This window comes from Nesterenkonia suensis (genome assembly GCF_054782935.1).
The window spans coordinates 1-57671 of sequence record NZ_BAAGRN010000001.1; the positions used below are offsets into that span (position 1 = coordinate 1).

General features: G+C 69.1%; 44 protein-coding genes (1 of these 44 running past the window's edge). 27 read left to right on the forward strand and 17 right to left on the reverse strand.

What is annotated here, in order from left to right:
* Positions 1-1751 (forward strand): SH3 domain-containing protein (locus tag ACYVKI_RS00005; protein WP_460688294.1); only part of this gene is annotated, 1751 nt, incomplete at its 5' end.
* Between the two features lie 346 nt (positions 1752-2097).
* The gene (locus ACYVKI_RS00010) at positions 2098-2433 is read left to right on the forward strand and encodes a MazG nucleotide pyrophosphohydrolase domain-containing protein (protein ID WP_460688295.1); all 336 of its coding nucleotides are present in this window, start codon (positions 2098-2100) and stop codon (positions 2431-2433) included.
* A gap of 114 nt (positions 2434-2547) precedes the next feature.
* Here ACYVKI_RS00010 and ACYVKI_RS00015 read toward each other — a convergent pair whose 3' ends face one another.
* Both ACYVKI_RS00015 and hisD read right to left on the reverse strand, forming a co-directional pair.
* Positions 2548-3300, reverse strand: a complete 753-nt coding sequence (locus ACYVKI_RS00015) for a phosphotransferase enzyme family protein (protein ID WP_460688296.1) — start codon at positions 3298-3300, stop codon at positions 2548-2550.
* Positions 3301-3419: 119 nt separating this feature from the next.
* Positions 3420-4727 carry a histidinol dehydrogenase gene (gene hisD / locus ACYVKI_RS00020; protein ID WP_460688297.1) on the reverse strand — a complete coding sequence of 436 codons (1308 nt, stop codon included), beginning with the start codon at positions 4725-4727 and terminating at the stop codon, positions 3420-3422.
* A gap of 254 nt (positions 4728-4981) precedes the next feature.
* On the opposite strand from hisD, the gene ACYVKI_RS00025 reads away from it, so the two are divergent.
* The 5 genes from ACYVKI_RS00025 (at position 4982) to ACYVKI_RS00045 (ending at position 11071) form a co-directional block, all read left to right on the forward strand.
* The gene (locus ACYVKI_RS00025) at positions 4982-6586 is read left to right on the forward strand and encodes a mechanosensitive ion channel family protein (RefSeq protein ID WP_460688298.1); all 1605 of its coding nucleotides are present in this window, start codon (positions 4982-4984) and stop codon (positions 6584-6586) included.
* A gap of 181 nt (positions 6587-6767) precedes the next feature.
* Positions 6768-8012 carry a quaternary amine ABC transporter ATP-binding protein gene (locus ACYVKI_RS00030; protein ID WP_460688299.1) on the forward strand — a complete coding sequence of 415 codons (1245 nt, stop codon included), beginning with the start codon at positions 6768-6770 and terminating at the stop codon, positions 8010-8012.
* Positions 8009-8935, forward strand: a complete 927-nt coding sequence (locus ACYVKI_RS00035) for an ABC transporter permease (protein ID WP_460688300.1) — start codon at positions 8009-8011, stop codon at positions 8933-8935. The genes ACYVKI_RS00030 and ACYVKI_RS00035 overlap by 4 nt, the downstream gene beginning before the upstream one ends.
* 87 nt (positions 8936-9022) lie before the next feature.
* Positions 9023-9931 (forward strand): glycine betaine ABC transporter substrate-binding protein, encoded by a 909-nt coding sequence (locus tag ACYVKI_RS00040; RefSeq protein ID WP_460688301.1) that lies wholly within the window; start codon positions 9023-9025, stop codon positions 9929-9931.
* Positions 9932-10198: 267 nt separating this feature from the next.
* Positions 10199-11071 (forward strand): AMIN-like domain-containing (lipo)protein, encoded by an 873-nt coding sequence (locus tag ACYVKI_RS00045; protein ID WP_460688302.1) that lies wholly within the window; start codon positions 10199-10201, stop codon positions 11069-11071.
* 77 nt (positions 11072-11148) lie between these two features.
* On the opposite strand, the gene ACYVKI_RS00050 is transcribed toward ACYVKI_RS00045, so the two are convergent.
* Entirely contained in the window at positions 11149-12300 is a 1152-nt protein-coding gene (locus ACYVKI_RS00050) for an SDR family NAD(P)-dependent oxidoreductase (RefSeq protein ID WP_460688303.1), read from the reverse strand.
* Positions 12301-12479: 179 nt separating this feature from the next.
* On the opposite strand from ACYVKI_RS00050, the gene ACYVKI_RS00055 reads away from it, so the two are divergent.
* The gene (locus tag ACYVKI_RS00055) at positions 12480-12887 is read left to right on the forward strand and encodes a hypothetical protein (protein ID WP_460688304.1); all 408 of its coding nucleotides are present in this window, start codon (positions 12480-12482) and stop codon (positions 12885-12887) included.
* Positions 12888-12930: 43 nt separating this feature from the next.
* Here ACYVKI_RS00055 and ACYVKI_RS00060 read toward each other — a convergent pair whose 3' ends face one another.
* Positions 12931-14151 (reverse strand): cation:proton antiporter, encoded by a 1221-nt coding sequence (locus ACYVKI_RS00060; RefSeq protein ID WP_460688305.1) that lies wholly within the window; start codon positions 14149-14151, stop codon positions 12931-12933.
* A gap of 21 nt (positions 14152-14172) precedes the next feature.
* Positions 14173-15072 carry an MBL fold metallo-hydrolase gene (locus ACYVKI_RS00065; RefSeq protein ID WP_460688306.1) on the reverse strand — a complete coding sequence of 300 codons (900 nt, stop codon included), beginning with the start codon at positions 15070-15072 and terminating at the stop codon, positions 14173-14175.
* Positions 15073-15151: 79 nt separating this feature from the next.
* Here ACYVKI_RS00065 and ACYVKI_RS00070 point away from each other — a divergent pair, with 79 nt between their 5' ends.
* From ACYVKI_RS00070 to glf, 8 genes are all read left to right on the forward strand, one after another.
* Positions 15152-16309, forward strand: a complete 1158-nt coding sequence (locus ACYVKI_RS00070) for a glutathione S-transferase family protein (RefSeq protein ID WP_460688307.1) — start codon at positions 15152-15154, stop codon at positions 16307-16309.
* A gap of 229 nt (positions 16310-16538) precedes the next feature.
* Complete coding sequence (locus ACYVKI_RS00075) at positions 16539-18932, forward strand: glycoside hydrolase family 3 protein (RefSeq protein ID WP_460688308.1); 2394 nt, start codon at positions 16539-16541, stop codon at positions 18930-18932.
* 93 nt (positions 18933-19025) lie between these two features.
* Positions 19026-19418 (forward strand): hypothetical protein, encoded by a 393-nt coding sequence (locus ACYVKI_RS00080; RefSeq protein WP_460688309.1) that lies wholly within the window; start codon positions 19026-19028, stop codon positions 19416-19418.
* Between the two features lie 222 nt (positions 19419-19640).
* Positions 19641-22634 carry a glycoside hydrolase family 3 N-terminal domain-containing protein gene (locus ACYVKI_RS00085; RefSeq protein WP_460688310.1) on the forward strand — a complete coding sequence of 998 codons (2994 nt, stop codon included), beginning with the start codon at positions 19641-19643 and terminating at the stop codon, positions 22632-22634.
* Positions 22631-25132 carry a glycoside hydrolase family 3 C-terminal domain-containing protein gene (locus tag ACYVKI_RS00090; RefSeq protein ID WP_460688311.1) on the forward strand — a complete coding sequence of 834 codons (2502 nt, stop codon included), beginning with the start codon at positions 22631-22633 and terminating at the stop codon, positions 25130-25132. Before ACYVKI_RS00085 ends, ACYVKI_RS00090 begins: the two co-directional genes overlap by 4 nt.
* Position 25133: 1 nt before the next feature.
* Positions 25134-25853 (forward strand): hypothetical protein, encoded by a 720-nt coding sequence (locus tag ACYVKI_RS00095; protein WP_460688312.1) that lies wholly within the window; start codon positions 25134-25136, stop codon positions 25851-25853.
* Positions 25850-26893: a glycosyltransferase family 2 protein gene (locus ACYVKI_RS00100; RefSeq protein WP_460688313.1), complete on the forward strand. Its 1044-nt coding sequence runs from the start codon at positions 25850-25852 to the stop codon at positions 26891-26893. Before ACYVKI_RS00095 ends, ACYVKI_RS00100 begins: the two co-directional genes overlap by 4 nt.
* Positions 26894-26906: 13 nt before the next feature.
* Positions 26907-28109, forward strand: a complete 1203-nt coding sequence (glf, locus tag ACYVKI_RS00105; RefSeq protein WP_460688314.1) for a UDP-galactopyranose mutase — start codon at positions 26907-26909, stop codon at positions 28107-28109.
* Here glf and ACYVKI_RS00110 read toward each other — a convergent pair.
* Both ACYVKI_RS00110 and ACYVKI_RS00115 read right to left on the reverse strand, forming a co-directional pair.
* Positions 28075-29376, reverse strand: a complete 1302-nt coding sequence (locus ACYVKI_RS00110) for an ATP-binding protein (RefSeq protein WP_460688315.1) — start codon at positions 29374-29376, stop codon at positions 28075-28077. The two genes, glf and ACYVKI_RS00110, sit on opposite strands and share 35 nt — an antisense overlap.
* Entirely contained in the window at positions 29373-30092 is a 720-nt protein-coding gene (locus tag ACYVKI_RS00115) for a LytR/AlgR family response regulator transcription factor (protein WP_460688316.1), read from the reverse strand. Before ACYVKI_RS00115 ends, ACYVKI_RS00110 begins: the two co-directional genes overlap by 4 nt.
* Before the next feature lie 244 nt (positions 30093-30336).
* On the opposite strand from ACYVKI_RS00115, the gene ACYVKI_RS00120 reads away from it, so the two are divergent.
* Positions 30337-31128, forward strand: a complete 792-nt coding sequence (locus ACYVKI_RS00120; protein WP_460688317.1) for an SGNH/GDSL hydrolase family protein — start codon at positions 30337-30339, stop codon at positions 31126-31128.
* Between the two features lie 83 nt (positions 31129-31211).
* Here the strand turns inward: ACYVKI_RS00120 and ACYVKI_RS00125 are convergent, their stop codons facing one another.
* The gene (locus ACYVKI_RS00125) at positions 31212-32474 is read right to left on the reverse strand and encodes an aspartate aminotransferase family protein (RefSeq protein WP_460688318.1); all 1263 of its coding nucleotides are present in this window, start codon (positions 32472-32474) and stop codon (positions 31212-31214) included.
* A 205-nt stretch (positions 32475-32679) separates the two neighbouring features.
* Between ACYVKI_RS00125 and ACYVKI_RS00130 the strand changes: the two genes are divergently transcribed.
* The 5 genes from ACYVKI_RS00130 (at position 32680) to ACYVKI_RS00150 (ending at position 38804) form a co-directional block, all read left to right on the forward strand.
* The gene (locus tag ACYVKI_RS00130; protein WP_460688319.1) at positions 32680-34170 is read left to right on the forward strand and encodes an NAD-dependent succinate-semialdehyde dehydrogenase; all 1491 of its coding nucleotides are present in this window, start codon (positions 32680-32682) and stop codon (positions 34168-34170) included.
* A gap of 325 nt (positions 34171-34495) precedes the next feature.
* A complete protein-coding gene (gene dnaK, locus ACYVKI_RS00135) occupies positions 34496-36355 on the forward strand; it encodes a molecular chaperone DnaK (RefSeq protein ID WP_460688320.1) in 1860 nt (619 codons plus the stop codon).
* A gap of 13 nt (positions 36356-36368) precedes the next feature.
* Complete coding sequence (locus tag ACYVKI_RS00140) at positions 36369-37118, forward strand: nucleotide exchange factor GrpE (protein WP_460688321.1); 750 nt, start codon at positions 36369-36371, stop codon at positions 37116-37118.
* 163 nt (positions 37119-37281) lie between these two features.
* Entirely contained in the window at positions 37282-38232 is a 951-nt protein-coding gene (locus ACYVKI_RS00145; RefSeq protein ID WP_460688322.1) for a DnaJ C-terminal domain-containing protein, read from the forward strand.
* Positions 38233-38375: 143 nt separating this feature from the next.
* Positions 38376-38804, forward strand: coding sequence for a heat shock protein transcriptional repressor HspR (locus tag ACYVKI_RS00150; RefSeq protein ID WP_460688323.1), 429 nt, complete (start codon positions 38376-38378; stop codon positions 38802-38804).
* A 221-nt stretch (positions 38805-39025) separates the two neighbouring features.
* Here the strand turns inward: ACYVKI_RS00150 and ACYVKI_RS00155 are convergent, their stop codons facing one another.
* Both ACYVKI_RS00155 and trmB read right to left on the reverse strand, forming a co-directional pair.
* Positions 39026-41203, reverse strand: coding sequence for a BCCT family transporter (locus ACYVKI_RS00155; RefSeq protein ID WP_460688324.1), 2178 nt, complete (start codon positions 41201-41203; stop codon positions 39026-39028).
* 81 nt (positions 41204-41284) lie between these two features.
* Positions 41285-42154 (reverse strand): tRNA (guanosine(46)-N7)-methyltransferase TrmB, encoded by an 870-nt coding sequence (gene trmB, locus ACYVKI_RS00160; protein WP_460688325.1) that lies wholly within the window; start codon positions 42152-42154, stop codon positions 41285-41287.
* A gap of 255 nt (positions 42155-42409) precedes the next feature.
* Here trmB and ACYVKI_RS00165 point away from each other — a divergent pair, with 255 nt between their 5' ends.
* From ACYVKI_RS00165 to ACYVKI_RS00180, 4 genes are read left to right on the forward strand one after another with little or no spacing between them, the layout of a single operon-like run.
* Positions 42410-43348 carry a TetR family transcriptional regulator gene (locus ACYVKI_RS00165; RefSeq protein WP_460688326.1) on the forward strand — a complete coding sequence of 313 codons (939 nt, stop codon included), beginning with the start codon at positions 42410-42412 and terminating at the stop codon, positions 43346-43348.
* A 41-nt stretch (positions 43349-43389) separates the two neighbouring features.
* The gene (locus ACYVKI_RS00170; protein ID WP_460688327.1) at positions 43390-44298 is read left to right on the forward strand and encodes a beta-keto acid cleavage family enzyme; all 909 of its coding nucleotides are present in this window, start codon (positions 43390-43392) and stop codon (positions 44296-44298) included.
* Between the two features lie 2 nt (positions 44299-44300).
* Positions 44301-45281, forward strand: a complete 981-nt coding sequence (locus ACYVKI_RS00175) for a 3-hydroxyacyl-CoA dehydrogenase NAD-binding domain-containing protein (RefSeq protein ID WP_460688328.1) — start codon at positions 44301-44303, stop codon at positions 45279-45281.
* Positions 45278-45724 carry a thioesterase family protein gene (locus ACYVKI_RS00180; RefSeq protein ID WP_460688329.1) on the forward strand — a complete coding sequence of 149 codons (447 nt, stop codon included), beginning with the start codon at positions 45278-45280 and terminating at the stop codon, positions 45722-45724. Before ACYVKI_RS00175 ends, ACYVKI_RS00180 begins: the two co-directional genes overlap by 4 nt.
* A 37-nt stretch (positions 45725-45761) precedes the next feature.
* Here ACYVKI_RS00180 and ACYVKI_RS00185 read toward each other — a convergent pair whose 3' ends face one another.
* The 5 genes from ACYVKI_RS00185 to nirB form a co-directional block, all read right to left on the reverse strand.
* Complete coding sequence (locus tag ACYVKI_RS00185) at positions 45762-47723, reverse strand: penicillin-binding transpeptidase domain-containing protein (RefSeq protein WP_460688330.1); 1962 nt, start codon at positions 47721-47723, stop codon at positions 45762-45764.
* Between the two features lie 111 nt (positions 47724-47834).
* A complete protein-coding gene (locus ACYVKI_RS00190) occupies positions 47835-48566 on the reverse strand; it encodes an HAD-IA family hydrolase (RefSeq protein ID WP_460688331.1) in 732 nt (243 codons plus the stop codon).
* Between the two features lie 72 nt (positions 48567-48638).
* Positions 48639-49823: a uroporphyrinogen-III synthase gene (locus ACYVKI_RS00195; protein WP_460688332.1), complete on the reverse strand. Its 1185-nt coding sequence runs from the start codon at positions 49821-49823 to the stop codon at positions 48639-48641.
* A 20-nt stretch (positions 49824-49843) separates the two neighbouring features.
* Entirely contained in the window at positions 49844-50695 is an 852-nt protein-coding gene (gene cobA, locus ACYVKI_RS00200) for a uroporphyrinogen-III C-methyltransferase (protein WP_460688333.1), read from the reverse strand.
* Positions 50692-53448: a nitrite reductase large subunit NirB gene (gene nirB / locus ACYVKI_RS00205; protein ID WP_460688334.1), complete on the reverse strand. Its 2757-nt coding sequence runs from the start codon at positions 53446-53448 to the stop codon at positions 50692-50694. The genes cobA and nirB overlap by 4 nt, the downstream gene beginning before the upstream one ends.
* 216 nt (positions 53449-53664) lie before the next feature.
* Here nirB and nirD point away from each other — a divergent pair, with 216 nt between their 5' ends.
* On the forward strand, positions 53665-54060 hold the full coding sequence (gene nirD / locus ACYVKI_RS00210; RefSeq protein ID WP_460688335.1) for a nitrite reductase small subunit NirD: 396 nt from the start codon (positions 53665-53667) through the stop codon (positions 54058-54060).
* 175 nt (positions 54061-54235) lie between these two features.
* Here the strand turns inward: nirD and ACYVKI_RS00215 are convergent, their stop codons facing one another.
* Positions 54236-55891 carry an FAD-dependent oxidoreductase gene (locus ACYVKI_RS00215; RefSeq protein WP_460688336.1) on the reverse strand — a complete coding sequence of 552 codons (1656 nt, stop codon included), beginning with the start codon at positions 55889-55891 and terminating at the stop codon, positions 54236-54238.
* Positions 55888-57671, reverse strand: partial view of a molybdopterin oxidoreductase family protein gene (locus tag ACYVKI_RS00220; protein WP_460688337.1) — the 3' portion only. Its footprint extends 457 nt past the window's final position; 1784 of the gene's 2241 nt are visible here — the last part of the coding sequence; its start codon lies off the right edge, out of view — the gene reads right to left on this strand; the stop codon is at positions 55888-55890. The genes ACYVKI_RS00215 and ACYVKI_RS00220 overlap by 4 nt, the downstream gene beginning before the upstream one ends.

Here is a 57671-nt window from a genome sequence, read left to right on the forward strand (position 1 = left end):
AGGTCGAGGTGACCGGGACGAAGAATGGCTGGTATGCGATCCGTCATGGCGGGCGGACTTTGTATGTGGGGCCGAGTTTCGTGGAGCGGGTCTCGGGTTCGGATTCTGGGTCCTCGGATTCTGGGTCGTCGAGTTCTGGGTCGTCGAGTTCGAACACGGACAGCCGCACAGCGGCGGCGACGACCTGGGTCAACATGCGGTCCGGCGCGGGAAACAGCTATGGGGTCGTCCGTGTGCTGAACCCGCAGCAGTCGGTTCGAGTGACATCCGGGCCTCGCAACGGCGGGTGGTATCAGGTGTCCGTGGGCGACCGCACCGGATGGGTCTTCGGCACATTCCTGAACTTCGAGTCCGGCGGTGAAGTCCACCACGCGGACATGGAGAACATCGAGCCCACCGAAGTGGTCACTGCTCGGGAGACCACCCTCCGGGCGAAGCACGACGACGACGGCGCCGAGCTGGCCACCGTGCCCCAGGGTGCCGAGCTCACCGCGACCTCGCTGGTCGAGGGCTGGTACTTCGTGCACTACGACGGCCAGGGCGGTTGGATCGATGCTGACCACACCGAGCTCGTGGATGTCGCAACTGATACTGACGTCGAAGACTCCACACCCGCCGAAAAGCCCACCGAGAAGCCCGAACAGGCTGAAACTGAAGACACACAGGCGGACGAAGAAGTCCGCGACGATGTGGACGAAGACGACGTTGATGCAGGAGAGCCGGTTGAGGAGACTGGCTCCGACGAGGAGGACGCTGAGGGGGACGATGCCGAGTCCGCCTCGGTCGCCCACAAGTTGGACAGCTACCTGGCAGCCACCCGTGCCCTGGTCCGCCAGATGGCTGATCTGGAAGAACGAAACGTTGATGAGCTCTTCGAGGATCTCCTCGCGGACGACTCCTTGACCGATGCCTCCGGAGTTCTCGACCATGAGGCTCTCCAAGATCGGGTGGAGGAGCTCACCCCGGAGCCGGAACCTGAGCCGGAGCCTGAGCCGGAGCCTGAGCCGGAGCCTGAGCCGGAGCCGGAGCCTGAGCCTGAGCCGGAGCCTGAGCCTGAGCCTGAGCCGGAGCCTGAGCCGGAGCCTGAGCCGGAGCCGGAGCCTGAGCCTGAGCCGGAGCCTGAGCCCGAGCCTGAGCCTGAGCCCGAGCCGGAGCCTGAGCCCGAGCCGGAGCCTGAGCCTGAGCCTGAGCCGGAGCCTGAGCCGGAGCCTGAGCCCGAGCCTGAGCCGGAGGACTCCACTCCGCCTCCGTCGTACAATCCGGTCTGGGATCGACTCGCCATGTGCGAAGCTACCGGCGACTGGAGCATCAACACCGGCAACGGCTACTACGGCGGGCTCCAGTTCTCGCAGCAGTCCTGGGAATGGGTCGGCGGCACCGGCATGCCGCATCAGGCATCCAAGTACGAGCAGATCGCTCGCGCCTACGAGCTCTGGCAGCGCCAGGGCTGGGACGCCTGGCCAGGATGCAAGGCCAAGCTGGGCCTCTCGGGCGACCCTGGCGGTGTCGAGAACTACGAGATGGGCAGCAATGCGACCACTGTCTTCAGCTCGATCCACATCTGGAACGCCAGCTTCAGCGTCCCACTGCGCGAGGAGGCGGACTCCTCCAGCGAGAAGCTCGCCCAGATTCCTCGAGGCGCCGACGTCGAACAGCTCGACACCGATGGGGACTGGATCCGCGTGCGGTACACCGACGACGGCGAGACGCTGACCGGCTGGGTGAATACCGGGTACCTCTCTCACGCCTGAGCGCGCTGACGGTGTACGCTGGGACCGCTGAGTTCTCAGCGACATCGTCTGCCCTTCGCGGCATCCCATTCACCGGCTGTGGCACTGCGCGTGCCGCAGCCGGAACATGGAATCCTGTGCGTCGCTGACCACAGGCCCGCACGACGGCGCCGGCACAGCTCTTCAGTTCGCGGGAAGAGCCGTGCCGGCGCCGTCGTTCCGGGCGCCATTCATCTGCATCCCCTGGCCACAGAACCCGGCAACTGCCCGATGACACACCGGTCAGGGGGCCGAAATGTCGTCATTCGTGGACACTGGATGTCACCTGCCGCCGTAGGCTGCAGACGAACCACCGGGAAGGGGCCGCATGCCGCAGGAGTCACGACCGCTGGAGGCGCTGGCCGACCAGCTCGAGCAGGTCTCGGCCGGCTACGCGGCGAAATTCGGGCTGCATCGAGACGGGGACTGGTTCATGCTCAAGCTCCAGGAGGAGCTGGGAGAGTTGACTTCCAGCTACGTCGCGCTCACCGGCCGTGCTCGACCTCGTAGACGCGACGACGCCGCCGATCGCCAGGCTTTCGAAGAGGAACTGGCTGATGTGCTCGCTCATGTCCTGTTGCTGGCCCGACATGCAGGGATCGACGCCGACCGCGCAGTGGACGACAAGTGGCTGCGGTGGTGGGGCGACTCTGCCGACGTCTGACGTGCCTCCCCACCCATCCAGTGGTCACGAATCGCGGCGTCTGCCCGATGGCACGCAGGTCGGGAGCCTGAGATGTCGTCATTCGTGACCACTCGATGCAGTGAGGACCTGTCCTCACCGGCGGGGCAGCAGCGCCTCACGCCAGTGCTGCTCGTGCGCGCGCACATACGCGGTCACCGCGGACCAATGCGCGCCGTGGCCGGTGAGGTACATGCTTCCCCACGGCTCGCGGCCACTTGCGTGGGACTCGCGCAGCAGCCGGTGCATGGCGGCGGTGCGGTCGCCCATCGCACGGGGGAGTGCGGCTCGGAGCGCGTGGTCCGCGCCGTACCCGTCGACGAACGCGGCGAGTCGGGCGGCCGCCGTCTCCGGATCCTCCGTAGGGTCATTCGCGGTGAAGGCCTGCGCCGAATACGCCAGGTCCCAGAGCCGACTGCTCGGTCCCGTGCCGTCCCAGTCGATGAACACGAAGCGCTCGCCGATGACCAGGTTCCAGGGGGCGAGGTCGTTGTGGCAGATCATCTCGCTCTCCGAGGCGGGAAGGACGGTCTCCCAGGACGCATTCTCGTCGGGAGGGTGCTGTGCGGCGACGTCGTGGATGAGTCGCACCAACGCGCCCACCCGGTGCAGCTCGTCACAGGTGAGTCGACGACCCTCGGCCGTGGGACCAGGGACGAACTCCAGGATCTGGCGGCCTCGCCTGTCCCGACCCAACACCCGGGGCGCGTCGACGCCACGGTCCCGCAGATGCGTCAGGAAGGCGTGGACGCTTGGCGTCGTGGAGCTCCACGGCTTGCGGACCGTGTCACCGATCCGGACGACGGCGTCGCTGACGTTGCCGCCGGTCAGCGGCTGTTCGTGCTCCACGGCTCCAGGCTAGCGCGTCGTCCCGCCCATCCAGTGGCCATGAATCCCGGCATCTGCGCGATGACACGCCGGTCAGGAACCCGAGATGCCGGGATTCGTGACCACTCGACGCGGAGGCGTCAGCGGAAGCGGACCTCCACGGCCTCGCCGTGGGCGGGTAGGCCCTCGGCTGCGGCCAGCGCGGAGACGTGACCGGCCACCTGACCCAACCCGTCCCTGCCGTAGTGGATGACCTGCTGGGAGCGCAGGAAGCTGGTCACGTTCAGCCCCGAGCTGTAGGCCGAGGCGCCGCCAGTGGGCAGCACGTGGTTGGAACCGGCACAGTAGTCGCCCAGCGACACCGGGGTGTAGGCGCCCAGGAACACTGCCCCGGCATTGTGGATGCGGTCGCACAGGGCAACGTCGTCACTGGTCATGATCTCCAGGTGCTCCGCCCCGTAGGCGTTGGCGACCTCGACCGCTTCGTCCAGCGAGTCGACCACCAGCACCGCCGACTGCGAACCAGTCAGCGACTGCTTCACCCGGTCAGCGTGCGGCGTGCGCGCGGCCTGCTCCTCGACGGCGGTCATCACCCGTTCGGCGAAGGGCATTGAGTCGGTGACCAGCACGGCGGCGGCGAGTTCGTCATGCTCCGCCTGGGAGATCAGGTCCGCGGCCACCAGAGAGGGGTCGGCGGACTCATCGGCGAGCACCATGATCTCGGTGGGCCCGGCCTCCGCGTCGATGCCCACCACGCCCTGCACGGCCCGCTTGGCGGTGGCGACGAAGATGTTCCCCGGACCGGTGATCAGCTTCACCGGCTGGCACACCAGGTGCCCGGCGGCGTCGCGGGCGCCATAGGCGAACATCGCCACCGCCTGAGCGCCGCCGACGGTGTAGACCTCTTCGATGCCGAGCAGGTGGGCGGCGGCCAGGATGGTCGGGTGGGGGTAACCTCCGAAGTCCTTCTGCGGCGGGGAGGCGATCGCCAGGGAACGGACGCCGGCCACCTGTGCGGGCACCACGTTCATCACCACCGACGACGGGTACACCGCCTGGCCGCCTGGCACGTAGAGTCCGACCCGCTCGATCGGCACCCACCGGTTGGTGACTCGTGCATCCGGCCCGGGGGAGACCATGGAGGCGGCCGGCAGCTGGGCGGAGTGCACCTCGCGGGCGCGGGTGATCAGCGTCTCGAGCGCCTCACGGACACTGTGGTCCAGGTGCTCGAAGGCCTCCTCCACCTTCCACTGCGGCACCCGCAGGGAGGGCGGACGGACACCGTCGAAGGTCTCGGAGAGCTCGGTGAGCGCCTCGACGCCGCCATGGCGCACCTTCTCAAGGATCGGCGCCACAGTGTCGACAGTGGCTGAGATGTCCTGTGCGGCGCGGGGGAGCACGGTGCTGACGTCCGCGGTGCTGCCACGGAGATCCTTGAGGGTGAGCATTTTCCTCCTCGGGGCGGATGGATTCGTCCCCATTGTCTCCTGCGGCAGGGCAGGAGACAGAATCACATGACAGCGTCCGGGCCCCAGGCCGACCTGCTCACGAGCTGTGGCGGCTTAGAGCAGTGCCTGTTCCCGGTTGCGTCCCAGACGAGCATGACACCATGCTGGATGATTGCATTCCGGCAGGTGCCAGCCCATGGGCGGCTGCTCGGACCGCCCGCCCCGGCAGCGAACGACATGTGTGAGGAGAGCTCGTGATCGCCACGACCGCAGAAGAGACGGCCCCCGATGAAGAGCTGAACACCATCGTCGACGACACTGTGCCAGAAGGAGTCCAATCACTGGTCACCGGAGCCGGTCCCGTACTGGGCATCCTCCTCGGGGTGGCCATCGCCGTCGTCGTGGCCCTGGTGGTCACGGTGGTCTCCTCACTGGCGATGAAGCAGATCTTCCGCCGCAGCGCGGAGGTCAAGCGGGCGATCAACCGGACCCGGCTGCCGCTGTTCTTCACCCTGGTGATGATCGGATCGCGGGTCACCTTGCGTCTCGCGGTCGGAGAGGCGGCCTGGTACTCCTGGGTGGCGTTCATCCTGTTCATCGTCATCGTGGTCGGCATCGCCTGGTGGGCGATGCGTGTGGTGCGGGTGGTCGAGGCCGCCGTGCTGGCCCGCTACGCCGGAGAGGACGACGTCGACGACCGCCGTGGCCGCCGGCTGCAGACCCAAGTCTCGCTGATCCGCCGGATCCTCGCGGCGATCATCATCACGGTGGCGGTCGCCGCGGTGCTGTTGAACTTCGAATCGGTGCGAGCGCTGGGAGCCGGTCTTCTCGCCTCGGCCGGTGTGGTCTCCGTCGTCGCTGGTCTGGCCATGCAGTCCACGCTGACCAACGTCTTCGCCGGCATCCAGCTGGCCTTCACCGATTCGATCCGCGTGGGCGACGTGGTGGTCGTGGAGGACACCTTCGCCACCGTGGAGGACATCACGCTCTCTGCCGTGGTGCTGAAGGTCTGGGACGAGCGGCGGGTGATCTACCCGTCCAGCTACTTCGTGGCCACACCGTTCGAGAACTGGACCCGTGTCGGCACCGAGCTGATGGGCACCGTGGAGCTGGACGTCGACTGGCGGGTCCCGATGGACGAGCTGCGGAGCCGGCTGAAGCGACTGCTGGACTCCACGGAGCTGTGGGACGGCAAGGACTACTCGATGCAGGTCACCGAGGCCACCGGCGGCATGGTCAAAGCCCGCGTGGTGGTCTCGGCGCGGAACTCCGGCGAGCTCTGGGACCTGCGCTGTCTCGTCCGCGAGGACCTGGTCAACTACCTGCGGGCGGAGCACCCCTACGCGGTGCTCACCCAGCGCATGTTGGTCTCCCACGAAGAGGCGCTGGCCGACGGACCGCGGCAGGTGCGCACAGGACAGTTCGGCACGGTGGAGGAAGCGGCGGAATCCCGCATCGGTGACACCCGGGAACAGCCGACCGTGCCGGTCGACGACCCCTATGCCCCGGCCGGGTCGACGGGCTCGGGCACGCAGCGGCGCAGCCCGGAGGAGCAGGAGTTCATCCGGCGCTACGGCTCCACCACGGATGGTGACGAGGAGCGTCACACACCGGCTGAGTCGGACGGCGCCGCGGTGCGGGAACCGACCTCGGAGGAGACTCCGCTGACCCAAGCCGGTGAAGGAGCCTCGGTGTTCACCGGGTCCATCACCGCTGTGGAACGCAACCGCGAGTTCTCCGGACCCGGGGAGGGTGCCTACCGTGAGCGGCGTGAACGCCAGGAGGAGCACGACGGCGGCGACGACGTCGACGAGGAGGAGCAGGAGAAGCCGCGGGCGCGTCCCGACGACGGTGGCTGAGCGTCGTCTGGTGCCGCCCTGGGTGCGACCTTGATAGGGTGCGGGAACACGCACCGTGAGCTCGTGACTCGTCGGTCGCCCGACGGGGAGAAGTGCGTTGCCGGTGCCCGTCTCCGACGGGGTCACACCGTTCCGCCCGAGACTCAGTGGTGCGTCACCTGTCCCCGAATGAAGGAACCACGTGAGTCAGGACAGCACCGATCCTGCCGTCAGCGTTCGCAGCGCCTACAAGGTGTTCGGGCGACGCCCGGAGCGTGGGGTCGATCAGCTCCGCGCGGGGGTCAGCCGGGAGGAGCTCCTCGAGCGTGGGCTCACCGCCGCGGTCATCGATGCGTCCTTCGATGTCGCAGAGTCCGAGATCTTCGTGGTCATGGGACTCTCCGGCTCCGGGAAGTCGACGCTCATCCGCATGGTCAACGGTCTCTGGGAACCCACTGCCGGGGTCGTCAGCGTCGGCGGAGAGGACATCGCCAAGCTGACCGGTCGTGAGCTCCGCCGAGTGCGTCGGGACCGGATCTCCATGGTCTTCCAGAACTTCGCCCTGCTGCCGCACCGCACCGTGGGGCAGAACGCCGCCTATGCGTTGGAGGTCCAGGGGGTGAATCGGGCAGACCGTGAACGCCGGGCGGCCCGCGCGCTGTCGATGGTCGGCCTGGACGGCTGGGGCGGGCACCGTCCTGATGAGCTCTCCGGCGGTATGCGGCAACGTGTCGGCCTCGCCCGTGCCCTGGCGGCCGAGACTGATGTGATGCTCATGGATGAGGCGTTCAGCGCCCTGGACCCGCTGATCCGTCGAGAGATGCAGGACCAGCTCATCGAGCTCCAGCATGAGCTGGGCAAGACGGTCCTGTTCATCACCCATGATCTGAACGAGGCCATGCGTCTGGGCGACCGGATCGCCATGATGCGGGACGGGCGGATCGTCCAGATCGGCACGTCCGAGCAGATCCTCAACGATCCGGCGACCGACTACGTCGCCCAGTTCATCCAGGATGTGGACCGCACTCGCGTCCTGACCGCCGGCGCGATCATGGAGCCTCCCGTCGCGGTTCTGGGGGCTGAGCAGGGCCCGCGAAGCGCCCATCGTCTGATGCGGGAGCACCAGACGAATGCTCTGATGGTCGTCGAGCACGGCAAGCGATTGCGTGGTGTGGTCCATGAGGCTGACATCGCCGACGCCGTCTCCGGCGGCCGTGACGACCTGAGCGGCATGGTCCGCTCCGTGACCGCTGTGGGCCCGGACGTGCCGCTGGCCCACCTGATGCAGGCCTCCGCCGCGAGTGCGGTGGGCCTGGCCGTCGTCGACGATGGTGGGCGACTGCTCGGAGTGATCCCGCGGGTCACCCTGCTGAACGCGCTCGTCGACCCGAACAGCCAGTCCCGCGGGGCGCAACCGACCGTCGTCGGAGAGGGGGTGTCCCCATGAGCCGCGCCGCCGAGGAGACTGAGGGGCTCGGGGTGCCACGCGTACCGGTGGGCGAGTGGATCGAGGACGGCTTCGGCTGGCTCAACACGAACCTGAGCGGCCTGTTCGGACTCATCCGTGACACCGTCAACGCGCTGACCGATGGGCTGGGGAGCCTGTTGAATGCCCCGGACGCGCTCATCATGGTGCTCCTGTTCACAGCACTGGCCTGGTACCTGCGCAACTGGAAGCTTGCGCTGCTGTCTGCGGTGATGATGATCTTCGTGATCAGCATGGACATGTGGGAGCCAGCCATGCAGACCCTGGCGATGATCGCCGTCGCCGCGGCCTTGGCCCTGATCATCGCGATACCCCTGGGAATCCTGGCAGCGAAGAGCGACCGCGTGAGCAACGTGGTCCGGCCCATCATGGACCTGATGCAGACCATGCCGGCCTTCGTCTGGCTGGTCCCGGTGGTCATGCTCTTCAGCATCGGCATGACGGCAGGAGTGGTCGCGACCTTCATCTTCTGCCTGCCCCCGGGGGTTCGCTTCACCGAGCTGGGAATCCGCCAGGTCGACAGTGAAGTCGTCGAGGCGGGACATGCCTTCGGCACCCCGCCGGGACAGATCCTGTGGCGCATCCAGCTGCCCCTGGCGATGCCGACGATCATGGCCGGGATCAATCAGGTGATCATGCTGGCGCTGTCCATGGCCGTCATCGCCGGATTCGTCGGGGCCGGAGGCCTCGGCGGAGAGGTCGCCCGGGCGATCTCGAGCCTCGACATCGGGCTGGGATTCGAAGCGGGTCTGTCCGTGGTGGTGCTGGCGATCTATCTGGACCGGGTCACTGCCGCCATCGGCGGGACCTCGCCTGGAACGGGGCGGCTCGCGCGTGCGCTGAGGCGTCGTCGAGAGGCAGCGGAGGCTTCAGCGGATGCCTGAGGGATCAGCTCGGCGGGACGACGGCGGTGCCGTCTCCCCGCGGGAATCATGCACACTGAAAGAGATCGACCTTGAGAGGGGTACATCATGACGACTGGACGTGTCGCGAAATTCGTGTCCGTGACGGCAGCTGCGGCTCTGGCGCTGAGCGCCTGCGGCGACGGCAACGGCACCGGGGACGGCGAGACGGACGCCGAGACAGAGACCGGCGGCACCATCGAACTGGGAATCATTCCGTCCTGGACCGATGGTCTGAGCATGGCGCATCTGTGGTCCCACATCTTGGAGGATGAGGGATACGACGTCGAGATCACCGAGATCAACGAGGCGGGCCCGCTGTACACCGGCGTCGCGCAGGGTGATATCGACGTCTATCCGTCCGCCTGGCCGGAGGTCACTCACGCCGAGTACATGGACGAGTACGGGGACGACCTGGAGGACGTGGGGGCCTGGTATGACGGCGCAGTGCTGACCCTTGCGGTCCCGGAGTACACGGATGTGGACTCGCTGGCCGACCTGAATGACAACGCCGATCTCTTCGGGGGCCGTATCGTCGGCATCGAGCCGGGGTCCGGTCACATGAACATCACCAACAACGAGGTCTTCCCCACCTACGAGCTGGACGAGCAGTTCGAGCTGGTCGAGTCCTCGACGGTGGCGATGCTGGCTGAGCTGGAGAGCGCCGTCGAGTCTGAGGAGGACATCGTCGTCGCGCTGTGGCGTCCCTACTGGGCGAACGCTGAGTTCCCGGTCAAGGATCTCGAGGACCCGGAAGGTGCCCTCGGCGAACCGGAGACCCTGAACTTCATCGCGAACGCCGGGTTCTCTGAGGAGTTCCCGGAGGTCGCGGAGTGGATGGGCAGCTTCAGCCTCGACGATGAACAGTACGGTGAGCTGGAGGACCTGGTCGTCAACGTGCATGACGACGACCCCTCGGCCGGGGCTGCCGAGTGGCTCGAGAACAACCAGGAGATCGTGGATGCCATCACCGGCTGATCCAGGAGCCTTCTGACAGGAGTCGAGGCTTTCCGCCCTCGACAGAGAAGCGGCACCCGCGCGTCGGTTCGTGCCCCCCCCGGAAAGGACGGCGGGGGCGAGCCGGGAGCGCGGGTGCCGCGCTGTGTCGCCCTCGGCAGATCCGTCTGACCGGGGCGGTCGTGAGCCTTCAGAGGTTCATACGACCCGGGGAGGACCCGTACGCTGGACGGACTCCTGTTCCCGATATGCAGGTGGGTGATCATGGTGAACCCCCGAGACTCCGACATGAGCACACCGCGCGAGGGCAGCCGCCGACCCTGGTGGTCGCGGAGGGAGTCCGGAGCCCTCGGAGCCGGCCTGCTGGTCGTGGCGCTGACCGCCTGCGGCGGACCCGGCGAGGACGATGCGGCGGGCGACGACCCGGCCGAGGACGGCTCGGCGGGGGACGAGGTCGTCGACGGCGAGACGGATGACGAGCCGGATGATGAGCCGGATGATGAGCCGGACGAGCCGGATGATGAGCCGGACGAGCCGGATGATGAGCCGGATGATGACGCACCGGACGACGACTCCGACGAGGATCCCGACGAGGATCCCGACGAAGAACCACCGAGCGATGACGAGGACGACGAGGACGGCGAGGAGCAGGGCCCTGAGGACGGGCCCTATCTGGAGCACCGCGAAGGTCTGAGCACGGACCGGTTCGGCACCGAGACTCGGCAGAGCGAAGGCTTCCCGGACACCCTCATCCCGTCGCCGACCGGTGAGGATCTCCTGCTGGACGACGTGCGCCTCGGCGTCCACGACGGCTATGACCGTGTGGTCTTCGATCACCATGTCGCCGGGCTTCCCGGATGGCATGTCGAATACGTCGATGTTCCCCGCCAGCCGGGCAGCGGCCACGAGATCGACATGCCGGGTGAGGCGTTCCTGGCCGTCAGTGTCACCGGACTGCGTCCCGGCATGGCCGGCGAGGGCCAGGGACACCTGGTCCTGGAGACGGACTGGCCGGAGACCGAGTCCATCGTGCGGGGCACCGCCACCAGTGCCGTGTTCGAGGGGGCGGCCAGCTACTACATCTCACTGGACGCACCCCACGAGGTCGACGTCTTCACCATCGAGGACGGCTCACGTCTGGTCGTCGACATCCTGCACTGAGGCATCCCGGCGGTGGACCACCGAGTCCGAGCCGTACGACGCCGGTGTCCCGCTCGTCATCGGTTCGGTCCGGGTGCTCACTTCTTCAGCGGGTTCCTCCCGTGGAGCTGAAGGCGTCCTGGGTCGTCGTCCTCCCCGCGGGGAGACGATCTCTCAGCGGCGGAGGACGTGGAGGACGCAGGAGTCGGCGTCGTCGGCACCTCAGCGGTCGGCGTCTCCGATTCGCCCGGCGCCTCCGATCCTCCGGCCGTGTCCTGCGGTCCTCCGTGGGGCTCCGCTGATCCGCCCGGCGCCTCCTCGGGCGCGCCAGAGATCTCCTCCCGGTCCCTGCTGTCCTGAGCCTTCGCCGCCTTGTACGCGTCCACAGTGCGGATCGCCTCGGTGGTCGGCTCGGCGGTGCCGTCGCCGTCGTGCCGGTGGCCACGGCCGGACTCCAGCTGGGCGATCGCCTCACCCTCCGCCGGAGCCCCCACCCGGCGCTCCATCGCCCAGCGGACCATGGAGTCGGGGACGAACTTCAAAGACGCGGTCAGCACCTGGTAGCTGCGGGAGGGCACACACATCGAGACCCCCTGGGCGCTGGCGGCCAGCGCCTCACGCACCACGTCGTCGGCGTCCAGCCACATCCACCGCTTCGCGCCCTTGACCTTGATCCCCGAGCGTTCGTGGAATTCGGTGCGCACCAGCCCGGGGCAGAGCGCGGTGACCGTGATGCCGTCGCCACGCAGCTGTTGGTGGATGGACTTGGAGAAATTGATGACCCAGGCTTTGGCCGCCGAGTAGGTGCCGGTCGGGGTGAACCCGGCCACTGAGGCGACGTTGATGATCCGACCCCCGCGGCGGCGGGCCATCGCCCGGGCAGCCGTGTGCGTGAGCTCCAGGGTGGTCTGCACATGGAGGCGCAGCAGGTCCCGCTCGGCGTCGAGATCGGACTCCAGAAAATCACTGGGGAGCCCATGGCCAGCATTGTTCACCAGCAGGTGGACAGGATGACGCGGATCAGCCAGGCGCTCTTGGACGGCGCCGACGCCGTCGTCGGTGACCAGATCTGCGATGAGCACGGTGGCGCGCACCCCGAACTGGGACGTCAGCGATTCAGCCTGCATCTGCAGGCGATTCCCGTCGCGGGCCACGAGCACCAGGTCATAGCCCTGGCCAGCGAGTTGACGGGCGAACGAGGCGCCCAGGCCGGCGGTCGAGCCGGTGATCAGAGCGGTGTGGGTACTCATGTCAGTATCCTAGATCGACAGGCTGAGACGCAGGACCGCGTTCGTTCAGCTGGTGTTCAGCTCGGGCGGTCAGCAGGCCTGTGAGGACGGCTCTCGGCCGGATCGGGCCCGAGTGCCGCGAGAAGATGACGCGATGATGATGCATTGTTACTACGAGCAAGGACTCAGGAGGAGGGCTGATGCGCTGGCGTCAGAGGAACGACTGGGGGCCGCGGGCCCTGGCCGAAGACGAGTGGGCTGTGCTCGAGGCACAGATCGACGCCGATGACCTCGACGCCGTGGAGAACGCCGTCGAGGAGCTCACCGGGTTCATGGACTCCTTCCGAGAGGATGTCGACGGACGCCCGCTCGTCGGCGTCACGGACGGCCAGCTGTCGGTGACCACGGACCGCACGGAGAACCGACGGGGGCGACGGGTGCTGCAGGTGACCTTCTACGCGTCCGGTCCGGTCGGCGTCGCCGAGCCGCATGCCTTCGACCGGATCGGCTCCGCCGCGACCTCCCTGGTGGACCACCTGCAGGCTGACGGCATCGCCGTCTCAGAGATCCGCTGGAACGAACACCCGTACCAGAAGCGCGCGTTCTGATCCCCGCGTCTGTCCGCCTCTGACTCGGGGCCTGCTCGGCCCGTCAGGCGCCGTCGTAGGCGGGAGCGGAGGGGCGCCCCTTCTCCACGACCTGCGCCAGCAGCGGGAACAGCAGGACGGTGACCGCCCCGCCGGTGACCATCACCGAGGCCATCGACTCCTCGATCAGCTCCGAGGAGACGGCGATCTGAGTGACCGCCACGATGATCGGCAGACCGGTGGAGGCGTAGAGGCCCAGGGCCACGCGCTCGCGGACGGTGCCCAGCCCGGAGTGCGTCTCGGTGAGCTGCTCCCGCAGGAACACCGGCAGCCCGCGGACCACGGCGATCGAGAGGACGAAGCCCAGCAGCACCGGCCACTGGGAGATCACTGACCCGATGTCGATGGACATTCCGCTGGTCACGAAGAAGATCGGGATCAGGAAGCTGAACCCGATGATCTCCACCTTGTGGACCAGGGCGTGCCCATGCTCCTCCGCCGTGCCCGCCAAGACCGCGTTCAGCAGCATCCCGGCCGAGAAGGCGCCCAGCGCGACGTCGAGCTCCAGCATCGCCGTCAGCAGCATCAGCGTGATCAGGATCAGCACGGTGAACCGCAGCGTCGTCTGCATGGTGGTGTTCGCACCCGCTGCCATGGCCCGCCCCAGCAGAGGGACACGGGTGAACAGCCGATGCGGCACCAGCACCACCAGGATGGCCGCCAGGGCGAAGGCCACCAGCACGAGTGCCGCGCCGCCGGTGCCCCGTGTGGAGAGCAGCAGGGACATCGCCACGATCGGGCCCAGCTCGCCCAGGGCGCCATGCAACATCGTGGCCGACCCCAGCGGTGAGGTCGCCCTGCCGGCGTCCTTCAGGATCGGCAGCAGCGTGCCCAGCGCGGTCGAGGTGGAGGCGATGGCGAAGACGATCGCGACATGGACCTCGCCTTGAGCGACGAGCAGCCCCGCCCCGATCCCGAGGACCAGGCAGATCACCCAGGTGAGAGCCGCCGCGCGCCCTTGGCGGCCGCGCATCTGCGAGGTGTTGATCTCGAGTCCGGCGAGCAGGAACAGGAACCCCATACCCAGCTCGCGGAGGAACTCCACCGCGGCGGTCTGCTCCGCGAGCTGCAGGCCGAAGGGCCCGATGAGCATGCCGAGGAGGAGCAGCCAGACGACGTCGGGGATCCTGCGCCGAGTGCCCAGGGCCAGCATTGGGGCCAGGAAGGCGGCGGCGACGATCCACCAGGTGGAGAGCAGATTCTCGACGAGCATATGTTCACCCATGGGAGGAGCCTACGCCGGTTCTCAGAGCTCGCCGAGGTGGCGCAGGTGGTCCAGCTGGGCGGCGGCGATCTTGGTGGTCACCTGGGCCGGCAGCGGGCTGCGTTCTCCGTAGAGGAGGCGCCCGAGCTCCTCGGCGGCAGGTCTGTCACCGGCAGAGGCGGGACCGGTGTCAGACTGTGGGCTCGTGCCCGCTGACGTCGTGGCCAACAGGCTCCTGACCTGGTCGAGGCGCTCATGCCGGTGGGCCAGGTAGGACCGCGCCGCCCCGGCCAGCGAGGGCTGCGCCGGGCCGTGGGCGGGGAGCAAGAGGACTTCCCCGGGCGTGTCCCCGAGCGCGGCGAGACGCTCCAGGCTGGCCAGATAATCGGTGAGAGTGCCGTCGGGGTGGTCGAGCATGGTGGTGCCGCGGCCCAGGATCGTGTCCCCGGTGAGCATCATCGCCACCGGCCCTGAGGGTGCGCGCCCGAGACGCTCATCACCGGACTCGTCCACCAGCTGGGCCCGGGGCAGGAACAGACACATTGAATCGGAGGTGTGCCCGGGGGTGTGCAGCACTTCGGCGGTGTTTCCTCCGAGGTCGATCCGTTCTCCGTCGGCCAGTGGCCCGGGGTCCAGGCCGTCGGAGCCCGCCCGGCATTGCCCGGAGTCGATGCCGCGGACCGGGGCCCCGGTGGCCTGAGCCAGGGCGGGAACCGCGCCGGTGTGGTCGCGATGCCGGTGGGTCACCAGGATCTGGGCCACAGGGCGCTCACCGAGGGCCGCCAGGACAGCCTGCAGATGATCAGGGTGGTCCGCAGGTCCGGGATCGACGACGACGGCGGCGTCCCGGCCGCCGAGCAGGTAGGTGGTCGTGCCCTCCAGGGTCATGGGCGAAGGGTTCTCGCAGAGCAGGCGTGTCACCGACGTCGTCGTCATGGTCATGCCACCACTCTATGACTCGCGGGCGACGGGATCCTGCCGCTGTTCCACCGGATGGGGGGCGGCGTCGTAAGCTGGCGCCATGGCACCTGCACAGGACAGCACAGCTGAGACCGCCGACCCGCAGCCGACAGCCGGCACGGAGCATTCCACCGCCGGAGCGTATGTGACCGGTGAGGAGTTCACCCGGGACACGAACTACATCGAAGACCGCGTGGTCGCCGATGTCGACGCCGTCCGGGCCGCTGCCCAGGAGGAGAGCTCGACCATCGGGGACCCGCGGATCGCCGGGCTCACCGAGGGGGCCGAGGCCTGGCCGGTGGAGCCCGGCCGGTACCGGCTGGTGGCGGCGCGGGCCTGCCCGTGGGCGCACCGGTCGATCATCGTGCGCCGGCTGGTGGGGCTGGAGGACGTCATCTCCCTGGCCACGCCGGGGCCGGTGCATGACGTCCGCTCCTGGACCTTCGACCTCACCGAGGACGGCCGCGACCCCGTCCTGGGCACCGAGCGCCTGCAGCAGAACTACTTCGCCCGGTTCCCCGACTATCCGCGGGGGATCACCGTTCCCGCGCTGGTGGACGTGCCGTCCGGGGGTGTGGTCACCAACAACTACCCGCAGCTGACCTTCGACCTCTCCACGCAGTGGCGGGCGCACCATCGCGAGGGCGCGCCCGACCTGATCCCCGACGACCTGATCGAGGACATGCTCCCGGTGATCAAACGGATCTTCACCGAGGTCAACAATGGGGTCTACCGGTGCGGGTTCGCCGGCTCGCAGCGTGCGTACTCCGAGGCCTACGACCGCCTGTTCGCCGCCCTGGACTGGTTGGAGGATCGGTTGGCCGACCGCCGGTACCTCATGGGCGAGCACATCACCGAGGCCGACGTCCGGCTGTTCACCACGCTTGTCCGATTCGACCCCGTTTACCACGGGCACTTCAAATGCAACCGCACCAAGCTCACCGAGATGCCGAACCTGTGGGCCTACGCCCGGGACCTCTTCCAGACCCCCGGCTTCGGCGACACGGTCGACTTCGACCAGATCAAGCGCCACTACTACGTGGTCCACGAAGACGTGAACCCCACGCAGATCGTGCCGCAGGGGCCGGAACTGGAGAGCTGGCTCTCCGCGCACGGGCGGGAGCGGCTGGGAGGGGCCCCCTTCGCCGAGGGTGCGACGGCGCCCGGCCCCCTGGCTGCTGACGAGGTTCCGCCCGGGGCGAATCCGCTGCACGGCTGAGCCGACGGTGCCGCACTCATCGAGTGGGGGATTCTTCGCGATGTGCGTCCGTATCCGGCGCCCGGACCACGAGAATCTCCCCGATCGATGCCCGGCGCTGTGTCGTGCGTGACAGGTTGTGCAGAAAAAGCGACCGAATATGTGATCAGCCTCTCATCAGGAGTGCTCGTCTCCCTACGGTGATCGAGCCGGCGTCGATGCCGGCTTCGCCGCAGCGAAGGAGACCTTGATGAGACGTGCACCTATCGACAGAACGACGCAGTCTGCCCTGGGGGTGGCCGCCTGCCTGAGCCTGGCGCTCGCCGGCTGTTCGGCAGACCCTGAGGAGGCCGCGGCCGACGCCGAGGAGTCCGGGTCCAGCTCGTACTCCACCCACGAGGCCACTGATGGGGAGACTGCGATCACCGTGGTCGAGAACCCCGATGGGGGTCCCAGGCTTACGCTCGCCGCCGACAGCTCATTCGATCTCATCGAAGTGGAGGACGACGGCGCGACCTACGCCTTCAAAGACATGGACGGCGACGGTGAGCTCTCCACCTGGGAGGACTGGCGTGCCCCTACTGAGGAGCGTGCGGCCGACCTGGCCGAGCAGCTCACCATCGAACAGGTTGCTGGCCTGATGCTGTTCTCCGGCCACGAGCGGGCGCCCGGAGATGGGCTGACCGACGAGCAGCGCGAGTATCTGGCCGAGGACCATCTGCGCAACGTCCTCAACGCCGGCGGATCGGACCTGGAGGAGAACGTCACCTGGGCCAATGAGCTGCAGGCGCACGTGGAGTCCCTGGTCTCCCAGGAGACCCCGTACGTGCCGGTGAACCTCTCCACCGACCCGCGGCATGACGCCGGTGCCGCCTTCGGCGAACCCGGGAGCCTCTCCGAATGGCCGTCCAACCTGGGCATGGCCGCCCTGTTCAGTCCGGAGCGGGTGGAGGAGTTCGGCCGCATCGCCTCGGAGGAGTACCGCGCCCTGGGCATCTCCAATGCCCTGAGTCCGCAGATCGACCTGGCCACCGATCCTCGCTGGCTGCGCGTCAGCGGAACCTACGGCGAGAATGCCGACCTCGCGACGCAGCTGGGTGCCGCGTACGTGGACGGTTTCCAGAACACCTACGAGGACGGCGAGTCGGTGGGCTGGGGGCCGGAGTCGGTCTCGACGATGATCAAGCACTTCCCCGGAGACGGCGCCGGGGAAGGCGGCCGCGAATCCCACATGAACTCCGGCAAGTACGCAGTCTTCCCCGGAGACAACTTCCAGGAGCACCTCGACGTCTTCCTGGGCGCCCAGCAGGCCTCCTCGATGATGGTGAACTACTCGATCATGCTCGACGGCGAGGGAGAGTCCCTCTTCGACGAGCGCGCCGGCAGCGCCTACGAGGACGCCGCCATCGACATCCTCCGCGAGGAGAACGGCTACGACGGCGTCCTGGTCACCGACTGGGGCGTGACCAACTCCTGGCTGGACGAGGACGAGCTCTTCGGCATGGCCTGGGGCAAGGAGGACCTGAGCGTCGAGGAGCGCCACTTCGAGATTCTGCGCGCCGGGGTCGACATGTTCGGCGGCAACAACGACGTCGGCCCGGTCTTGGACGCCCATGAACTGTGGCAGCAGGCCTACGAGGACGGCGAGCTCGACGTCGACGCGGACACCCGCTGGGCCCAGACCGGAGAACGTGTGCTGACCATGCTCTTCGAAGCAGGTCTCTACGAGAGTCCCTTCGTCGTCCTGGACGACGCTGAAGAGAGCCTCGGCAGCGAGGACAAGACGGAGGCGGCGACACGGGCGCAGCTGGACTCCGTCGTGATGCTGAAGAACGACGACGTCGTCGCCGAGTCAGCGGCGGAGGACTACGCGGAGCAGACCGTCTACATCCCGCAGTCCTTCGACACTGGTCATGACAACGCCTTCGGCCCCGCCCAGTACGAGGAGGGGCCCACCATCGACCTCGAGGTCGCCGAGGAGTACTTCGGCGACGTCGTCACTGACGAGGTCGAGTACGACGACGAGGATCAGGTCGTCTCCTACGAGGCCCCCGATCTCTCCGGCGTCGACGCCGTCGTGGTCGGCATGAGCAGCCCGAACAACGGCGACAACTTCTCCAAGGCCGGCTGGGACGAGGAGGAGGATCTCTGGTACCCGCTCTCCCTGCAGTACCGTCCGTACACTGCAGACGGTCACGAGGTGCGGGAGGTCTCCATCAGCGGTGACGTGGACGAGGACGGATCCCGGGAGAACCGGTCCTACGCCGGCGAGACCTCCAGGATCTCGAACGAGGCTGACCTGGACGCCTTTGAGCGAGCAGTCGATGCCGTGGAGACCAGCGGCGAGGACATCCCGATCATCGTGGTCCTCAAGGCCTCGAACCCCATCGTTCCCGCAGAGTTCGAGCCGCAGACTGATGCTGTCCTGGCCGGATTCGGCGTCAGCGACCAGGCCCTGCTGGAGGTCGCTCTGGGTCTGCATGAGCCGCAGGGTCGCCTGCCCATCGGATTCCCGGACTCGATGGAGGCGGTGGAGGCCCAGCTGGAGGACGTCGGTGAGGACCACGAAACCTATGTCGACGCGGACGGCAACGACTACACCTTCGGCTTCGGACTGGACTGGTCCGGACCGCTGGCAGACTGAGCGGCAGGTCGTCGGGCGCGGGGAGCCCCGGCCCGGCGTCTGACCCACCACGCATGACGAAAGGTTGACGAGCATATGAAGAATGTCCGGAGAATGTCACTCGGAGCGTCTGCGCTTCTGCTGACGGCTGTGGGTCTGGTCGGCTGCGGCGCCGATGACGCCGAGCCGAACGGCGAGGACGGCGACGCGCAGGAGGCCGTCGAGCACCCTGAGGTCCAGACGGATCTGGAGGAGGCCCGGCAGACCATCCTGGACGGTCTCGAGGAGTTCGGGGAGGACCAGTCGGAGTTCCTGCTGGCCGACGACGTCAGCTCCGCCGAGCAGAAGTACGGCATGTGGGTTCTGCCGTTCGAACACTCGGAAGCCACCGAGAGCATGACCTCGCAGGTCAACATCGACGGAGGCGACTTCACGATCGAGGCGGAGGCGGCCGAGGACGGCACCACCTACGTCATCGATCAGGACGGCGAGATCAGCACCGACTGACCCTCCCGGTGACCCGATGCGGCCGGGAGGCCACCCCTGTGGTGGCCTCCCGGCCGCACGCATGTCAGGCCCTGATCAGTCCGTGACGAGTTGTCGGCCGGAAGTGACAGGTTGTGCATTCACCGGCCAGGGGCGGCCAGAAGTCCGATCCAATGGTGTCACGTGCATCACAGGGTGCGTACGGCGCCCTGGGTTCCCCGCCGAACCGACGAAGGAGCAGATGTGGAAGACCGCGAGCATGACGACGTGCCGGGCGCGACCGAGCGAGGCAGCCAGGACACCGGAGCCGCCACGAAGCATAAGATGTCCCACCGGAAGTTCCTGGCGCTGTGGATCCCGGTGCTGGCCGTGACACTCATCGTCCTCATCGGCGCCAACGTCGCCCTGAGCGCGTTCCACAACTGGGTCGCCTCGCAGCTCGGTGTCGGTACCTGGGAGGTGACCAACAGTGACGAGGCGGAGGACTGGGACCTCGACTACGTGACTGCTTCCCATGACTCCCTGGAGGAGGCCCACGAGGCGTCTGCGGCGCTGGTCGAGGAGATCGCCGGTGAGGGGATCACGCTGCTGAAGAACTCGCAGGAGGCCCTGCCTGTCAGCGCCGGCGCCGTCACCCTCTTCGGGCGCACTGCGGCCGAGCCGGTCTACGGGGGCTCCGGCTCCGGGTCGGTGGATGCGTCGACGGCAGTCGACATCCGCGGCGGCCTGGAGCACGCAGGTTTCGAGATCAACGAGACCGTCTATCAGGAGCTCGAGGACTTCGCCGCAGAGGCTCCCCGCACCCGGATCGTCATGGACGAGCCGGACGAGTCGGAGTACGCCGTCGGTGAGATGCCGGCCGGCGAGTACTCGGCCGATGCGGTCAGCTCCTTCGGAGACTACGATGACGCCGCCGTCGTCGTCTTCGGCCGAGGGGGCGGTGAAGGCGGAGATCTGGCCACGGACATGGAGGGCTGGGACGAGAACCACGTCGAGGGCCAGCACGAGCTGATGCTCAACGTCGACGAGCAGGAGACGCTGCAGCTCGCCCAGGAGCACTTCGACACGGTCGTCGTGGTGATCAACTCCTCGAACATCATGGAGCTCGGCGCGCTGGAGGACGACGACGACGTCGACGCCATCCTGTGGACCGGTGCCCCCGGAGAGACCGGATTCAACGCCCTGGGCGACGTCATGACCGGCGAGATCAACCCCTCCGGGCGCACGGTGGACCTGTGGGCTCGAGACTTCACCGCCGATCCGACCTTCGTCAACTTCGGCCGGTGGGAGTACACGAACATCACCGAGGACAACGCCACGACACTCCAGCAGCCCAACCACGCTGCGATGGAGAACGGTGCGTTCTTCGTCGAGCTCGAAGAGGGTATCTACATCGGGTACCGGTATTACGAGACGGCTGCCGCCGAAGGCGTCATCGACTACGAGGAGGCCGTAGTGTACCCGTTCGGCCACGGTCTGAGCTACACCGACTTCGACTGGGAGCTGGCCAGCTCCAGCACTCCTGAGGCGGACGGCACGATCGAGGTCGAAGTGGAGGTCACCAACAGCGGGGACGTGGCCGGCCAGGAGGTCGTGCAGCTCTACTACTCCGCTCCGTACACCCCGGGAGGGATCGAGAAGTCCGCCGTCGAGCTCGGCGACTTCGCCAAGACCGGCTCGCTGGCGCCGGGGGAGTCCGAGACCGTCCGGCTCGAGCTCGACGTGGAGGCCATGGCCTCCTATGACCACCGGGACGCCGAAGCCTGGGTGCTCGAGGAGGGCACCTACGAGCTGCGGGTGCAGACGGACTCGCACCAGATCGCCGACGGCATCGAGCCGATCGAGTACGACGTGCCGGAGACCGTGGTCTATGGCGAGGACGGACCGCGGGCGGGCGACGAGGTCGCGGCCACCAACCGCTTCGACGACGTCTCGGAGCACTTCGCGGGCGACGGCGCTCAGCTGATGTCGCGTGCGGACTTCGAGGGGACGTTCCCCACCGCGCCCACCGAGGAGGACCAGGAGGCGTCCGAGCGCATCCTGGAGGGCTACCAGCACTACGACGTCGACGCCGCGGCCGAGGCCTCGGACGCAGAGATGCCGGCCACGGGTCAGGACAACGGGCTGACGCTCGTCGACCTGCGCGGTCGGGACCACGACGATCCGCTGTGGGACGACCTCCTGGATCAGCTGGAGGTCGACGAGATGACCGACATGCTCCTCAACGGCGCCTACAACACCGAGGCCATCCCGTCGATCGCCAAGCCCCGTACGAACGACATCGACGGTCCCCACGGCTTCACCTCGTTCATCAACGACGACTTCAAAGGAGCCGCCTACCCGTCCGCGCCGCTGATCGCCGCCACCTGGAACAAGGAGCTCGTGCGGCAGATGGGCGAGACGATGGGCGAGGAGGCCCTGCAGATGGGAGTCTCCGGCTGGTACGCGCCCGGGGTGAACCTGCACCGTTCGCCGTTCGCGGGCCGGAACTTCGAGTACTTCTCCGAGGACCCGTTCCTCTCCGGGACGATGGGTGTCGAGGTGGTCACCGGAGCCGCCAGCCGTGGACTCTACGCCTACACCAAGCACCTGGCGCTCAACGATCAGGAGAGCGGACGCGTGGACAACGGCATCGCCACCTGGGCCGATGAGCAGACTCTCCGCGAGATCTACCTGCGGCCCTTCGAGATGATCGTGAAGGATGTGACCGCCGAGGTGGCCTACATCGCGGACGAAGAGGGCAGCCACGGGGTGTCCGAGGTGGGGGCCACCGCCATGATGAGCTCCTTCAACCGCATCGGCGCGACCTGGGCCGGCGGGCACCCTGCCCTGCTGCAGGACGTCCTCCGCGACGAATGGGGATTCCGAGGCATGGTCATCACCGACTTCAACCTCTACGGCTACATGTCCCCGGACCAGTCCATCGCCGCGGGCACCGACCACCAGCTGGTCTTCGCCCCGATGAAGCAGTTCGAGGACACCGACAGTGCCGAGGCGGTCACCAACATCCGGCAGGCCACGCACAACGTGCTCTACACCGTGGCGAACTCCAACGCCATGAATGGGCTCGGCCCTGACGCGGAGGTCAGCTACACGCCGGCGACCTGGGAGGTCGTCCGCTGGGTGGCCACCGCCGTGGTCAGCGTCCTGTGGCTGATCGCCGTCGTCTGGGTGGTGCGCCGCGTGGTGACCCAGCGGCAGCAGACGCCCGCCACGGACGAGGGCGCGACGGCATGAGCGCCGGCGAGGAGAACGGCACCGGCCCGAAGCAGGCACCGAGCGGCGACATGACGGCCGACCTCACCCTCGTGGAGAAGGCCGCCCTGCTCAGCGGGGACACCGTCTGGGAGACCCGGGCGATCCCCCGCGCGGGGGTCCGGCGGCTCTTCCTCTCGGACGGCCCCCACGGGATCCGGAAGCAGTCGGGGGAGGGCGACCACCTGGGTCTTCACAACTCCGAGCCGGCCACCTGCTTTCCGCCGGCGGCCACGGTGGCCAACAGCTGGGACCCTGCGCTCGGTGAGGCGATCGGCCAGGCCATCGGTGCCGAGGCGGCGGCCCACGGGGTGGACGTGGTGCTCGGGCCGGGCCTGAACATCAAACGGTCCCCGCTCTGCGGGAGGAACTTCGAGTACTTCTCCGAGGACCCGCTGCTCAGCGGTGCGTTCGCCGCCGCCTATGTGCGCGGCATCCAGTCCGCGGGGGTGGCGGCCTGCCCCAAGCACTTCGCGGCCAACAGCCAGGAGACCCGGCGCATGGTCACCGATTCGGTGGTCGACGAGCGGACCCTCCGGGAGATCTACCTGGCGGCCTTCGAGAAGGTCGTGCGGGAGGCCCATCCTCGGACGATCATGTCCAGCTACAACCGGATCAACGGGGCCTACGCCCACGAGAACGCCCACCTGCTGACCCAGGTGCTGCGGAAGAAGTGGGGCTTCGACGGCGTCGTCGTCTCGGACTGGGGCGGAAGCAACGACGCCGTCGCGGCGGCTCGGGCCGGCGGCACCCTGGAGATGCCCTCGCCCGGCTGGGACTCGGCTCAGCAGCTGGTGGAGGCCGTGGCCTCCGGACAGCTCCCGGAGGAGGACCTGACGGCGCGGGCCCGCGAGATGGTGCAGCTGGCGCACTCACTGCCGGAGCACGGGGGCGGTGAGGTCCCCGTGGAGAAGCACCACGAGCTGGCCCGGCGGGCCGCCGCGGAATCGGCGGTGCTGCTCAAGAACACCGGAGACCTGCTGCCCCTGGCTCCCGGCACGCGTACGGCGGTGATCGGGGACTTCGCCCTCACTCCCCGCTACCAGGGGGCCGGTTCCTCGCTGGTCAACCCGACTCGGCTCAGCACCGGTGTCGAGGCCACAACCGCATCCGGTCTGGACGTCGTCGGCGTGGCCCAGGGCTTCGTCCGGCATGGAGGCCATGACCCGGCGCTGGCGGAGGAGGCCCGCGGCCTGGCCGCGACGGCCGACGTCGTGCTGCTGTGGCTCGGCCTGGACGAGATCAGCGAATCCGAAGGCCTGGACCGGCGGCACCTCAGGCTGCCGGAGAACCAGCTGCGCCTGCTCGAGGAGCTCGCCGCCGTCGGCACCCCGGTGGTCGTCGTGCTCTCCGGAGGCTCCGCCGTCGAGGTGGGCTGGATGGACCGGGCCGACGCCGTCCTCCACGGCTACCTGGCCGGCCAGGCCGGCGCCGACGGGCTGCTGCAGGTGATCACCGGTGAGGTCACCCCCTCAGGCCGCCTCGCCGAGACCTACCCGCGGAGCCTGGCCGACACACCCACCGCGGGACGGTTCCCGGAGCCGGGTGATCGCATCGACTATCTCGAAGGGCCCCTGGTGGGGTACCGCTGGTACACCAGCGCCGGAGTGAGCCCCGCCCTGCCCTTCGGGCACGGCCTCAGCTACACCACCTTCCGCTACGCGGACCTGCGCGTCGACCAGCAGGAGGTCCGCTTCACGCTGACCAACACCGGGGACCGCCCCGGCGCCGAGGTGACGCAGGTCTACCTCCAGCGCGAGAGCCCCTCGGGCGTGCTGCGGCCGGTGCGCGAGCTCGCCGGCTTCGCCAAGGCCCACCTGGCCCCCGGGGAGTCCCGGGAGATCGTCATCTCCCTCGACGACTGGTGCCTCCGGCACTGGGACCAGGAGACCGGCGACTGGCAGGTCGAGGCCGGTACCTGGAGTGTCCTGCTCGGCGCCAGCATCGAGGACATCCGATGTGAGGCCTCCGTCGAGGCCGCCGGGACGGTGCCGGCCGGCACGGGCTCCCAGGAGCAGCTGGCCGCGCTCGTTGAGCGGGTGCGTCGGGCAGCGGCTGCCGCAGCTCAGAACCGGACGGCGTCGTCCCGGACCACCACTCCGGCCCGGCCACGGCGAGAGCTGGGGCTCAACGATCCGCTGGCCGAGCTCGCCGCCGCGCACAGTCCCGTGGGGCGGGCCGCCGCCGCCCTCCTGCGCCGGATGCTGGCTCGGGCCGAGGCCCGGGGGCGTCCCGACCTGAATCTGCTGTTCCTCTCCGGGATGCCGATCCGCGCGCTCGCGAAGATGAGCGGGGGAGGTATGAGCCTCGAGATGGCCCAGAAGCTGCTGGTCCTGCTCAACGGCCGCCACCTGGGCGGCACGGCGGGGCTGATCGGCGCGGCCCTGCGCCACCGACGGCGTGCCCGCGCCACCCGCCGCACGTTCGACGACGCCTCCGCGGGGCGGACCATCCGACCCACAGTGAAGGAGAAGTCCTGACATGACACCCGAGCGCACCGCCGACCTCACCGTGCGGCGCGGACCCTGGCGACGCGTGCAGGACCGCTGGTCCGCCTTCTACGAGCGCCACACCACGTGGGCGCAGTTCATCATGTTCTTCCTCATCAGCAACGGCGTGACGGCCCTGCAGCTGGCGCTGATGCCGATCTTCCGGTGGTTCTTCAGCTTCACTCCGCTGGTGCACCGGGACTTCCAGGTGCTGCCCGTGGGCCAGAACCCGGACGGATCGACCTTCTTCATCTTCGACTACCCGGGCGGCGGGTTCGCCGACGGCGGCGCCGGAGGCCTGGGCTACTTCCTCGCCGTGCAGATCACCATCCTGATCGCCCAGGTGATCAACTTCTTCGCCCAGCGCAGCGTGACGTTCCGCTCCAACTCCAGCATCTGGTGGGCCGCCCTGTGGTACGTGATCGCCTACGTGATCATCACCTTCGCCGCCGCGGCGGCCCAGGGCCTCTACCGGGCGCCGCTCTACGGCTTCTTCATCGACACGATGGACTGGGGGCAGACCGGAGAGACCACCGCCGACGTCGTCACGATGATCATCAACGCGGGCATCCAGTTCTGGGTGTTCTTCCCCATCTTCAAGCTGATCTTCCGCCAGGTCCCGGAGGACGTGGCGGACCTCGACGGTAGGATCACGGCAGAGGTCGCCGACGGCGGCACCCCGGCCGAGGAGGGGAGCAGACGAGACCCGTGAGCCCACAGACGAAGACGCTGAGCCTGGTGGTCCCGAGCTACAACTCGGCCGAGTACCTGCATCGGTGCCTGGATACGCTCATCCCGCCGGACGGCGCCGACGACGTCGACGTGATCGTCGTCGACGACGGCTCCACCGACGACACCGCCGAGATCGCCCGGCGTTACGCGGCGCAGCACCCGGAGCTCGTCACGGTGATCAGCCAGCCCAACGGCGGTCACGGCGAGGCCATCAACACCGGCCTGCGTCACGCCACTGGGCACTTCTTCAAGGTCGTGGACTCCGACGACTGGGTCGACTCCGACGCCTACGCCGAGCTGCTGCACCAGCTGCGCCGAGCCGCGGCCGAGGACGGCGGCGTCGACCTGGTGGTCAGCAACTACGTCTATGAGAAGTCTGGACGCCGACGCCGGACCTCCATCCGCTACGCCAACGTGATGCCCGCGGGCCAGGATCTGGACTGGGAGCAGGTGGGACGGTTCCGCCCCTCCCAGTACCTGCTCATGCACGCGCTGACCTACCGCACCGAGCTGCTGCGCGCCGTCCAGCTGCGGCTGCCCCGGCACATGTTCTACGTGGACAACCTCTTCGCCTACACCCCGCTGCCGCATGTGCGGCGCCTGCGGTATGTCGACGTCGACTTCTACCGATACTTCATCGGACGCGACGACCAGTCGGTGAACGAGACGGTCATGATCTCCCGGCTCGATCAGCAGCTGCAGGTCAACCGGCTGATGATCCGGCATCTGGCGGAGACGCGCCGTCAGGGCCCGCTGCCTGAGGCGCTGGACCGCTACATGGTGCACTATCTGGGGATCATCACGGTGGTCTCCTCCACCATGGCCCTGCGCGGCGGCAGCGCCGCGATGATCCGGCAGAAGGAGGACCTCTGGAACGACCTGCGCCGGGTGGAGCCGCAGCTGCACGCCCGGCTGCGGCGCAGCCTGCCGGGTCTGCTGGTGAACCTCCCCGGCGCCTGGGGGCGGAGGATCTCCCTGTCGGCCTACCGGACGGCCCGCTGGGCGTACGGCTTCAACTGAATCGAGCCTCGTCATGACAGATCTCGTAGTCGTCGGATCCGGCCTCTTCGGGCTGACCGTCGCCGAGCAGGCCGCCTCCCGGCTGGGACTGGACGTCACCGTCGTCGAACGCCGGGACCACATCGGCGGCAACGCGTACTCCGAGGTGGAGCCGCGCACCGGCATCGAGGTGCACCGCTACGGGGCCCACCTGTTCCACACCTCCCATGAACGGGTCTGGGCCTACGCACGGCGCTTCACGGAGTTCACCGACTACACCCACCGGGTCCACACAGTGCATCACGGTGAGGTGTACCCCATGCCCATCAACCTGGGCACCATCAACCAGTTCTTCCGCACGGCCCACGGTCCTCAGGAGGCGCGCGCCCTCATCGCGGACCAGGCCGCCGAGCTGGCCGGCCGCACGCCCCGGAACCTGGACGAACAGGGCATCGCGCTGATCGGGCGGCCGCTGTACGAGGCGTTCATCCGCGGGTACACCGCCAAGCAGTGGCAGACCGACCCGCAGGAGCTCCCCGCCTCCATCATCCGGCGCCTCCCGGTGCGCTACACCTATGACACCCGCTACTTCGACGACGCGCACCAGGGCCTGCCGGTGGACGGCTACACGGCCTGGCTGACCCGGATGGCAGACCACCCGCGGATCACCCTCAGGCTGGGGACCGACTTCTTCGACGTCGACCAGCCGGTGAATCGGGACGCGGTGCGCGGCCGCGTCCCCGTGGTCTACACCGGGCCGATCGACCGGTACTTCGATCACGCTGCCGGGGACCTGAGCTGGCGGACGCTGGACTTCGAACAGGAGGTCCTGGACGTCGGCGACCATCAGGGCACTGCGGTGATGAACTATGCCGACCAGGACGTCCCCTACACCCGGGTCCACGAGTTCCGGCACTTCCACCCGGAACGGAGTTGGTACCCGGAGGACGCCACCGTCATCATGCGGGAGTACTCGCGTTTCGCCGGACGGGCCGACGAGCCGTACTACCCGATCAACACCGCGGAGGACCGGCGTCGACTGACCACCTACCGGCAGATGGCCGCCCAGGAGCCGGGTGTGCACTTCGGGGGTCGCCTGGGCACGTACCAGTACCTCGACATGCATATGGCGATCGCCTCGGCGCTGACGCTGACGGACAACACGCTCGCGGAGCTCTTCCGCATCGGCGCCTCCGGCGGGGTCACGCCGGCCGAGGGAGCATCACGGTCAGGGTGAACCACTGGGCGTCGGCGTCCACGGAGAGCGTGCCGCCGTAGCTCTCGGCGATCTGCCGCATGTTCCGCAGTCCGTACCCGTGGTCCGAGGCGTCGGACTTGGTGGAGCGGGGCAGCCCGTCCTCGAACGTCAGCGTCTCGCGGAACGGGTTCTCCACCACCACGACGACGAAGGCGTCCCGGCGTCGGACATCCACCCGGACGAGGCGCTGCTCCGGCTCGGTGATCGCGGCGGCCGCTCGCAGAGCGTTGTCCAGGGCGTTGCCGAACAGCGCGGAGACGTCCAGCGGCGCCATGAAGTCCATGGCCTCGCCGTCGGCGACGCAGGTGACCTCCACGCCGAGATCGGCCGCATCGGCCAGCTTGGTGGCCAGCACGGCGTCGAGGACACCGTGGCCGGTCTGCACTTGGTTCCCGTACCCCCGGATGCTCTCTTCGAGCTTGTCCAGGTACTGGGCCGTCGACCCCGGGTCCGTCTCAGCCCGCAGCGCCGTGATGTAGTGCTTCAGATCGTGGTATTTCCGGTTGACCTCGTCGATGCTGCGCTTGGACCGCAGGTACTCCTCATGCTGGGACCGCACCAGCTGCTCCATGGCCTGGACGTCGCGGAGCCGGCGCATCTCCTGCCGCTGGGCGTGCAGCGCCACGAGCGCGGTGTACCCGGCCACATCCACCAGCGTCCGGATGTAGAACACCTCCAGCCCGGCCCGGCCGCTGAAGGGCGTGTTGGCGCTGACGAAGCTGAGATTGCTCATCAGGAAGGTCACCACCGCGATGGCGGCGGCGGCGATGAGCCCCCGGCCGTCGACCTCAGGCGGGGCTCCGCGCTGGAACAGCCGCCGTTCCAGCCGCCAGGCCAGCACGAAGCATGCGCCGTAGACGGTGACCACCAGCAGCGCCGTCGTCGTGACGGGCGCGCCCTCGGGGAAGAAGAACACGTGGAGCTGCCACGTCAGCGAGGCCACCAGCTCGGCCAGCACGAAGGCTCGCGCCAGCAGGTACCCGGTGTCCCGGGTGCCGAGCCTGGTGCTCCAGGCCAGGAAGCCGTACATCACTGCCACCGCGGCGAGCATGCCCCCGGTCCACAGGGCGATGGGCAGGCGGCTGGCGATCTCGTGGACCACGATGAGTGCGAGCAGCGCTCCGGCGGCGAGGGCGCCGAGACCGCGGGAGGGGCGCCGGTGCAGCAGCACGTAGAGCAGGCAGGCCGCCCATTCGGCGTGGGCGGTCAGCAGCCGGGGGATGTCGGGCAGCGTGCCCTCGATCACCGCTCGTCCTTCATGTGGGCGGTGAGCGCCTCCATGAACGCCCGGCGGCGGGGCCGCGAGATCTGCAGCCGGGAGCCGGTGCGCATGATCGCGCGGCTGTCCTGGACGCCGACGACGTGGCGCAGGTTGACCAGGTAGCCGTTGTTGCAGCGGAAGAACCCGTGGTCGGCGAGCTCAGCCTCGAAGGCTTTCAGCGTGCCGGTGAGCACGTACTGCCGATCGAGGGCGTGGACGGTGATCCGGTGCTTGTCGCTCTCCAGGTGCACGATCGCGGGAACCTCCACGCGGGCGGCGCCGTCGGAGGTGTTGAGCATGATCGAGGCGGCGGGGGAGCGGCGGATTCGCTGGGTCGCCCGGTCGATCTCGTGGGAGAAGGGAAAGTACTTCACCGGCTTGACCAGGTAGTTCAGGGCGCCGACCTCGTAGCCGCGGATCGCCAGATGGGCCATGTTGGTCACGAAGACGATGATGACCTGGTCGTCCAGGTTGCGGATGCGTTGGGCCGTCTCGAAGCCGTCGAGCCCGGGCATCTGCACGTCGAGGAAGATGAGGTCGAACTCCGCGCGATAGGGGGAGGTGAACTCTTCGCCGCTGGAGAAGGTGCTGACCTCGAACGGCTGGCCGTGGGTCTGCTGGTAGCGGTGCAGGTGCGAGGTCAGGATCGCGCGGGGCTCCTCCTCGTCGTCGACGACGGCGACGCGAACGGCTCCCTCCACCGGCGATCGTCTCCTGTCCACGGCTGGTGATGACGCGGACCAGGCTACTACAGGGTGAGAGGCGTCACGGGCGCACGAGGGACGGGCGGTCATGGCACCGGCTTCCCGATCGAGTGGGGGATTCTTCGAGGTGCGGCGCCCGGGTCCGGCCCCAGATCACGAGAAATCCCCCGATGGATGCTGCGGGGCCTGGCCCGCGATAGTGTGAAGGCTGGTGAATTTTCGTCTTCCGAGGAGCTCGTGCATGTCAGCATCAGATGAACTCGACGGCCCGTTCGAGAAGCGCTACGTGGCCGTGGGCGACTCGTTCACCGAGGGTGTCGGGGACATCGACCCCTCCAGCCCCAACGACTGCCGGGGGTGGGCCGACCGGGTCGCCGCACAGCTGATCGCCAATGACCCCTCATGGGGCTATGCCAATCTGGCGATCCGTGGCAAGAAGCTCGGGCAGGTCATCGACGAGCAGCTGGAGACCGCGCTCGCGCTGGAGCCCACGCTGGTGACGCTCTACGCCGGGGGCAACGACATCCTCCGGCCGCTGGTCAACATCGACGGCCTCATGGCCCGGTATCGCCACGCGGTGAAGAAGCTCGTGGACTCCGGGGCCCGGGTGGTGCTGTTCACCGGCTTCGACTCGGGCAAGGCCCCTCTGTTCAAGGCCACCCGTGGCCGCACGGCGATCTACAACGAACACGTGCGCAAGATCGTCGACGACCTCGGCACCGATCTGGTGGACTTCTGGCACATGAAGGAGTTCCAGGACTGGCGGTACTGGGATGTGGATCGCATGCACCTGGGCATCGCCGGACACACCCGCATGGCCAAGGAGGTCCTGAAGGTCCTGGGCGAGACCGACGAGATCGAAGACCCCGAGATCGACGAGCTGCCGCCGCTCTCCCTGGTGGAGAAGACCGTGGACAACGTCAGCTGGGGTCGGGAGCACGTCTACCCGTGGGTCAAGCGTCGCCTGACCGGTCGCTCCTCCGGTGATGACATGTCCCCGAAGTACCCGGAGCTGACCTCCCGCGTCTGGTGAGGCACGGCCCGTCCGCCGGGGCATCCCGGCAGACGGGCCGTCCTTGAGACCGCACGGCCACGGTCATCGAATGACGGTCGGGCTCAGCCGAGCACGGCCGTCAGGGTCTCCTCCCAGAGTGACAGTGCCTCGTCCACCTCGGCCTCGCTGACCACCAGCGCCGGGATGAACCGCACGTTCTGTCCGTACATGCCGTTGTTCAGCAGCAGCAGTCCGCGCTTGGCGGCCTCCTGCTGGACCGCGGCCGAGGTCGCCCCGTCCGGCTCGCCGTCGGCGTCGACGAACTCCACGGCCAGCATCAGGCCGAGCCCGGTCACCCCGGCCACCTGGGCATGCTGCTCACCGATACGCTCCAGACCGGCCCGCAGCTGGGCGCCGCGGGCGGCGGCGTTGTTCACCAGCCCCGCCTCCTGGATGACCTCCAGCGTGGCGGCGGCTGCGGCGCAGGCCACCGCATTCGCCCCGTAGGTGCCGCCCTGGGAGCCCGGCCAGGCCTTGGCCATGAGCTCTTCGGAGGCGGCGATGCCGGAGATCGGGAATCCGGAGGCGATGCCCTTGGCGAACATCATGATGTCCGGGGAGACGCCGAAATGGTCCTGTCCCCAGAACTCGCCGGTGCGGCCGAAGCCGGTCTGCACCTCGTCGAGGATCAGCAGGATCCCATGGGCCTCTGCCCGCTCGCGGAGCCCCTCGAAGAATCGGCGGTTCCCCGGCACGTAGCCGCCCTCGCCCAGCACCGGCTCCACCAGGAAGGCCGCGGTGTCCGACGGCGCCGACTGGGTCTGCAGCACCAGGTCCAGCTCGCGGAGTGCGAAGTCCGTGGCCTGCTCCTCGTCGAAGCCGTAGGCCCGGTAGTGCGTGGGGTTCGGGAAGGGCGCGACCGCCACGCCGGGCATCAGCGGTGCGTAGCCGGTTCTGAACTTGGTCCCGGAGGTGGTCAGTGAGGCCGCGGCGACGGTGCGTCCGTGGAATCCGCCCTGGAACACCACGATGTTCGGTCGTCCCGTGGCCTGCCGGGCCAGGCGCAGAGCAGCCTCCGCGGCCTCGGAGCCGGAGTTGGCGAAGAACAGAGAGTCCAGCCCAGCCGGCAGCACCTCGCCGAGACGTTCGATGAGCCGCTGCAGCGGCTCATGCATGATCGTCGTGTACTGGCCGTGGATGAGCTTGCCGACCTGGTCCTGCGCGGCCTCGACGACCTTCGGGTGGCAGTGACCGGTGCTGGTCACCCCGATGCCTGCGGTGAAGTCCAGATGCCGTCGGCCCTCGGCGTCGTACAGGTTGACGCCGTCGCCGTGGGTGGCGACCACGGGGGTCGCCTGCTTCAGGAGGGGGGAGAGTTTCGCCACCGGTGCACCTCATTCTGATTGTTGACAATCCATCCGTGGCCTAGGCTACTCGGTGGGAATGCAGAATGTCAGCCCACCGCTGGGAGGGTGCGACGTCGACTGTCGTCGGCTGTCGTCGTCGCACCCGTGACCGGCTGAGTCGGCGGGCGTATCGTGGCCACCACGTGGAGAAGACCAGCGTCAGCAAGCGTCAGAAGGAGTCCAGATGACAGGCAGCACCACTGAGACCGTGACCCCGAGCCGTGAGGCGGACATCGTCGCCCAGGCTCCGAAGCAGCTCTTCATCGACGGCCAGTGGGTCGATGCCCGCGGTGGTCGGACCCTCGACGTCCTCGATCCCTCCACCGGGGAGGTGCTCTGTGCCGTCGCCGACGCGTCCGTCGAGGACGGCTGGGACGCCCTGAAGGCCGCTGATCGTGCGCAGGCGGACCTCGCGGCGCTGCCGCCGCGGCAACGAGCCGACATCCTCATGCGCACCTTCGAGCTGATCCATGAGCGGATCGACGACCTCGCCCTGCTGATGACCTTGGAGATGGGCAAGCCGCTGGCCGAGGCCAAGGGGGAGGTCCGTTACGCGGCCGAGTTCTTCCGGCACTTCGCCGAAGAGACCACCCGCATCGACGGCGGCTACCAGACCGCCCCCACCGGAGGGTCCCGGTTCCTGGTGACCCGCCAGCCGGTGGGTCCCTCGATCCTCATCACCCCCTGGAACTTCCCGCTGGCGATGGGTGCGCGGAAGATCGGGCCCGCAATCGCGGCCGGCTGCACCTCGGTGACCAAGCCGGCCGCCCAGACCCCGCTGTCCATGCTGGCGCTGGGGGAGATCCTCGCCGAGGCCGGCGCACCCGCCGGAAGTGTGAACATCCTGGCCACCTCGACCTCCGGAAAGGTCATGGAGCCGCTGATCCGCTCCGGCATCGCACGGAAGCTCTCCTTCACCGGCTCGACCGAGGTGGGTCGACGGCTGCTGGAGCAGTGTGCGGAGAAGGTTCTGCGCACCTCGATGGAGCTCGGCGGCAACGCGGCCTTCGTGGTCTTCGAGGATGCGGACCTGGACAAGGCCGTCGACGGCGCGATGCTGGCCAAGATGCGCAACTCGGGCGAAGCCTGCACCGCGGCCAACCGGATCTTCGTGCACTGCAGTGTGATCGAGGAGTTCGGCCGTCGGCTCACCGAGCGGATGTCGGAGATGACCGTCGGTCGCGGGGTCGATGACGGCGTGACGGTCGGGCCGATGATCGACGCGAACCAGCGCGACAAGGTCGACGAGCTCGTCCAGGACGCGGTCTCCGGGGGGGCGCGCGTGCTCACCGGGGCCGAGGCGGTCGACGGCGGCGGGTTCTTCTACCGCCCCACCGTGCTCACCGACGTCCCGGAGTCCGCGCGGATGCGTGACGAGGAGATCTTCGGGCCGGTCGCGCCGCTGACTCCCTTCGACGCGGAGGAGGAGGCGGTGGCCGCGGTGAACTCCACCGAGTACGGCCTGGTCAACTACGTCTACACCGAGTCTCTGCGCCGTGGACTGCGCGTGGCCGAGGCGGTGGAGTCCGGCATGGTGGGGCTGAACCAGGGTGTGGTCTCCAATCCGGCCGCGCCCTTCGGCGGGGTCAAGGAGTCCGGGCTGGGCCGTGAGGGTGGCCCGACCGGCATCGACGAGTTCCTGGAGACCAAGCTCATCGGCATTGCGATGGACTGATCCGCCGAGGCGGGTCCCGCAGGCCCCTCGAGGCATCGAGCGGGGGATCTGTGGACAGCTCGGCGCGACATCATCGCGTCAGCTGTGCACAGGTCCCCCGCTCGACGTGTGCCGGGGCGCTGTGGCGTCGGGGTCTCGAGCCCGCCGCCGTCGTCGGGAATGAATGCCGCACCGTCTCCGTTGGACAGGACATGAAAAGTTGAGTCGACGCGACTCAAGTCAGTTTGACACCTCGAGGGCCGAGGTGGAGACTTGAGCCTGGTTCACTCAAGCAGACCTGCGCTCCACCCCGGAGCGAGACCGTCCACCGAAGGGAGTCCCCCACATGTCACGTGCAGTCGGCATCGACCTCGGAACCACGAACTCCGTCGTCACCGTCCTCGAAGGTGGCGAGCCCACCGTCATCACCAACGCCGAGGGCGCCCGCACCACCCCGTCCGTCGTCGCCTTCTCCAAGGACGACGAGGTCCTCGTCGGCGAGATCGCCCGCCGCCAGGCCGTCAACAACCCGGACCGGACCATCGCCTCGGTCAAGCGCCACATGGGCACGGACTGGACCAAGGAGATCGGCGGCAAGACCTACACCCCGCAGGAGATCTCCGCCCGCACGCTGATGAAGCTCAAGCACGACGCCGAGTCCTACCTGGGCGAGGACGTCACCGAGGCCGTCATCACCGTGCCGGCCTACTTCAACGACGCCGAGCGCCAGGCCACCAAGGAGGCCGGTGAGATCGCCGGCCTGAAGGTCTCCCGCATCGTGAACGAGCCGACCGCCGCGGCCCTGGCCTACGGCCTGGACAAGGGCAAGGAGGACGAGCTCATCCTCGTGTTCGACCTCGGAGGCGGCACGTTCGACGTCTCGCTGCTCGAGGTCGGCAAGGATGAGGACGAATTCTCCACCATCCAGGTCCGCTCCACCGCCGGTGACAACCGGCTCGGCGGCGACGACTGGGACCAGCGCATCATCGACTGGCTCGTCGAGCAGGTGAAGAACAAGGAGGGCGTGGACCTCTCCAAGGACAAGATCGCCGTGCCGCGTCTGAAGGACGCCGCCGAGCAGGCGAAGAAGGAGCTGTCCTCGGCCACCTCCACCGACATCAACCTGCAGTACGCCGCCATGACTGAGAACGGCCCGGTGCACGTCAACGAGACGCTGTCCCGCGCGAAGTTCCAGGACATGACCTCGGACCTGCTGGATCGCACCAAGAAGCCGTTCCAGGACGTCATCACCGAGGCTGGTGTGAAGGTCTCCGACATCGACCACGTCATCCTCGTCGGCGGCTCCACCCGCATGCCGGCGGTGGCCGACCTGGTCAAGGAGCTCTCCGGCAAGGACGCCAACAAGGGTGTCAACCCGGATGAGGTCGTCGCCGTCGGCGCAGCCCTGCAGGCCGGTGTGCTCGCCGGTGAGCGCAAGGACGTGCTGCTGATCGACGTCACCCCGCTCTCCCTGGGCATCGAGACCAAGGGCGGCGTGATGACCAAGCTGATCGAGCGCAACACCGCGATCCCGACCAAGCGCTCCGAGGTGTTCTCCACCGCCGAGGACAACCAGCCCTCCGTGGCCGTGCAGGTATTCCAGGGCGAGCGTGAGTTCACCCGGGACAACAAGGCGCTGGGCACCTTCGAGCTGACCGGCATCGCCCCGGCTCCGCGCGGCGTGCCGCAGATCGAGGTCACCTTCGACATCGACGCCAACGGGATCGTCCACGTCTCCGCCAAGGACAAGGGCACCGGCACCGAGCAGTCCATGACCATCACCGGCGGCACCTCCCTGGACAAGGAGGACATCGACCGCATGGTCGCCGACGCGGAGGCCCACGCGGAGGAGGACAAGAAGCGCCGCGAGGCTGCCGAGCAGCGCAACGCCGCCGAGACCACCGCCTACTCGGTGGACAAGCTGATCAAGGACAACGAGGACAAGCTCCCCGCCGAGGTCAAGGACGAGGTCCAGGCCGACGTCGACGCGCTGAAGAAGGCGCTCGAGGGTGAGGACAACGACGACGAGATCAAGTCCGCCTTCGAGAAGCTGCAGGCCTCCCAGACCAAGCTGGGCGAGGCGCTGTACTCGCAGGCCGGGGCCGACGCTGCCACCGACGGCGCCCCTGCTGGTGACGCTTCCGGTGAGGACGAGGACATCGTCGACGCCGAGGTCGTCGACGAGGACGCCGACGAGAAGAAGTGAGAGGTCTCCGCTGATGGCAGAGCAGGACCAGAACCCGGGCGCGGACGGCGCTGACCGTTCCGAGCCCGAGGAGCCGATCCGCTTCACCGACAAGCGCCGGATCGACCCGGAGACCGGGGAGCTCCGCCACGCCGAGAACGAGGCAGACTCCGCCGAGGACGCCGTCCCGGGCCCCTCGGCGGAGCCGGCCGACTCGGTGCAGGACCCGCTGGCCCAGGCCGAGCAGGTCCTGCGGGACCTCCCGGACGACGGCTCGGAGGTGACCGAGGCGGAGGTGACCGAGGCTGAGGTGATCGACGAGTCTCAGCTGGAGGACGCCACCCCGGGCCGGCCGGCGGCTGGTGACCGCGAGGCCGAGCTGCAGGCTGACCTGCAGCGTCTCCAGGCGGAGTACGTCAACTATCGGCGCCGGGTGGAGCGTGACCGGGCTGTGGAGCGTGACCGGACCGTCGGGCAGGTCATCTCGGCCCTGACGCCGGTGTTGGACGACATCCACGCGGCCCGTCAGGCCGGCGACCTGGCCGATGGGCCCTTCGCGGCGATCGCGGCGAAGCTGGAGTCGCTGCTGGAGCAGCAGGGCCTCGAGCGCATCGAGGAGGAGGCTGTGCCCTTCGACCCGTCGGTGCACGAGGCGCTGATGCAGCAGCCGCATCCGGAGATCCCTGCCGATCACGTGGCCGCCGTGCTCCGGGTCGGCTACCGCCACGGTGACCGTGTGCTGCGTGCCGCTCAGGTCATGGTCTCCACCGGCCCGGCCGAATGAGTCGAGGCTGAGACGTCGGCGTCGTCGGCGGGCTGACCACCAGCACCGCCGGCGACGCCGACATCCGGCACTCGGCAGGAATCCAGCAGGACCGAGACAGGACAGGACGCGACGGGGCCCGACCGAGGGTGGGTCCGACAGAGGAAGCAGGGAGGGAGGCGCCGTGGCCTCACAGGACTGGATCAACAAGGACTTCTACGCCATCCTGGGCGTCTCCAAGGAGGCGTCCGAGGACGAGATCAAGAAGGCGTACCGGAAGCTCGCCCGGAAGTATCACCCGGACAAGAACCCTGGGGACGAGGAGGCCGAGCAGAAGTTCAAGGACGTCTCTGAGGCCAACACCGTGCTCACTGACAAGGAGCAGCGCGAGCAGTACGACGCCATCCGCGCGATGGGCTCCGGCGCCCGCTTCTCCGGCGCGCCGAGCGGCGCCGGCGGGGCCTCCGGCTTCGAGGACATCTTCGGTGGTCTCTTCGGAGACGGCGGGGGATTCGGCCATGGCCGTGGCGGGCCCGACTTCTCCGACTTCTTCGGCGGTATGGGTGGGCGATTCGGCGGTGGCCCGCCCGCCAAGGGCGCCGACCGCACCGCCAAGACCACCATCTCCTTCGCCGGAGCCGTCCGCGGCACCACCGTGGGGCTTCGCGAATCTGACGGCAACGTCATCGACGTGCGTATCCCCGCCGGGGTGAAGGAAGGCCAGAAGGTCCGCGTCAAGGGCAAGGGCCAGCAGGGTCCCGGCGGTGCCGGCGATCTGCTGGTCGAAGTGTCCATCAGTCCGCATCGGTTCTTCGAGCGTGACGGCGACGACATCCGCATCCACCTGCCGGTCACCTTCGATGAGGCGGTGCTGGGGACCACAGTCGAGGTGCCCACCGTCCACGGGGAGAAGGTGCGCATCAAGATCCCCGCCGGGACGACGTCGGGGCGCACCCTGCGACTGAAGGGTCATGGGGTGCGCCGGAAGTCCACCCAGGGGGACATGCTCGTCGTCGTCGACGTGCAGGTGCCTCAGGAGCTGTCCGAGGATGCGGTCGAGGCAGTCAAGGCCTACGCGGAGGCGACCCGTGACGTCGACCCGCGACGGGACCTGGAGGCTCGCGCCGCGCTGTGACGCCCGGGGTGCCCGGGGTGCCGGGGACGCGGGGTGACCGAGACGTGACACAGGCCTGATCCCGGGCCGTCGGGAGGGGAGCCAGGAGGTGAGGAGCAGTGGTCAGGAGGCGCCGGCCCCAGATTGGGGGTGACGACCCTCGGATGATCGAGGCTGAGCATCGCCATGCCCCGCTGTTCGTCATCTCGGTGGCCGCCGAGCTGGCTGACATGCATCCTCAGACGCTGCGCCAGTACGACCGCATCGGGCTGGTGACCCCGCGGCGTCAGGGTGGCAGGCACCGGCGCTACTCGCCCTACGACGTCGAGCAGCTGCGGGAGATCCAGCAGCTCTCCCAGGAAGGCGTCTCGCTGGAAGGGATTCGGCGGATCATCGAGCTGCAGAACCGGGTGGAGGAGCTCGAGGAGACGGTCGATGCCTTGCGTGTCGAGCTGCGGGAGGCGGAACGGCACTCCACCAAGCCCCGGGTCTTCGCCGTGGGGCCCGCGGGCGACGTCGTCACCGTGGCGCGCGGGCGTCGAGCCCGGGCGAGCACGCAGGCGCTGGTGCTCTGGGATCCGCGCCGCCGCTGACAGGGCGCGATGGCCGCCCCCGTCGCCCCCGCCCCGTCGACAGCCCCGTCCCCCGTCGCACCCCGTCGACACGTCAGCGGCGGGGACGACGGCGTCGGTCAGCAGTCCGGCCAGCCACGCGGATCGAGGGGTGTCCCGACCACTGGGGAGAAGTTCGAGGTCTCCGGCCATGTGAGGGCCGTGTACCTCGAACTTCTCCCCACTGGATTCGGGGCCCGAGATCAGCGCTGGGGAGCGGAGGTCTCCTCGGCGTCGACCGCCTCGGAGCCGGCTCCGGCGGTGCCGCCGTCGCTCTCGTCCCCGTCCGGGCGCTGCCCTCCGTCCTCGGCATCCGTCGGCACGACAGGGATGGAGGAGGTCGCCAACGTCGTCGCCGGGGAGTAGGCCTCGACGTCGCCGTGCCAGTCCTCGTCACTTTCCGGAGTCCAGCCGTCCTCCCACTGGCCGGTGGTGAAGTCGTAACCGACCGGCTCGCCGTCGGCGTCGGTGCGCTGATACCACTGGGTGTAGATCTCGTCCTCCGAGTCCACACCAGCGCCGGCGCCGAGCCCCGGTGCGGTGGGGGCGACCTGAAGGGTGAAGTCGTCGCCGTAGCGGTCCACTCCGTCGATGACCGCGTCCCGCAGCGCCTTCTCCGCGTACTTGGTGCGCAGTGCCCGTGGGTCGGTGCGCACATCGCGCAGCCAGGCGACCATGATCAGCAGCATGATCACCGCGAACGGCACGGCGGTCACCGTGACCAGGGACTGCAGTCCCTGCAGGGCCGTCTCGCCCCCGGTGAGCAGCATGACCACGGCGACGCCGGTCATCACCAGGCCCCAGAAGACCACCACTGACTTGCGGGGGTTGAGATCGCCGCGGGTGGAGAAAATCCCCATCACCACGGAGGCGGAGTCGGCAGAGGTGATGAAGAAGATCGCCAGGACGAGCATGATGACCGCGGGCAGCCACTCCACGTAGGGCAGGTGGCTGATGATGGTGAACAGCACCTCGGCGGCGGGCATCTCGTCGTTGAAGCCCTCCAGGCCCTCGCGGTACATCCAGATCGAGGTGCCGCCCATGATGCCGTAGGCGACGAACAGCAGCGAGCTGGGGATCAGAATGACGCCGAGGATGAACTGGCGGATGGTGCGGCCGCGGGAGATGCGGGCGATGAAGACGCCGACGAAGGGCGACCAGGAGATCCACCACGCCCAGTAGAAGACCGTCCAGGCGGACTGGAAGGCCATGGTCTCCTGGCCCCAGGAGGCGGACCGGCCCATCAGCTCGAACAGCGAGCCGAAGTACTCCACGAACGAGGAGGGGACCAGGTTCAGCAGGAACAGGGTCGGGCCGAGCAGGAACACCAGGGAGATGATCCCGATGGTGAGCACGATGTTGATGTTGGACAGATAGCGGATGCCCCGGGCGACGCCGGAGACCGCGGAGAGCACGAAGCCGATGGTCAGGATCGCGATGACGACGATCAGTAACGTGTTGGTGATCTCGGACCCGGAGACGATGGTCCAGCCCTGACCGATCTGCATGGCTGCGATGCCGAGCGAGGCGGCGGTGCCGAACAGCGTGGCGATGATCGCGAAGATGTCGATCAGTTTCCCCGCCAGGCCGTCGGTGTGCCGGGCTCCGAAGAGGTTCCGGAAGATCGAGGACATCAGCGGGACCCGGCCGCGACGATAGGCGGCATAGGCCACCGCGCCGCCCACCAGGGCGTACATCGCCCAGGCGTGCACGCCCCAGTGGTAGTAGGTCTGGGCCATGGCGCCGTGCAGCGCCTCGGTGGTCTCCGCCTCGTGGGTCAGGGGGGCCGGGGAGTGGAAGTAGGTCAGCGGCTCGGAGGGTCCGAAGAACAGCACTCCGATGCCGATGCCGGCGGCGAAGAGCATCGCCGTCCAGGAGAAGGTGGAGAACTCGGGCTTCTCCCCGTCCTTGCCCAACGGGATCCGCCCGTACTTGGAGAACGCCAGGCACAGCAGGAAGATCAGCACCACGATGGCGACCGCGTTGAACAGCCAGCCCAGGTTCTCCATGGTCCAGCCGAAGGTGGCCCCGGCGACCTCGGCCACATGGGACGGGCTGTTCACGCCCCAGATCACGAAGGCCACGGTCAGCAGGCCGGCGATCAGGAAGACCACGCGGTCCACGGAGTATCGGCGCCGTTGTTCGTCGATGCCGATGCCCGGCACCAGGGCCGGGTGGATGTTGTGGGGGTATTCGCCCTGGGAGTAGACGTTGAGTCGTCTCAGTGCCGTGCCTGCCCGTCGGGGGGCGGTCCCCGTTCTGCCGGCGGTCTCCGTGATCGAGCCTTCGCCCGGAGACGGGTGGTCTGTGGGAGAAGCCTCGTCGGCGGGGGAGGGCCGGGACTCGTCGTCGCGGCTGTGGGGCGGCTGAGAGTCAGCCATGCGGATCACACCTCAGGTGTCTCGGGAACAGTTCTCTCGTCGGACAAAGTGTGGGGGACCAGCCTGGGTCCTGAGCGGGACTCAGCCCTGCGGGGTGCGTACGAAGGTCAGGTCGAAGATGCGGCGCCCGGCCTTGAGGGCCTTGGCCTCGAAGTCGGTCTGGATCCGGCCGGCGAAACGCGGAGCCCAGCCGCCGACGTCGTCGGTCGCCTCCTGAGGCGGCAGCGGCTGCGGGGTCTTGCCCATGCTGCGCGCATCCAGGTCCTCCAGGCGCACTGCGGTCAGCGGAGACTCGTCGCCGGTGCGCTGGCCGGCGTGGACGTTGGTGAACGCCGGGGAGGCCGAGATGGTGTCCCGCATCTGCACCGCGTAGCCGGACCAGTCGGTGGCCAGCCGCCAGATGCCGCCGTCGGGCAGCACGCGGGCGACCTTCTCCACGAACGAGTCCTGGATGAGGCGGCGCTTGGTGTGCTTCTTCTTGTGCCACGGGTCCGGGAAGAACACCCACACCTCGGCGACGGAATCCTCGGGCAGGAGCTTGTCCAGCACCTCGGTGGCGTCCACGTTGGCGACCCGCACGTTGCGCAGGCCCTCGCGACGGATTCGACTGACCAGCTGGGCGACCCCGGGGCGGTAGACCTCCACGGCCAGGAAGTTCTTCTCCGGGGCCTGGGCCGCCGCGTGGGCGATCGCCTCCCCGGATCCGGTGCCGATCTCCACGATCAGCTCCGCGTCCCGGCCGAACTCGGCCTTCCAATCGATGCGGAAGTCATCGGCGACGGCGGTGTCCCGCTCGCCATGCGGGATGTCCAGCAGCTCCTGGCCGAGGGCGGTGTCCCAGGCGCGCTGGCGGCGCGGGGTCAGCCGGTTGCTGCGGCGCACGAAGGACAGCGGGTGACGCATGTGGTGCCGGGCTGGATTCTGCTCGGAGTGCTGGCTTTCAGGGGACACGGATCTTCGGCTCTCTGTTCGGGTGCAGGTGCTGCCGCCGGGCCCGGGTGATGTGGTGCTGCGGTGGTGGGCCGGCGGCGCGGCGACGACACGCCATCGTATCGGACCTCGGTCCGCTGCCCCAGGGGTGGGAGGGCCGCAGTCCGTGGGTCAGGCGTGGGTCGCCGTCGAGCACTGCCCTGGAGCATATCGCAAAACCTGATCAAAAGTCAGGTGGCTTGCGATCTCGGAGGGTGCCTCATTACGCTGAGCGGCATGTCCTCCACGACGACGGGCCTCCCGTCCGCCGACCGCATCCGCGGGGCGATCCGCGCCAGCGGACGCTCCCAGCGACAGGTGGCCGCCGAGATGGGCATCGACGAGACCAAACTCTCCAAGTCGCTCTCGGGCCAGCGGCGGTTCACCGAGGACGAGATCGTCGCGCTGGCTCGGGTGACCGGAGTGGCCGTCAGCGCCCTGGTGGGCTGTACGCCCGGGGAGGCTCCCGTCTCCGTGACCCCGCCTGATGCCGATCCCGGCGGGGCCTCGCCGGTCACCCCCGAGCAGGCTCGCCGTCGCCGGGAGATCATCGAGGCGGCCTGGGGGCTCTTCGCGCAGAAGGGCTTCGAGGCGGTCCGCGTCAGTGACATCGCCGCCGCCGCAGGCGTCTCCAGCGCCACTGTGCACTACTACTTCCCGACCAAACCTGACCTGTTCGCCATGTCCTTGAACCATTCGGTGAAGCTGGCCTATGACCGGCAGATCGCCCGGCTGACCGGCGTGGAGGATCCCGTGGAGCGGCTGTGGAGGCTGCTGGAGATGCAGTCCCCGCACGGTGAGGCCGGTCGGCTGGACTGGTCCATCTGGTTGCAGTCCTGGAACCGGGTGGCCCTCGACGGCGGCCGAGACCAGGAGTACGTGGAGATCTACCGACGCTGGTCGGAGACCGTCCGCGCCGCCGTCGCCGCCGGGCAGCAGTCCGGAGTGTTCCATTCCGGTTCCAGCGAGGAACTCACCGGAGAACTCACCGCGTTCGTCGATGGGATGGGAGTCCAGGTGCTCACCGGGGTGATCACTGAGGAAACCATGCAGCGCCGCGTCCGCGACCACCTGCGGCGACGCATTCTGCTACCGCATGTGGAGCTGCCGATCGCGGATCTGCCGGTGGAGCGCCCGGTGCCGTCCTCGCAGGGATCTCCGCCGGTGGGCGCATGAGACCGCGACCCACACACCCCATCTCGAGAGGAACCCCTCCTATGTCACGTCCCGTCATCGTCACCTGCGCGCTGACCGGCGCCGGCGACACCGCTGGCCGCAGCGAGCACGTCCCGGTCACCCCGGAGCAGATCGCCGCCGACGCGATCGCCGCGGCACGGGCCGGCGCGTCCATCGTCCACATCCACGTCCGCGACCCGGAGACCACCCAGGGCTCCCGCGACGTGGCCCACTACCGCGAGGCGGTGCGGATCATCCGGGAGTCCGACGTCGACCCCGTCCTCAACCTCACCGCTGGGATGGGCGGAGACCTGGTCATCGACCCGCAGCGGCCCACCGACCAGCTCGACGGCACCGACCTGATCAACGCGCTCGACCGCCTCCCGCATGTGGAGGAACTGCGCCCTGAGATCTGCACGATCGACTGCGGCTCGCTGAACTTCGGCGAGGGCAGCAACCTCTACGTCTCCACCCCGGACATGCTCCGTGAGGGGGCGGCGAGGATCCAGGAGCTCGGAGTGACGCCGGAGATGGAGATCTTCGACACCGGGAACCTGTGGTTCGCCAACGTCCTGGTGGAGGAGGGGTTGATCGATCCGCCGCCCCTGTACCAGCTGTGCATGGGGATCCCCTATGGGGCCCCGGCCGACCCGCGCCTGCTGCGGACGATGGTGGACATGCTTCCCGAGGGCGCCGAGTTCACCTCCTTCGCCCTGGGCCGGAACCAGCTGCCCTGGGCCGCCCGCTCCGTGCTCGCCGGCGGCCACGTGCGCGTCGGCTTGGAGGACAACCTCTACCTGTCCAAGGGAGTCAAGGCCACCAACGCTCAGCTGACCGAGCGTGCCGTGGGCATCGTCGAGTCCCTGGGCGAGCGGGTCGCCACCCCGGACGAGGCGCGGGAGATCCTGGACCTGACGGTCCAGTCCCCCTCCGCAGGGAAGGGGGCCTGAGCATGGCCGCAGCGCTGCGCAGCATCGACGACGTCGGCACCATCGCCTGTGTGGGAGCCGGCACCATCGGCGGCGGGTGGGCCGCCTATTTTCTGGCCCGCGGCCACCGGGTGAAGGTCTGGGACCCCGCCCCGGACGCCGAGGAACGCCTGGGCCGGCTCATCGACGCCGCCTGGCCGGCCCTGGAGCAGCTGGACATGCTCGACGGCGCGGACCGGCACGCCTGGAGCGTGCACACCGACCTGGCCGAGGCCGTCGACGGCGTCGGCTTCGTCCAGGAGTCCGCGCCGGAGGACTTGACGGTGAAACGTCGGCTGCTGGCGGACCTGGATGCGGTCACCGCGCCCGACGTCGTCATCGGTTCCTCCACCTCCGGGTTCGGCATGACGGAGATGGCCGCCGAGGTGGTCCGCCCGGAGCGTTTCGTGGTGGGCCACCCGTTCAATCCGCCCTACCTGATCCCGCTGGTGGAGGTGGTCGGCGGGGAGGGCACCGCCTCCGAGGTGGTGGACTGGGCGGCGGAGTTCTACACCGCGTCGGGCAAGTCGGTGATCCGGATGGACCGGGAGGTGCCCGGGTTCATCGCCAACCGGCTGCAGGAGGCCCTGTGGCGCGAGGCGCTGCACATGATGGACAACGGCGAGGCCACCGTGGAGCAGATCGACCGGTCCATCAAGGACGGTCCAGGGCTGCGCTGGCCGATGCACGGGCCCATGCTCACATTCCACCTCGCCGGAGGAGAGGGCGGCATGGCGCACATGCTCGACCACTTCGGCCCGTCCTTGAAGTCCCCGTGGACCCGGCTGGAGGCGCCCGAGCTGACCGAGGAGCTGCGCGCCCGCGTGGTGGCCGGATGTGCCGAGGCCAGCGCAGGCCGCAGCGTGGCCGAGCTGGTGGCCGAGCGCGACGCCGGCATCATCGCCATCCGTCGCCTGCTGGGCGGCACGCGGCTGCCGGGCGACGCAGCGCAGGGAGCGTCATGACCGAGGCGAGGCTGCCGATGTATGAGGCCCGGGTGGCGCCGGAATGGATCGACTACAACGGGCACATGTCCGAGGCCTTCTACGTGCTGGTCTTCGGGCACGCCACCGACCAGGCGATGGAGCACCTCGGCATGGGCCCCGCCGACCGGGAGGCCAGCGGCTGCTCGCTCTACACCGTGGAGGCCCACGTTCGGTATCTGCGGGAGGTCGGCCTGGGCTCGCCCGTGACGGTACGCACCAGGGTGGTCGGCGAGGGGCCCAAGAAGCTGCACCTGGCCCATGAGATGCACTCCGGCGCCGAGCTGGTGGCCACCGAGGAGATCCTCGGGCTGCATGTGGACCAGTCCGTCGGAGGGACCGTGGTCTTCCCTGAACCGGTGGCCGCTGCGATCCGGGATCACGCCGAGGAGCTCCCGGAGTGGTGCGGCCGCCGGGTGGGCTGAGGCGGCGCCGGGGAGCGGCTGAGGGCGATCCTCGCCCTCAGTCCAGGATCTCGGCTGCTCCGGTGAGGAACTCCTGAAGCAGCGGCCCGTTGGTGGTGGAGCCGAATTCGCCCTCCTCGACGAAGATCGCCACCGCGAGGTCGTCGTGGAAGGCGGCCACCCAGGTGTGGGCATACATGTCGTCCTCCGAGCCTGCCTGGGCGGTGCCGGTCTTCGCGTACACATGTCCGCCCGGGACGTCGATCAGGTCCGCGAGCGTGCCGTACTCGACAGTGTCGTGCATCAGCGCGCGCAGGTCCTCGGCCTCCTCCTCGCTGAGCCCGGAGCCCTCGTCGGCCTCGGGCGCGTCCGCGGCGGGACCTGCCAGGTACGGGTGGACCGTCTCCCCGGCGGCCACGGAGGCTGTCACGGTGGCCATGCCCAGCGCGGAGGTCTCGACCACGCCCTGTCCGAAGAGGTTCGCGGCATGCAGATTCAGCTCGGAGTCATCCGGGATGCTGCCGAAGCGGCTGTGCAGGCCGATCTGCTGAGACTCGTCGTCCAGGCCGAGGTCGAAGGCCGCCTCCTGCAGCTCCGTCGAGCTGACATCCTCCCAGGCGTTGACGAACAGGGTGTTGCAGGAGGTGGCCACGGCCTCGGTGAACTCCACCGAGCCGGTGTATTCGGCGGGGAACCCGACGTAGTTGCGGAACACCTGGCCATGCACCCGGGCGGAGCTGGGGCACTCGACGGTGGAGTCGGGGGAGAGACCGTCGCGCAGCATCGCCAGCGAGGAGACCACTTTGAAGCTCGAGCCCGGCGCGAAGGTCGACTGCGTAGCCGTGGAGACCCAGGAGTCCTCGGTGTGGTGATCGGCGGCGGCGAGGATTCCGCCGTCGGAGGGGCGGATCGCGACCAGCGAGGCGGTGGAGTCCTCGACGCCGTCGACGACGTCCTGGGCGAGGTTCTGCAGGCGGGGCACCAGCGAGGTCTCCAGATCCTCCCCGTCGATCGGGTCGCTGGAGAACAGCGTCTCCCCGTCCATGTGGATGCGAAGGCCCGGGGATCCGCGCAGCGACTCCTCATAGGCCGCCTGCAGACCGGAGGTGCCGATCGTGTCCCCGACGCTGAGGCTGGGGTCCTCCTCCAGGTGCTCGGCGGTCACCGGACCGACCCGGCCCAGCAGGGTCGGGGCGAAGTCGGCGGACTCGGCCAGCGGCATCTGGTCATCGATGATGTGGACCCCGGGGATACCCTCTAGATCGGCGGCGGTGACCGCATCAGAGTCGCGCCGGTGCACGATGGCCTCCACGAAGGCCTGGTCCCCATGGGCGACCACACGATCCGCATAGGTCTCGGCGTCGAGGCTGAGGACCTCCGCGAGCTGCTCGGCGGCCTCCCGCTGGACATCCTCGTCGGGGGAGTCGTCACCAGCGGCGAGCTGGGTCTTGTCGATCCCGATGCGCACCACATCCCGGTGATAGACCATCGCGCGGCCTGAGTCGTCCATGATCCGGCCGCGCTCGGCGTTGACCGTGGAGATCCCGATGCCCGCGCCGCTGACGTAACCGGGCAGGACGATCTCCGCATCGGGCTCCAGGCGCCACTGTTCCGCTTCAGCGTCATAGGTGAACTCGGCCTGGGTCTCGTAGCTCCAGCTCTCGTCCTCCAGCCCGAGGTCGGTCAGGTCCCAGGAGTGCTCAAGGTCCACTGTCGCAGCGGGCGGGCGGTGGGAGTCCTCCGGCGGCTCCTCCACGCTGATCTCGCCGATGCTGACCTCCGGGGCGATCTCGCCGAACGGCGCATGGAGGGTCGCCACGGCGTCGTCGAGGTCCTGAGGCCCGGCACCGGTGCGCACGGTGACGTCGGAGAAGTCACCGGTCTGCAGCGCGGAGGCGAGGGCCTCGGCGGAGGAGTCCGGGGTGGGTCGTTCATCGCCGCAGCCGGTGAGCAGCGCCAGCGTGCCGACGGCCACCACACCCAGGCTGAGACGGCGGCGGGGGTGCGAAGTGATCAACATGCCCACCAGTATGCCCGCAGGCGGTGACACGACATCGGTTCGTGACAGATCAGCAGGCGGCGCTGCGAGGCGAGAGCTCACCGACAGTGCCGCATCCCCGGAGGTGAGACCTCACCGGTCCTGTCCGCACGCGGCGGTCACCGCCTCGGCGAACTCGCGCATTGAGCGAAACTCGGCGCCGTAGCTCCAGCCCTCGGCCGGTTCCGGGGTCGCCCCCCAGCCCGGCCGGTCGTGCCGCCGATTGATCCACACCGAGTCCAGTCCATGACGGCGGGCCGGGACGTGATCGTGGAACAGGCTCTGGGCCACATGCAGCAGATCGTCTCGGTCTCTTCCCCGCTCCTGCAACCAGCCGTCCAGCGCAGTGAAGTGTGGTGCGGCGGGCTTGTAGGCTCCCACGTCCTCTGCGGTGATGATGGCCGTGAACTCCCCGCGCAGGTGCTCATTGCTGCCCGCGAAGCCGACCCGGTGGACATTGGAGAGGATGACCAGGTCATAGTGCTCGCGCAGCGCGGCCAGGGCCTCGGCGGAGTCGGGGAACGCCGGCCAGTCCGGCACGGAGGCTCCCATCCGCTGCGCCCAGGAGTCGCTGACTGGAGTGTCCAGATCCTTGCCGGTGCGTCGGAGCGCCTCGGCCAGCACGTCCGGGTAGAGCCAGGTGGGGCGCTCCCGCATGACGGCGGCCTCCTGGTCCGCGTAGGCCAGCAGGAGCTCCTCGGCGTCCAGAGTGAGGCCCTGGTCCCGAGCCCAGGGGACGAGCACGGAGGACAGTCCGCTCTCCCAATCGATGAGCGTGCCGTAGCAGTCGAAGCTGAGGACAGAGTACGCGGTGAGGTCCTTCATGGCCTCCATCCTCGCAGACACGTGTCCGAACAGCGGAGGGCGCTCCTCGGCGGCGACGCGATGGGGAGTCCCTCAGACTGCCAGCCGGTAGCCGCGCTTGACCACTGTGGTCACCACTCCGCTCACCGGCAGGGCCTTCCGCAGCCGGGAGACCCACATCTCCAGGGCGTGCTCCGAGTCGCAGTGCCCCAGCACCGCCAGCAGATGCTCCCGAGAGAGCACCGCGCCCTCCGCCTTGACCAGGGCCCGCATCAGGGCCAGGGGCCCCGGCGCCAGGCGCACCGGCTGTTCGGTGACCTCCGGCAGGCGCACCTCGGCGCCGCGCAGCTCCACCGGACCGTGCCGGGTGTCCACCCGCAGCGTCTGGTGCTCCTCCAAGTGGTCGCAGACCAGCCGGATCATCGCGCCCAGCCGCCAGCGGGAGGGGATGATGGGGTGGATGCCCGATTCATGCAGCGGGGCGGCGGTCACATCCCCCACCGCCGCGGAGACGACGTCGGAGCGGAACGCCTCGAACAGCGCGGCGGCTCGGCCGTACTGGTGAGCCACCTCCAGGAAGGCGTCCACAGCGGGCGCAGCGGTGAAGGTGATGATGTCCAGCTGCCGTTCGACCACCGCGTCGATCATCCGCAGCAGCGCCGAGTCCTCGGCCGGTTTGGCCCACATATAAGGCATCACCGTGATGACCCGTGCCCCGGCGGCCTCGATGCGGGCGATCTGCTCATGGTCGGTGCGGCCATGCAGCTGGAAGGCCACGGTGGTGCCCGCCAGATCCTTCTCCAGGAGCATGTCGATCACCGTGGCGGTGCGTTCGTCGTCGGCCGCGCCGTCGTCGTCCAGTCCCGCGGCACGGACCGCCCCCCGGGCCTTCGGGCCCCGGACCAGGATGCTGGAACCCTCCAAGGCCTCATGCAGCGCGGTGCCCAGTCCGTAGGCGTCGGCGGCCTCCGCCCAGCGGCGCATCCCGTAGGCGGTGGTGATGATCGTATGGTCCGGGCGGGCCTCCACCACCAGGCGGGTGTCCCGCTGCAGGGTCACCGACTCGGTCATCGGGGCGATGCGCAGCGCGGGCGCATGCATGACCTCCGCCCCACGCCGCTCGAAGGCGGAGATGAGATCCTCGCTGCGCCGATCGGAGGTCACCCCGATACGGAACCCGGCCAGCGTCTGCGGCAGCCCGGACGCCGCCGGCGGCGCAGGGGACGAGGCGCTGTCGGGTGTGGCCGCACGCGCTGTGGGACGGGCCTCGGAGGACATGGGGGCCAGGGAGTCCGGGTTCACAGCACTGCCCCCGCGAGTGCGCGGATGCGCTGCACTCCGGCTCCCTCGGTGAGCTGTCCGTCCGAGCCCTGCCGGCCGTCCGAGCCCTGCCGGCCGTCCGAGCCCTGCCGGGCGGCCTCTCCCGTGCGGGGTTCGACGGCGGCCAGCCGGACCACCTCGCCGATCACCAGCACCGCGGGGTGGCTGATCCGGGCTTGGGCGGCCACGCCCAGGATCTCGCCCAGCGGGGCGATCGACACGCGCTGGTCGGGGCTGAAGCCGTGCTCCACGATGCTCACCGGGACGTCGTCGCCCAGTCCGTGACGGCGCAGCCCGGTGACCGTGTGGCCCAGCGTGCCCACGCCCATGAGGATCACAGTGGTGCCGCTGAGCCCGACGAGCCCGGCCAGCTCCTCCTCGCTGAGCGGGTCATGTCCGGAGATCACGGTGAACGCCTTCGAGGCGCCGCGGGCGGTGACCGGGATGCCGGCGGCGGCCGGGACCGCGATGGCCGAGGAGATCCCCGGCACCACGGTGACCGGCACGTCGGCCTCCCGGCAGGCGGCGACCTCCTCACAGCCGCGGCCGAAGACGAACGGGTCTCCGCCTTTGAGCCGCACCACGGCCTGGCCTGTCTGTGCTGCCTCGATCATCATCCGTTGGATCGTCTCCTGCGGGACCCGGTGATGTCCAGGCCGCTTGCCGACGTCGACCAGCTCAGCCCCCGGCGCCCAGCCGGGCAGGTGGTCGGTGGGGGCGAGACGGTCGTAGAAGACGACGTCGGCGGCGGCCAGGGTGTCTCGGGCGCGGACCGTCATCAGGTCCGCCGCGCCGGGTCCGCCGCCGACCAGGGTCACGTGGCCGATCATGACTGCACCCCCACCGGCTGGCCGGCCGGCTGACCGGCAGGCTCGCCGCCGTCGTCGTCGGGGCCCTGACGCACCGGGATGCGCGGCCCGGAGAGCAGCACGGACCCCTCGCCGGAGGCGGCCGCCTCGACCTCCTCCGCCGTGGCCGGGCGCCGCTGGTCCCGTTCCACCACGTAGGCCAGCCCGGTGTCCGGGGCGTCCGGGGCGTTGACGAAGCTGCGGAAGCGGCGCAGCTTCTCCGGATCCCTCAGCGTCGCCGCCCACTCATCCTCATAGCGGCCCACATGGGTGGACATCGCAGCCTCCAGGTCCTCGGCGATGCCCAAGGAGTCCTTCACGACGACGTCGTGGACGTGGTCCACCCCGCCCGGGAGCTCCTCCATCCAACGGGCGGTGCGCTGCAGCCTGTCAGCCGTGCGCACGTAGTAGATGATGTATCGGTCGATGTAGCGCAGCAGGGTCTCGTCGTCGAGGTCCTTGGCCAGCAGCTCGGCATGGGCAGGGGTGGCGCCGCCGTTGCCGCCCACATAGAGGTTCCAACCCTCCGAGGTCGCGATGACGCCGACATCCTTCCCCCGGGCCTCAGCGCACTCCCGGGCGCAGCCGGAGACCCCGAACTTCAGCTTGTGCGGGGAGCGCAGCCCCCGGTACCGCATCTCCAGCTCGATGGCCATCGCCACCGAGTCCTGGACGCCGTAGCGGCACCAGGTGGAACCCACGCAGGACTTCACATTGCGCAGGGCCTTCCCATAGGCCTGCCCGGACTCGAAGCCGGCCTCCACCAGGCGCTTCCAGATCAGCGGCAGCTGCTCCAGCCGGGCACCGAACATGTCGATCCGCTGGGCGCCGGTGATCTTGGTGTAGAGGTCGAACTCCTGGGCGACCCGCGCGATCACCGCGAGCTTCTCCGGGGTGATCTCCCCGGCCGGCACTCGCGGCACCACCGAGTAGGTGCCGTCCTTCTGCATGTTCGCCAGGGCACGGTCATTGGTGTCCTGCAGGGCGCCGCGGCCGCCGTCGAGGATGTACTCATCATGCTGGGCCGCCAGCACCGAGGCGATCACCGGCTTGCAGATGTCACAGCCGAAGTTGACGCTCGCATCGGCCGGGGTGCCGAAGCGTTCGATGATCTCGGTGAACGATGTGAGTCCGGTGGCCTGCACCGCCTCGAAGAGCCCGGCGCGGGAGAGGTCAAAGTGCTCGCACAGGGCATGCGAGACCTCCATCCCCTGGGCGACCATCTCCTTCTCCATGATCTTCTTGGCCATCGGCAGGCAGGAGCCGCACTGGGTGCCCACCTTGGTGCAGGACTTCAGCGCGCCGATGTCCGCGCACGGCGGGGCGGTGCCGTCGCCGGCCACGGCCTTCCGCAGAGTGCCCGCACAGATGTCCTTGCAGGAGCACACCTGCGCGTCGTCTGGAAGCTCCAGCTCGGCGACGTCGCCTCCGCCGGCGGCCGAGAGGAGCGCGCCCGGCTCGGCGGGCAGCTCGCGGTCCAGCAGCGGACGCAGGGAGGAGTAGGGAGAGGCATCGCCGACGAAGATGCCGCCCAGCAGGGTCTTCGCATCCTCGGAGACGACCAGCTTCTGGTAGACGCCGTCGGCCGGGTCCGCGTAGACGACCTCCAGGGCGCCCTCGGTCTCGGCGAAGCCGTCGCCGAAGGACGCCACATCCATGCCGGCGAGCTTGAGCTTCGCCGCGGTGTCGAAGCCGTCGAACTCTGCGGCCCCGCCGGCCAGCCGGTCCGCGACCACTTCGGCCATCGCGTTGGCCGGGGCCACCAGGCCCATGCAGATGTCCTCGAAGCAGGCGACCTCCCCGATGGCCCACACATGCGGCGCCGAGGTGGCGCAGGTCGCGTCGATGACCGCGCCGCCGCGAGAACCCAGCTGCAGCCCGGCATCCCGAGCCAGCTCGTCACGGGCGGTGATCCCGATGGCGGCGACGATCAGATCCGCCGCCACAGGGGCCAGAGTGGGGAAGGTCAGCGCGTAACGGGGCTGCGGCGCTGCGGCGGGGGATGACGGAGTGGAAGCGTCGTCGGCGGAGGCCGGGACGGCGTCGTCGCGGATCTGCAGCCCGGCAGGGCGCTCGCCGCAGTGCAGGTCATAGCCCTCCTTCTCCAGCAGCCGGTTCAGCGTGCGGCCGCCGAACTCGTCGAGCTGGGCGTTCATCAGCCACGGCTTGGAGTGCACCACCGTGACCTCAGCGCCCAGCCCCTTCAGCCCGCCGGCGGCCTCCAGGCCGAGCAGCCCGCCGCCGATCACGGCGCACTGCGGGGTCCGGCCGAGCTCGGCGCCGAGCTCGGCCACACGCTGGCGGAGCCAGTCGACGTCGTCGAGGGTGCGGTAGACCGCGATCTGCTCGGCACCCTCGAGCGGGGGTCGGGGGGCGGACGAGCCGGTGGCCAGGACGAGCTCGTCGTAGCCGATGGACTCCCCGTCGGCGGTGGTGACGGTCTGAGCGTCGATGTCGAGGGCGGTGACGGCGCGGGAGGTGTGCAGCGTGACCTGCGGAGACTCCCACAGGCTCGGCTCGCCGAGCAGCAGGTCGTCGTCGGTGGCGAAGCGCTTGGAGAGCCCCACCCGGTCATAGGGAGGCAGCGCCTCCTCGGTGAGGACGCTGATCCGTGTGCGGGGGAGCTCGCGGGAGACGAGAGCCTCGGTCAGCCGGTGGGCCGCCGGGCCGCCGCCGACGATGACGATGTGTCGGTCCTGGGCGTCGGTCTGGTTCGCTGTGCGGGGTGCAGACATGGATCCTCACCTTGCCGGTCGAGAAGGAGCGCATCGGGTGCGCGGCGCTCCGGGGTTGTCCCCAGCGTAGAGAGGGGCGATTTCCCTGCCGTATCGCTTTTGTAAAGCCAATATGTCGAGGTGTTCAGTGAGTCTCTCCGGGTGGCTGAAGGACGTTTCACCGGTGGGAAACACGCGCGCACGATGAGGGAAACTCCGCGCGCCTAGCGTGGAGGCATGATGACAGCACTGCACCTCATGGAAGAGCAGGCCCTGCGGCACGACGGCACTGCGGGCGGGGGCACTGCCCCGGGACGCCACGCCGTCTGCCGCCTCGAAGACCTCGAACCGCTGTGGGGCGAGGCCGCGCTGATCGGCCGGGAACAGATCGCCCTGATCCGCGTGCCCGGCGACCGTGTCTACGCCGTCTCCCAGTGGGACCCGTTCGCGAAGGCCCACGTGATGGCCCGCGGCATCGTCGGCACGAAGGGCGGACGCCCGACGTTGGCCTCGCCGATCCACAAGCAGATCTACGATCTCGAGACCGGCGGATGCCTCAGCGAGGAGGGGCTCACCCTGCCGGTCTTCGCCGTCGACGTCGATGCCGACGGGGTCGTCCACGTGACAGTGTGAGCCTTCGGCCGCCGCGCACCGGGGCTGTGCTTCGGCACGGTCGCCGAGCCCGGCCTCCCGGAGGTGGTGTCGAGGTGGTGTCCTCGACGCACGTGTGCCCGCTGAGAGCCGCCGGGGCACGGAGCCGCCGGGGCACGGAGCCGCCGGGGCACGGAGCCGCCGGGACACGGACGCCTCAGACCGCCGCGGGCTCGGCCGCGGCCTCCAGCATCTTCTCGATGCTCCGGTGGCAGGTGCCGCAGCCGGTGCCGGCGCGGCAGGCGGCTCCGACCTCCTCGACGGTGGAGCTGCACGACGCCGCCTGCTCCACCTGGCCGGCGGTGGCCCCGGAACACCGGCACAGCACGTCCTCGGGGCCGAGCTCGGCCTCCTTCGTGGCGTGCTCTGCGGCCAGCAGGGCCGTGCGATCCGCCACCGGCAGCGTGCCGCGGGTGCAGTGCAGCGCGAGCTCCGCGGCTGAGCGCGGCATCCCCACGGCGACGAAGCCCAGCAGCCGCTCGCCGTCAGTGACGATCCGCAGGTACTGCCCAGCCTGGGGATCCGCCCAGGTGGACACCGCCGGGGACTCCGGATCCCAAGGGTCGACGGCGGTGTCCCCGGCGCACGCGACGGAGAGGGTCTTCGACTTCACCAGGATCACGTCCAGGGTCTGCGGGGCAGGCCCCTCCGTCGATGTGCGCAGGTCCACGGGGCGGCCGGAGGCATCACGTTCCACAGAGGTGGCCAGTCCCAGGTCAGCACGGATCGCACCGGCGGCGGCCTCAGCCTGCTCCCAGCCGGGGCCGATGAGCCCGCTGGGGTCGCGGCCCTCGACGGCGGCGCAGTCGCCCACGGCGAAGACGAGGGGATCCCCGGTGCTGCGAGACTGTCGGTCCACCACGATGCCCCAGGCGGTGGGCAGTCCGGCATCAGAGGCCAGCTCGTCCCGGGGGCGGACTCCGGTGCAGGTGATCAGCAGGGAAGTCTCGATCTTCTCGCCCAGCGAGGTCCTCACCGCGGAGAGTCGACCGTCGTCGGAGACCACGGTGTTCACATCGCAGGCGGAGCGCACGTCCACGCCGGCGTCCAGCAGCTGGCGGCGCAGCAGCATCCCGGAGTCGGTGTCGATCTGCCGGCCCATCGGCACGGTGCCGCGGTGCAGCAGCGTCACCTCACCGCCCACCTCGGCGATGGCCAACGCCGCTTCAACCCCGAGGACACCGCCGCCGAGCACCACCACCGGTTCCCGGCGTCGGACGATCTGCAGGATGTGACGGGCGTCGTCGAGGTCGCGCAGGGCCATCACACCGGTGGGGTAGCGCCGCGGCTCCTCCGACCCCGCCCCCGGAGCGCGGGAGCGGCGTCCGGCGGAGCGGCCGTTGGCCTTCATCGTCAGTTCGGCATCGATGTGCCCGTCGCGGCGCATCTCCAACGTCATGCGGGGCACGGTCGGGGCGGCCCCGGTGGCGAGGACCAGCCGGTCGTAGTGCAGGATGCCGCCGTCGTCGAGGGTGATGATCCGGGTGGCGGTGTGCACTGCGGTGGCGGTGACCCCGCAGCGTACATCCACTCCGGCGTCGGTCAGCTCGGACACATCGGCCAGGGCGAGGTCCTCCGGGGTGGACCGGCCGACGCTGACGTCGCCGATCTTGATGCGCTGATAGGCGGGGACACGTTCGGCACCCACCACGGTCAGCCGCAGGTCGCCGCTGAGGACGTCGTCGCGCAGGTCCTCGACGAGTCGGGCGGCCACCGGGCCGAAGCCCAGCACCACCACATGCGGGACCGCGGATCCGGCACCCTGCTCGGCGGAACCGGCGGGGGACTGGGTGAGGGTCGACGGGGACGTCACGGGAGGGTCTCCTTCGCAGGTGCGGTCTCGGCACGTTCACGGGACGCTGCGGGACGCAGCCACACGGGGGTGTTCTTGAATTCGGGCATCCGGCTCTGCGGGTCGGTCAGCGCCCGGGTGAGCAGGTTCGCCGTGCCGGCGCCGGCGTAGTGGAAGGGGGCGAAGATCGTGTCGGTGCGGATGCCGGCGTCGCAGACCACCGTCGCGGTCATCGCCCCCTGGGCGTTGGCGATGACGGCCTGGTCACCCTCGTCGAGCCCGTGTTCCCGGGCGGTGGCTGGATGCACGGCCACGGTGGCCTCCGGGTGGGTGTCCAGCAGGGCGGGCACCCGGCGGGTCTGCGTGCCCGACTGGTAGTGCTCCATGTGCCGGCCGGTGGTCAGAGTGAGCTGCCCGGAGGCCGGTGCGGGGATCCTCCCGGGGGTGATGGCGCCCAACCGTGCCTTCCCGTCGGGGTGGGCGAAGCGCTCCAGGAACATCCGGGTGCTGCCGATGATCGGCTCCCCGGTCAGGGAGGCCTCGCCGCTGAGCATCGAGGAGGGGACCGGCCAGTACGGGGCATGGCCGGCGTCGATGAGGTCCCAGTCGAGCCCGGAGTAGTCGGCGGCGGCGCCGGCGGTGGCCCGGCGGATCTCGGCGAAGACTTCTGCCGGGTTCACGGGGAATCCGCCGGGGCGGCCCAGCCGGCGGGCCAGCTCGTGCCAGATCCACAGTTCCGAGCGCGGTCCGGAGTTCGGATCCGCGGACGACGGCGGCTCCACGAGCTTCCGACGGCGCAGCACCCGGCCCTCCAGGTTGGTCATGGTGCCGTCCTCCTCGGCCCACTGCAGCACCGGGAGCACGACGTCGGCCTCCTCGGCGGTCTCGGAGAGGAAGAAGTCGGCGACCACGAGCAGGTCCAGGGCTCGCAGGTTCTCCACCACCCGGCCGGAGTCGGGGGCGGAGATCGCCACGTTGGAGCCGTGGACCAGCAGAGCCTTCACACCGTCACCGTGGCCCATGGTGTGCAGCAGTTCGGCGGCGGGCCGGCCCGGCCCGGGGATGGACTCCGGGTCCACGTCCCAGATGCGGGCCATGTGCGCGCGGTCGGCCTCATCGGTGATGGAGCGGATGCCGGGTAGCTGGTCGGCCTTCTGGCCCATCTCCCGGCCGCCCTGCCCGTTGCCCTGCCCGGTGAGGGTGCCGTATCCGCCGGCGCGGGTGCCGGGCAGCCCCAGCAGCAGGGCCAGGCTGATCGCGGCCCGGGCCGTGTCGGTGCCGTCCTTGTGCTGCTCGACGCCGCGTCCGGTGAGGATGTAGACGGGGTCGCCGCCGGCGCGCGCGGCCCGGGCGGCATGGCCCAGCCGACGGGCGATCTGGCGGATCTGGTCGGCGCCGACGCCGGTGACGGACTGGGCGCGCTCGGGCCACCACTGGGTGGCCGAGCGGCGGAAGGCCTCGAGTCCGGTGACCCGCTGGCTCAGGTAGTCCTCTTCGGCGAGCCCTTCCTCCAGCACCACCTGAGCCACAGAGAGCAGCAGCACCAGGTCACCGCCCGGGGCGGGGGCGACGTGGAGGCCGCCGCCGTCGGCGGTGAGCTCGGCGGTGGCGCTGCGCCGCGGGTCCACCACGATCAGCCCACCGGAGGCCTGGGTGCCCTCCAGGTGCTGCACGAACGGGGGCATCGTGTCAGCCACATTGGACCCCAGCAGCAGCACGGTGCAGGCGGCGTCGAGGTCCGTCAGCGGGAACGGCAGGCCGCGGTCCAGCCCGAAGGCCAGCGTGGAGGCCTTCGAGGCTG

Coding starts and splice junctions, on each gene's coding strand:
- hisD (WP_460688297.1), bottom strand. CDS start 4,727: ATGCTCACCCTCAAGGATCTCCGTGGCAGCACCGCGGACGTCAGCACC.
- ACYVKI_RS00120 (WP_460688317.1), top strand. CDS start 30,337: ATGTCAGCATCAGATGAACTCGACGGCCCGTTCGAGAAGCGCTACGTG.
- nirD (WP_460688335.1), top strand. CDS start 53,665: ATGATGACAGCACTGCACCTCATGGAAGAGCAGGCCCTGCGGCACGAC.
- ACYVKI_RS00130 (WP_460688319.1), top strand. CDS start 32,680: ATGACAGGCAGCACCACTGAGACCGTGACCCCGAGCCGTGAGGCGGAC.
- ACYVKI_RS00195 (WP_460688332.1), bottom strand. CDS start 49,823: ATGTCCTCCGAGGCCCGTCCCACAGCGCGTGCGGCCACACCCGACAGC.
- ACYVKI_RS00060 (WP_460688305.1), bottom strand. CDS start 14,151: ATGGGTGAACATATGCTCGTCGAGAATCTGCTCTCCACCTGGTGGATC.
- glf (WP_460688314.1), top strand. CDS start 26,907: ATGACAGATCTCGTAGTCGTCGGATCCGGCCTCTTCGGGCTGACCGTC.
- ACYVKI_RS00090 (WP_460688311.1), top strand. CDS start 22,631: ATGAGCGCCGGCGAGGAGAACGGCACCGGCCCGAAGCAGGCACCGAGC.
- ACYVKI_RS00050 (WP_460688303.1), bottom strand. CDS start 12,300: ATGAGTACCCACACCGCTCTGATCACCGGCTCGACCGCCGGCCTGGGC.
- ACYVKI_RS00075 (WP_460688308.1), top strand. CDS start 16,539: ATGAGACGTGCACCTATCGACAGAACGACGCAGTCTGCCCTGGGGGTG.
- ACYVKI_RS00170 (WP_460688327.1), top strand. CDS start 43,390: ATGTCACGTCCCGTCATCGTCACCTGCGCGCTGACCGGCGCCGGCGAC.
- nirB (WP_460688334.1), bottom strand. CDS start 53,448: ATGTCTGCACCCCGCACAGCGAACCAGACCGACGCCCAGGACCGACAC.
- ACYVKI_RS00055 (WP_460688304.1), top strand. CDS start 12,480: ATGCGCTGGCGTCAGAGGAACGACTGGGGGCCGCGGGCCCTGGCCGAA.
- ACYVKI_RS00040 (WP_460688301.1), top strand. CDS start 9,023: ATGACGACTGGACGTGTCGCGAAATTCGTGTCCGTGACGGCAGCTGCG.
- ACYVKI_RS00070 (WP_460688307.1), top strand. CDS start 15,152: ATGGCACCTGCACAGGACAGCACAGCTGAGACCGCCGACCCGCAGCCG.
- cobA (WP_460688333.1), bottom strand. CDS start 50,695: ATGATCGGCCACGTGACCCTGGTCGGCGGCGGACCCGGCGCGGCGGAC.
- ACYVKI_RS00185 (WP_460688330.1), bottom strand. CDS start 47,723: ATGTTGATCACTTCGCACCCCCGCCGCCGTCTCAGCCTGGGTGTGGTG.
- ACYVKI_RS00095 (WP_460688312.1), top strand. CDS start 25,134: ATGACACCCGAGCGCACCGCCGACCTCACCGTGCGGCGCGGACCCTGG.
- ACYVKI_RS00155 (WP_460688324.1), bottom strand. CDS start 41,203: ATGGCTGACTCTCAGCCGCCCCACAGCCGCGACGACGAGTCCCGGCCC.
- ACYVKI_RS00190 (WP_460688331.1), bottom strand. CDS start 48,566: ATGAAGGACCTCACCGCGTACTCTGTCCTCAGCTTCGACTGCTACGGC.
- ACYVKI_RS00035 (WP_460688300.1), top strand. CDS start 8,009: ATGAGCCGCGCCGCCGAGGAGACTGAGGGGCTCGGGGTGCCACGCGTA.
- ACYVKI_RS00065 (WP_460688306.1), bottom strand. CDS start 15,072: ATGACCATGACGACGACGTCGGTGACACGCCTGCTCTGCGAGAACCCT.
- ACYVKI_RS00080 (WP_460688309.1), top strand. CDS start 19,026: ATGTCACTCGGAGCGTCTGCGCTTCTGCTGACGGCTGTGGGTCTGGTC.
- ACYVKI_RS00045 (WP_460688302.1), top strand. CDS start 10,199: ATGAGCACACCGCGCGAGGGCAGCCGCCGACCCTGGTGGTCGCGGAGG.
- ACYVKI_RS00165 (WP_460688326.1), top strand. CDS start 42,410: ATGTCCTCCACGACGACGGGCCTCCCGTCCGCCGACCGCATCCGCGGG.
- ACYVKI_RS00010 (WP_460688295.1), top strand. CDS start 2,098: ATGCCGCAGGAGTCACGACCGCTGGAGGCGCTGGCCGACCAGCTCGAG.
- ACYVKI_RS00150 (WP_460688323.1), top strand. CDS start 38,376: ATGATCGAGGCTGAGCATCGCCATGCCCCGCTGTTCGTCATCTCGGTG.
- ACYVKI_RS00175 (WP_460688328.1), top strand. CDS start 44,301: ATGGCCGCAGCGCTGCGCAGCATCGACGACGTCGGCACCATCGCCTGT.
- ACYVKI_RS00140 (WP_460688321.1), top strand. CDS start 36,369: ATGGCAGAGCAGGACCAGAACCCGGGCGCGGACGGCGCTGACCGTTCC.
- ACYVKI_RS00180 (WP_460688329.1), top strand. CDS start 45,278: ATGACCGAGGCGAGGCTGCCGATGTATGAGGCCCGGGTGGCGCCGGAA.
- dnaK (WP_460688320.1), top strand. CDS start 34,496: ATGTCACGTGCAGTCGGCATCGACCTCGGAACCACGAACTCCGTCGTC.